This is a genomic window from Sphingomonas cavernae (genome assembly GCF_003590775.1).
Taxonomy (GTDB): domain Bacteria; phylum Pseudomonadota; class Alphaproteobacteria; order Sphingomonadales; family Sphingomonadaceae; genus Sphingobium_A; species Sphingobium_A cavernae.
Genome location: NZ_QYUM01000004.1, coordinates 564389 through 621033, shown reverse-complemented (window position 1 = coordinate 621033; position 56645 = coordinate 564389). Strand labels below are relative to the sequence as shown.

Genomic DNA, 56645 nt, shown 5'->3' with positions numbered 1-56645 from the left:
TTCGGGTTTCGCCGGCGCTGAAGCGACGACCTTCGCAGCGCGCGCGATCGGCTATGGCATCGCCGGGCTACGCGTCGACGGCAATGATCCGCTCGCGGTCTATGCCGCGACCGAATGGGCGGCCGAGCGCGCGCGGACCAATCAGGGGCCCACGCTGATCGAGCATTTCACATACCGCGCCGAAGGTCACTCCACCTCGGATGATCCCAGCCAGTATCGTTCGGCCAATGAGGGCAGCGACTGGCCGCTGGGCGATCCGATCGCGCGGCTGAAACAGCACCTGATCCTGCTCGGAGAATGGGATGAGGAGCGCCACGCGGCGATGGACCTCGAGCTCGCCGAGCGCGTGAAGGCGTCCGCCAAGGAGGCCGAGAAGAACGGCATCCTTGGCCACGGTATGCACCAGCCCTTCGAGACGATGTTCGAGGGCGTGTTCGAGGAAATGCCCTGGCACTTGAGGGAACAGCTCGAGCAGGCGGTTAACGAGAAGAAGGTGGCCGGGCTGTGAGCGAGGAAACCGTGATTGAAGCCCAGACCGTCACCGACGGCCGCGGTGACACCAAGCGCATGAACATGATCCAGGCGATCAATTCCGCCATGGACGTGATGATGGCGCGCGACACCAATGTGATCGTCATGGGCGAGGACGTCGGTTATTTCGGCGGCGTGTTTCGCGCAACCGCGGGGTTGCAGGCGAAATACGGCAAGACGCGCGTGTTCGACACGCCGATCACCGAATGCGGCATTATCGGCGTCGCGGTGGGGATGGGCGCCTATGGCCTTCGCCCCGTGCCCGAAATCCAGTTCGCCGACTATATCTACCCCGCGCTCGACCAGCTCGTCTCCGAGGCGGCGCGGCTGCGCTACCGTTCGGCAGGCGAGTTCACTGCGCCGATCACGGTGCGTTCGCCTTTCGGCGGCGGCATTTTTGGCGGGCAGACGCACAGCCAGTCGCCCGAGGGCATATTCACGCACGTATCAGGCCTCAAGACCGTCATCCCCTCGACTCCCTATGACGCCAAGGGGCTGCTGATCGCAGCGATCGAGGACAATGATCCGACGATCTTCTTCGAGCCCAAGCGCATCTACAACGGCCCGTTCGACGGGCATTATGATCGTCCGACCAGCAACTGGTCGAACCATCCCGGCGGCGAGGTTCCCGAGGGCTATTATCGGATCCCCTTAGGCAAGGCGAATGTCGTCCGCGAGGGCGAGGCGGTCACGATCCTGTGCTACGGCACCATGGTGCACGTCGTCGCCAGCATCGTCGCCGAGATGCGCGTCGATGCCGAGATCGTCGATCTTCGCACGCTCGTGCCGCTCGATATCGAGACGATCGAGGCGTCGGTGAAAAAGACTGGACGCTGTCTGATCGTGCACGAGGCGACGCGCACCTCGGGCTTCGGCGCGGAGCTTTCCGCGCTGGTCCAGGAACGCTGCTTCTACCATCTCGAAGCCCCGATCGAGCGCGTCACCGGTTTCGACACACCCTATCCGCACAGCCTCGAATGGGCCTATTTCCCTGGCCCTGTCCGCATCGGCGAGGCGCTCAAGAAGATCATGAAGGACTGACCGGCCATGGCTCTGTTCACGTTCAAGTTGCCCGATATCGGCGAAGGCATCTCGGAGGCCGAGATCGTTGCATGGCACGTCAAGGTGGGCGACACGGTCGAAGAAGACCAGCAGATCGCCGACATGATGACCGACAAGGCGACCGTCGAGATGGAATCGCCTGTGTCGGGCAAGGTCGTCGAGGTCGCGGGCGAGGTCGGCGATGTCGTCTCGATCGGCGCGATGCTCGTGGTGATCGAAACCGAGGGCGAGGTGGCAGTCGAGGTTGCGCCCAAGGCGGACGAAGTCGCTCCCGCTCCACAACCCGTTCGGGCTGAGCCTGTCGAAGCCCAACCCTTGCCTTCCAGCCCGGTGGCTGAAGAGAAAGAAGAAGGGATGGGCTTCGACAAGCTCAGCCCGAGCGGTACCGGGGCCAGCGATAAGGCTCATGGAACGTACAGCCTGGACGGCGGTGACGGGCACCTCGTTCTCGCATCCCCCGCCGTACGCGACCGCGCCAAGGCACTAGGCATCGACCTCTCGCACGTGCGCCCCGCGCAGGGCGATCGCATCCGCCATGCCGATCTCGACGCGTACCTCACCTACAACACCGGTCAGGGTTTCCGCGTGCCGGGCGTGTCGGCAAAGCGCGCCGACGAGGCGATCAAGGTTATCGGCATGCGTCGCCGCATTGCCGAGAACATGCAGGCGTCCAAGCGCCACATCCCGCACTTCACCTATGTCGAGGAAATCGACGTCACCGAACTGGAGGCGATGCGCGAGGCATTGAACGCCAATCGCGGTGACAAGCCCAAGCTCACCATGCTGCCGCTGATGATCGTCGCGATCTGCAAGGCGCTGCCGCAATTCCCGATGATCAACGCGCGCTACGACGACGAGGCGGGCGTGGTGACGCGTCACGGGTCGGTGCATCTGGGCATGGCGACGCAGACCGATGCCGGCCTGATGGTGCCCGTGATCCGCGACGCGCAGGACCGGAACGTCTGGCAGCTCGCTACCGAGATCAAACGCCTCGCCGACGCCGCGCGCAGCGGCAAGGCGAAGTCGGAGGAACTGTCCGGCTCGACACTGACGGTTACCTCGCTCGGCCCACTCGGTGGCATCGCGACGACGCCCGTCATCAACCGGCCCGAGGTCGCGATCATCGGGCCCAACCGCGTGATCGAGCGTCCGGTTATCAAGGACGGCGAGATCGCGGTCGCGAAGCTCATGAACCTCTCGATCTCATGCGACCACCGCGTCGTCGATGGCTGGGATGCGGCGAGCTATGTGCAGGCGGTCAGGAAGCTTCTGGAGACGCCGGTTCTTCTGTTCGCCGATTGACGATCACACGGGGTGCGTCGAGCGGCGCTAGTCGCTGCGCGCCCTTTGCAGAGACGCTGCGATGCGCCGTGCCAATCCGCGTGGGGTGAAGCGGATCGAGCCCGCCATCGCCGCGTTCATCACGCCTGACACCTTGACTGCGCGGTTGGCTCGAAGCGCGGTCAAGCCGTCGCGCACGACCCGGTCGGGGTCGGTGGCGAAGCGCTTGAACAGCTCGGAATCTTTCATATTCGCCACATCGGCGAATTCGGTTCGGGTGGGGCCGGGGCAGAGTGCCGACACGTGCACGCCCTTGTCCTTCATCTCCTCATGCAGCGCCTCGGAAAAGCTCAGCACGAACGCCTTGGTCGCATAATACACCGCCATCCATGGCCCGGGCTGGAAGGCCGCGGTCGAGGCGACGTTGAGGATCTCGCCTTTTCCGCGCGCGATCATGCCGGGCAGGACGAGATGGCACAGCGCCACCAGCGCGCGGCAGTTGAGATCGATCATCTCGATTTGCCTGGCGAGATCGAGGCCGTCGAACGCGCCACGTGCGCCGAAACCCGCATTGTTGACGAGCGTTACAATCGAGAGGCCGCGTGCATGCGCCTTGTCGATTAGCGTGCGCGGTGCGTCGGGGGCGGACAGGTCGATCGCGATGACGTCGACGGTGACACCATGCTCGGCGGTCAATCTGGCGGCAAGCGCCTCGAGCCGGTCGGCGCGCCGCGCGACGAGCAGCAGGTCGCGTTTTTCGGCCGCGAGCCCTTCGGCAAAGCGGACGCCGAGACCGGCAGACGCGCCTGTAATGAGTGCGACTGCCCTGGTCATGCGCCCCGTCCTTTCAGCTCAGCTCTCGCGCTTGTCCTTGTTCTTTTCCTTTGAGGATTTGACGTAGAGCAGCGCGGCCACGATCGCCGCCGATCCGATTGCGGCGCCAAGCCCGGCAGCGCCCCAGCGTCCGCGCTTGCCTGCGTCGGCGTCGCGGCGATCGGTGTTGGTGTCTTCGGCGTTGCTGCTGCCGTCAGTCAATGATCGTCTCCCAAAGTGAACCCCGGCCGTACATCAAATCGGCCGTACGAGGTATCATAGATATGTTTCCCCCCGGCGATCGCAATCCGCCAAATCGTAGCCAGGATATCCGGTCTATTCGGTGACCAGTGTCGCGTCGTCGCCGTGCAGGTTCATCAGTGAATCCATCAGGTCGTTTTCCGCGCTCGAGCATACACCGAGAACGATAGCCTCGTCGCAACCGTCGGCCGTGACATAGGCGTGGCCCATGCTCGAATCGAGATAGATCGATTCGCCCTCTTCGAGTGGCAACGGGTCGTAGAATTCGGTGTGAACCACGATCCGTCCGCGGATGACATAGACGAACTCCTCGCCGGGATGGCGAACGGGCTCACCGAATTCCTTGGCGGACTTCGCGCGGATCCGCGTGATCAGCGGAATCATGCGCTTCCGGCGCAGTTCGGTGCAGAGATAATAATAGTCGTAATTGCTCGTGTTCACGCGGATGGCGCGGTCGAGGCTGCCGATGCTGCGGCGTCCCGTGACGGGCGCTTCGGGGCCTGCGTCGCCCTCGGCGAACAGCTCGGACATGCGGATGTTCAGCCGCTGGCTCAACTGCTGGAGCTTGTCATAGGTGAGCGTCAAACGATCGTGCTCGACCTTTGACAGCGTCGACACGGGAATGCCGCATCTGTCGCTCATTTCCTTGAGCGTCCAGTCGTTGCGCGTGCGCAAGCCGCGCAGAAGCATGCCCAAAGTGGGTTGATCGGATTTCATACGGCACGCCGCTTTCCGCAGGGAAGGGTCAGGAAAAACGCATCATTTGACATTTTTCTAATTGGGCTCATTATATCTCGATTAGGACAATATCGCGTCATTTATCAATATAATATTCCGTCGCAGCGTGGCGCGCAAATGTCGAGTGTTTTGCGCGACGGGAACAGGGGAAGGGAGGGACTCGATGCGTTCGATCAAGATCGCGGTCGCAGGGCTGGCCGCGTTGGCCGGACTGGCGGCCATGCCTGCGCTTACACAACAACCCACGCCCGTTTCGCCGGCTCTCACAACAGCGCCCGCAGCGGCAGCGGCAGCACCAATTCCCGGCACGCCGCAGCTCACCCGCGCCGATGTCGATGCCTGGCTCGATGGCTATATGCCTTATGCGCTCCAGCGCGGCGACGTGGCGGGCGCGGTGGTGGTCGTGGTCAAGGATGGCCAGGTGCTGACGCAGCGCGGCTATGGGTTTGCCGATGTCGCCACGCGCAAGCCGGTCGATCCGAACGCGACATTGTTCCGTCCGGGCTCGGTCTCCAAGCTCTTTACCTGGACCGCGGTGATGCAGCTCGTCGAACAAGGCAAGCTCGACCTCGACAAGGACGTCAACGCCTATCTCGATTTCAAGATTCCCCCGCGCGACGGCAAGCCGATCACGCTCAGGAATATCATGACGCATACCGCGGGTTTCGAGGAATCGCTCCGCGGCCTGATCACATCGGACCCCAAGGCCGCAGTCCCGCTCGGCGAGCTGATGAAGCGCTGGACGCCTGAGCGCATTTTTGCGCCGGGAACGACGCCGGCCTATTCCAACTATGCCACCGCGCTCGCCGGTTATATCGTCCAGCGTGCGTCGGGGCTGCCGTTCGACGACTATGTCGAGCGCAACATCTTCCAGCGGATCGGGATGACGCGGTCGAGCTTCCGCCAGCCGCTTCCCGCCAGTCTCCAGTCCTTGATGTCGAAGGGTTATGCCCGTGGATCGGGAGATCCCAAGCCCTATGAGTTCGTCAGCCAGGCACCCGCGGGCAGCCTCGCCGCTACGGGCGCGGACATGGCCAAATTCATGATCGCGCATCTCGACAATGGCGGCGTGCTGCTCAAACCCGAAACCGCGAGGATGATGCACACCACCACGCTCGACATGGTGCCGCCGCTGAATCGCATGGCGCTGGGCTTCTACGAGCAGCAGATTAACGGCCAGACCGCGATCGGCCATGGCGGCGACACACAGTGGTTCCACAGCTATCTCTGGCTGTTCCCTGCGCACAAGACGGGCGTTTACATCTCGGTCAACAGCGCGGGCAATCAAGGTGCGTCGGGGGCGATCCGTACCGCGCTCTTCGAGCAATTTGCCGATCGCTATTTCCCTGCAACCATCGCTGAAGGGCGCGTCGACGCCAAGATCGCCGCGGAGCATGCGCGGATGCTTGTCGGCAATTATGTCAACACGCGCCGCGCGGACTCGAGCTTCTTCAGGGCGCTTGGCCTGGTGGGGCAAGTGAAGGTCGGCCTGGACGCTCAGAACGGCCCGCTTATCGGCTTCATTCCCGGACTGGGCGGCGCGCCGCGCAAATGGGTGGAGACTGAGCCCTTTGTCTGGCGCGAGGTTGGCGGGCACGAACGGATGGCTGCCAAAGTGGTCAACGGCAAGGTCGTGCGGCTGAGCTTCGACGATATCTCGCCCTTCATGATGCTTGAGCCTGCACCATGGTATCTTTCGACCGCGTGGCTGACGCCCGTGCTGCTGTTGAGCATCGGCGCGCTTGCGATCACCGCGCTGTCGTGGCCGATCGGAGCGATTGCGCGACGGCGCTACGGTGCGAAGCTCGGTTTCGCGGGCGATGACCTCAGCGCCTATCGTCTCGTACGGGGCTTTGCTGCGTTGGTCGTGGCGGTGCTGATCGGCTGGGCGGCGGCGATCGGCGCGATGATGTCCGACTATGATCTGCTGAGCGGGCGCCTCGACTGGCTGGTCTATCTGCTCCAGATCCTGAGCGTGGTCGCATTTTTCGGGATGCTGGGGATCGCGCTTTGGAACGCCTGGCGCGCGTTGAAAGGCAAGCGCGGGTGGTTCTCCAGGCTGTGGAGCGTGGTGCTCGTGCTCGCTGCCTTCTTCGCGCTCTGGGCAGCGTTGGGCTTCAAGCTCATCAGCTTTGGGGTGAGTTACTGAAGCACAGTATTTCGTTGGCCGTCGCATGCTCTCAGAGACGGCCAGCGGAATTCGGCGGGGCGTCGCGTGCTCCCTGTAAACGCGCTGCGACGTCCCGCCGAACCGCCGATCGGAAATCAAGGGGATCACCATGAAGAAGACCATATTGCTCGCGGCAGCAATGTTTGCCGCCGGCGCGCAGCCGGCATCGGCGCAGGGCAATGCCGAACCGCGCACCTTCATCCAGGCCGGCAGCTTGCTCGCCGATCCGTCAAGCGGGCGCGTCGACAAAGCCAAGACCATCGTCGTCAGTGGTGGCCGCATCGTCGAGATCCGCGATGGTTTCGTTGCCGAGGATGGAGCGAAGGTGATCGACCTGCGCGACGCGTTCGTGCTGCCCGGCTTCATAGACAGCCATGTGCACATCACCTTTGAATCCAGCCCCTCAAGCCGGCTCGACGCGGTGACCAAATCAACGACCGACCAGGCGTTCGACGGCGTTGTCTATGCGGAGCGTACACTGCGCGCCGGCTTCACGACCGTCGTCGATCTGGGGGCCGACGTAGAGGCAATCAACGCGCTGCGCGATGCGATCGCGGCGGGCAAGGTCAGCGGCCCCCGGATCATTGCGGCGGGCGGCGTCGCCGCGCATGGCGGGCACGGTGATGCGCATGGCTATCGCCACGAAATCCTCGAGCTGTTTCGGTCGCCCACGCTGTGTTCGGGCGCCGACGATTGTGCGCGCGCGGTGCGTGTAGCCATTCAGCAGGGTGCCGACATCATCAAGACTGCATCGACAGGCGGCGTGATGTCCAACACCTCGGCCGGGCTGGGTCAGCAGATGAGTGACGAGGAGCTGAGCTCGATCGTGCAGACCGCGCATCGGCTGGGCCGAAAGGTAGCAGCGCACGCGCACGGCACCGACGGCGTCAATGCCGCGCTGCGCGCGGGCGTGGATTCAGTCGAGCATGGGACCTATCTCGACGCCGAATCGATCCGGCTGTTCAAGGCCAAGGGCAGCTATCTCGTCCCAACGCTGATGGCCGGCGACACCGTCGGACGTCAGGCGGAAACCGCTGCCTGGATGCCTGAGCCGGTGCGCGCGAAGGCGCGTCAGGTGGGGCCGCTCATGGTCGACGCGCTCCGCCGCGCGCACGAAGGCGGCGTCCGGATCGCTTTCGGAACCGATTCAGCGGTATCGCCGCATGGCCAGAATGCGCGCGAGTTCACGCTGATGGTGAAGGCAGGGCTCACCCCCCTCGACGCGATACGTTCGGCGACGGTCTGGGGTGCGGCGCATACCGGTCTTGAACAGGAAGTGGGAACGCTCACCGCGGGCAAGGCGGCGGATATCATCGCGGTGAAGGGCGATCCGCTGGCCGACGTCCGCACGCTGGAATCGATGGCTTTCGTGATGAAGGGCGGCGTCATTGCTCGATCCCACGCTGAATGACCAGATCGCAATTAATCGCGTTGACAATTTTCTAATTGGGACTTTATTGTCTCAATTAGGATAATATGTACGAATGGGCGGGGATGGAAAGCTGATGAAAGACGCGTACGTCGCTCCCACCCTGCCTCAACCCTATTTGCTCTTTCTCGGCGACGTGGTTGAACCCGGCTATGCCAAGACCGCGTTCGGCTTGCGTGATTGGGCGGGGAGCAAGTGCGTAGGCGAGTTCGCCTGCGACGGCGCCGCGGTCAGCACGGGGCTTGAGCGCATGAGCCCTGCCGAAGCCAGGGCGCGTGGTGCACGTTCGCTGGTGATCGGTGTCGCCAACAGCGGTGGCGTGATCGGCGACACCTGGATCGCGCCGCTGGTCGAGGCGCTCGAAGCGGGGCTCGACATCGTGAGCGGCATGCACATGGGGCTCGCCGCGCTGCCCGCGCTGGCCGATACTGCCGCCGCGCAGGGGCGCCGCCTGATCGACGTGCGTACGCCCCCGACCGGCATTCCGGTCGGCACGGGTCGCAAGCGCGCGGGCAAGCGGCTGCTCGCGGTCGGCACCGATTGCGCTGTAGGCAAGAAATACACCGCGCTCGCGCTCGCCAACGCCTTTTTCGCGCGCGGACTCGATTGCGATTTCCGCGCCACCGGCCAGACGGGCATCATGATCGCGGGCGGCGGCATGCCGATGGACGCAGTGGTCTCGGATTTCGAGGCGGGGGCGGCCGAAATGCTGAGCCCCGATGCCGGCTCCGATCACTGGGACGTGATCGAGGGACAGGGATCGCTTTTTCACCCCGCCTATGCAGCGGTGTCGCTCGGCCTGCTCCATGGCAGCCAGCCCGACGTGGTCGTCGTCTGCCACGAACCCGGGCGCACCGCGATGCTTGGCACAGCGGGCTATGAGCTGCCGAGCGTCGACGAGACGATCGACTTGACGCTCAGGCTCGGCGCTCGCACCAATCCGGCCATCCGCTGCGGGGGTGTCTCGTTCAACACCGCGCGGCTGAACGACGCGGAAGCGGCGAAGCTGATCGCGGCGGAAAGCGAAAGGCTGGGCTTGCCCGTCGCCGATCCGATCCGTGGCGGTGCGGCGTTCGACCGGCTGGTCGAAAACTGCCTGGGCTGAACATAATGGGGAGCGCCGCACATATGCCGACATCGACCTGGTTTCAGCGTTTTCTGCTGCCCGGATTCGCATTCAAGGCCGTGGTCATCGGCGGCGGCTACGCCACCGGTCGCGAGATCGCCGAATTCTTCCTGCCAAGCGGGCCATGGGGCGGTCTTGCCGCAATGCTGCTGGCGATGGTGCTGTGGAGCGTGATCGCGGCGGTCACCTTTGCCTTCGCGCGTGCGATGCAGGCCTATGACTATCGCAGCTTTTTCGTGCGATTGCTGGGGCCAGGCTGGCTCGTCTTCGAGATATCCTATGTGCTGTTCGTGATCCTGATCCTGTCGGTGTTCGGCGCGGCGGCGGGGGCGATCGGGGCTGCGATGTTCGGTTGGCCGCCGCTTGCGGGAACGCTACTGCTGGCGGGCGCGATCGCCGCCTTCGCGGCGTTCGGCAACGCTTCGGTCGAGGCATTGTTCAAATATGTCTCCTTCCTGCTTTACGGCGTCTACGCGATCTTCATGGTGCTGGCGCTCGGCAGCTTCGGTGACCGGATCGCGGCCAATTTCGCAATTCCCGCGCCCGCTGACGGCTGGGCGCTCGGCGGCATCACCTATGCGAGCTACAACATCATCGGCGCGGTGGTGATCCTGCCGGTGATGCGCCACATGACGAGCCAGCGCGACGCGATCGTCTCGGGGCTGATAGCGGGGCCACTCGCAATGGCGCCCGCGGTGCTGTTCTTCGTATGCATGATCGCATTCTATCCGGGGATCGAAGCGGAAACGCTGCCGTCGGACTTCATGCTCCAGCAGCTTCACATGCCGCTGTTTCACCTGCTGTTCCAGTTCATGATCTTCTCGGCGCTGCTGGAGAGCGGAACGGGATCGGTTCACGCGATCAACGAGCGCATCGCCGCCGTCTGGCGTGCGCGGCGTGGCAGCGACCTTGGCGTGCGCGCACGCGGCATGATTGCCGCAACATTATTGATCGGATGCATTTTCGTCGCCGATCGCTTCGGGCTCGTCGCGCTGATCGCCAGTGGCTACCGTGCGCTCGCGGCGATCTTCCTCGTGGTGTACGTGCTGCCGTTGCTGACCATCGGCATCGTCCGGCTCGTACGGCGCACACAAGCCCAATCCGAAACGCTGCGCGAAGACGCAATATAGCAGGAACTGGCCATGACAGCGCGTAACTGGTGGTCAATGAAGCGCTCGACGATTGCAAGCAATGTTCTTTGCCGCCGCCCGGGTTAACATGACGGGCGAATGACCTTTTTTCGGAGTACCCCATGAAGCATTGCCTGACGCTTGCGCTGCTGCTCGGCCTGTCGACGCCCGCGATGGCCCAGTCGCAGGAGGCGTCGGCTGACGCAACTGCGCTCCATGCGCGGCTGCTGACGCTCGATACGCATCTCGACACCTCGATGCACTTTGCACGGCCGGGCTGGGATTTCGGCAAGAAGCATAGCCATGAAGAGGATCTGGCGCAGGTCGATCTGGGACGGATGGACGAAGGCGATCTCGATGGCGGGTTCTTCGTGATCTATACCGAGCAGGGGCCGTTGACGCCCCAGGGCTATGCGACGGCACGCAAATTCGCGCTCACGCGGTCCGACGAAATCCTGTCGACGGTCGCCAAATATCCGGGGCGGCTTACGCTCGCGACCCGTGCCGACGACGCGCAACGCATCGACGCGGCGGGACAGCGCTTTGCCTATATCAGCATCGAGAACAGCTATCCGCTGGGAGAGGATCTGTCGCTGCTCGCCGAATTTTATCGGCGCGGCGTCCGAATGGCGGGGCCCGTGCATTCCAAAAACAACCAGTTCGCGGATTCGGCGACCGACACCGCGAAATGGAACGGACTCAGCCCGCTGGGCAAGCAATGGGTGGCGGAGATGAACCGGCTTGGCATGGTCATCGACGCAAGCCATTCCTCCGATGCGGCGTTCGATCAGATGCTTGCGTTGTCAAAGACACCGCTGATCTTGTCGCACTCGGGCTCCAAAACGATGTGGAACCATCCGCGCAACCTCGACGATGTTCGCATTCGCAAGCTGGCCGCGGCCGGTGGGGTCATCTGCATCACCAGCGTGTTTCTGACGACCATGAACTTCACCCCCGAGCGTGAAGCGCTGTTCGCCAGACTGGAACATATCGGATCGCTCTCTCCCGCCGATCAGGCGGTGTTGACGAAAGAAACGCGCGCGCTCGATGCGAAACAGCCGATCCAGGACACCGATTTCGAAGCCTTCATGAAAAGCGTTCTGCACATCATCGAGGTGGCGGGAGTCGATCATGTCGGCTTCGGCGCCGATTGGGACGGTGGCGGCGGCCTGCGCGGGTTCGAGGATATCGGCGCGCTTCCCAAGGTCACCGAAAGGCTGCGCGCGGCGGGTTATTCCGAAGCCGATCTCGAAAAGATGTGGAGCGGCAACGTATTGCGATTGCTGCGTCAGGCAGAGGCTTATAGCGCCGCGCCACGGTAGCGCTCGCCGCGGCTTCCTTTCGTCCTGCAGCCGGGGGTGTTCGTCGCATCTCGCGGATTAAGGCACATATCTCATGTGCCACGATCGCCGCCGGAAACCGGGAAATGGAAGCGCCAGGCAAGGCGCGCCGCGTCACCCGGCTGGCATTGTGCGCGCGGCTTGACTTAGAGGCGGTCGTAACCCAAGCGGGTTTCGCTCGGCCACACGCCCGGATGCTTCTCCCATTGGTCTGTTGGCGCCGCAATTCCGATGCGAGGTATCCATCTTCCTGCCATGCTGTTTTCCCGCTTCTTCAGGTTCGCCTCCCATGACATGGCGATCGATCTCGGTACCGCGAACACCGTCGTATATTTGAGCGGCTCCGGGATCGTGCTCAACGAACCGTCGGTCGTTGCCATCGAAACACGTAACGGTGTGAAACGCGTCAAGGCTGTCGGCAGCGACGCCAAGCTGATGATGGGCAAGACGCCCGACAATATCCAGGCGATCCGTCCGCTGCGGGACGGGGTTATCGCGGATATCGATGTCGCCGAACAGATGATCAAACACTTCATCACCAAGGCGCATGGCGGTTCCAGTCGTATGCCGCGGCGGCCGGAGATTGTGATCTGCGTGCCGTCGGGTTCGACCAAGGTCGAGCGGCGCGCCATCCGCGATGCCGCATCGAATGCGGGGGCATCGCGCGTCTATCTGATCGAGGAGCCGATGGCGGCCGCGATTGGGGCGGGCTTGCCCGTTACCGAGCCGATCGGGGCGATGGTCGTCGACATCGGCGGGGGCACCACCGAGGTCGCAGTGCTGTCTTTGCGCGGTCTTGCCTACAGCAATTCGGTACGCGTCGGCGGTGACAAGATGGATGAAGCCATATCCTCCTATATCCGACGCAAGCATAATCTGATGATCGGAGAGGCGACGGCGGAGCGCATCAAGCACAGCATCGGAAGCGCGATCATACCAGCCAAAGATGGTCCCGTGTTACGCGTGAAGGGGCGCGATCTGGTAGCCGGTGTGCCCAAGGAGATCGCCATCACCCAGACCGAAATTGCCGAAGCGATCACGGAGCCGGTAAGCCAGATCGTTCAGGCAGTGAGGATGGCGCTGGAATATACGCCCCCCGAACTCGCGGCCGACATCGTGGATCAGGGAATCGTCATGACCGGCGGCGGCGCACTTCTCGACCGCATCGATCAGGTGCTGGGGCAGGCGACCGGTCTGCCCGTTTCCATTGCCGACAATGCCTTGATCTGCGTCGCCATGGGCGCGGGCATGGCGCTCGAAGACCCGCAGTATCGAGGCGTTCTCACCCAGGTGTGAGGCACGTTTCGGACCTGGGATCGGTGCCAGTGGTGCGCGAGGCATGGCGATCGTGGTGGAAAGGCGGTCGCATCATCACAGCCCGATACGTTGCCTGGCCAGCGCGATGCCGGCGAGATTCCGGGATCTGCCGATGTGCTTGATCCTGATGCGGGAAAAATGCGTGGCGAGAATCTCAAATTTGGTGAGATGCGTCCGCAGGTCAGCGCTTCGGCATTTCCAGACCCCGTTTGCCTGATTGACCACAAGGGCCGAGTCACCGATCAGCTCGAGTTCGGTTTCACCCAATGACAGCGCGACGTTCAGGGCATGTATGAGCGCGAGCCATTCGGCGTCGTTGTTGGTTCCGTGCCCCAGATTCGACCGATGATAGGTCACGCCCCGAGCGACCACGGCGGTTTCCATCTCTCCGGGATTCGGTCGGCAGCCGCCGTCAAAATACAGCTTCAATCCCTGCTTCCGCATTCCCTGCGCTTCCCGTGCCAGATATTCAGCGTCCGTCCTCCAGCACCATCGCCGCGCCCTTCTCGGCGATCATCAGCGTCGGTGCATTGGTGTTGCCCGACGTGATCCGGGGCATCACCGATGCGTCAATCACGCGGAGGCGATCGATACCGCGCACGCGCAGCCGTTCGTCGAGCACGGCATATGGGTCCGATGCGGGTCCCATGGCGGCGGTGCCTACGGGATGGAAGATGGTGGTGGCCAGCTCGGCGGCCGCGTGCAGCAGTTGCGCATCGGTCCGGACGTCGGATCCCGGGCGGAACTCCTGCGGTTTGAACCGGGCGAGCGGCGCCTGCGCCACTATCCTGCGAGCGAGCTTGAGCGAATCGACAGCGACCCGCCGGTCCTCGTCGGTTGAAAGATAATTGGGGGCGATCAGCGGCGGCGCGGCGGGGTCGGCGCTCGTCAGGCCCACCCGGCCGCGACTGACCGGCCGCAGATTGCAGACGCTGGCGGTGAAGGCGCCGAACGCGTGCAGGCCGTCGCCCCATTTGTCGAGCGAGAGCGGCTGGAAATGAAACTGCAGATTGGGGGTAGCATAGTCTTCGGACGATCTCGCAAACATACCGAGCTGCGAGGGCGCCATGGTCAGCGGCCCTCTGCGGAACAAGGCATATTCAAGCGCCATGCCTGCGCGCCTGAAAAGATTGGCGTACTGCGTGTTGAGCGTGGGCACCCCGGACACCTTGAACACGGGACGGATCTGCAGATGGTCTTGCAGGTTGCCACCGACGCCGCGCAGCTCATGGATGACCGGTACGTCGAAGCGGCGCAATGCTTCGGGATCGCCCACGCCCGAAAGCTGAAGGATTTTTGGCGAGCCCACCGCACCTGTCGCCAAGATGACCTCGCCCCGAACATGAGCCTCGAAGCGCTCGTTATCGCGGCGAAAGATCAGGCCGGTAGCGCGCTTGCCGTCGAAGGTGACGCGTTCGACCTCGACACCAGTTTCGAGCCTGAGGTTCGACCGCTTGAGCGCGGGCTTGAGGAAGGCACGCGCTGCGCTGACCCGACGGCCCGCCCGCTGATTGACCTGAAAGTAGGATGAGCCCGCGTTGTCGCCGCTATTGAAATCGTCGACAGGGGCTATGCCGGCCGCAGCGCCCGCGGCGCGAATGGCGTCGAGAATGTCCCAACGCACGCGCGGATGCTCGACCCGCCATTCGCCGCCCGCGCCGTGGTATTGGCTGTCGGGCGCCACGTGATCCTCATGGCGCAGAAAATAGGGCAGGACGCTCTCCCAATCCCAGCCGGTCAGGCCGAGCTGGCGCCAGCCGTCGTAATCCGCGGCCTGGCCGCGCATGTAGATCATGGCGTTGATGGCTGAACTGCCACCGATCACCTTGCCGCGTGGATAGGCGAGCTTGCGCCCGTCGAGCCCGGCCTCTTCGACGGTCTCGAACATCCAGTCCGCGCGCGGATTGCCGATCGCGAAAAGATAGCCGACCGGGATGTGAAACCAGATCCAGTCGTCCTTTCCCCCGGCCTCGAGCACGAGGACCCGATTTCCCGGATCAGCGGAGAGACGGTTGGCGAGCAGGCAGCCTGCCGAACCGGCGCCAGCGATGATATAGTCGTAAGTCCCGAAGTCCTTCGCCGGGTCGCTCATTCCATGTTGTCCTCGAACCCGGTGGGCCTCAGTGTGTCCGCAAATTAGCGAATGCCCCCGCCCCTGAACACATGTGGCGTGCAAGATCGCGTGGACGGAGAGCGACGCCCGAATTTTGCGACGGACGCATATCAGGCGAGCTATGGGATCAGTGAAAGGGTTCGCGGTTTTTTGTCGATCCCGCGGCCTCGCCGTTTCGCCGCCTCAGCTCTTGCAACCGCGACGGAGACGAGCAGCTCTGCCTCGAATGCTACGGATTCGGGCGCGCGCGCCATTCCAACCAACGGAGCGACACGCAACAAATATCCTTGCCAGTAAATTGGCCGAGATATCTCACGCACGAGCTGTCGACACGCTTGCTCAACCGTCCGCGGTCCGGACGAGACTCCCATAAGGACAGCGAATCGATAATCGTCGATCCTCGCGACGACGAGTATGTCCTCGCGATCGTGGGCAAGCCTCGACGCAATCGTGTCAAGGCAAGCGTCGCCCGCGGCATCGCCCAACTCCCGACGGATCGTGGCTATATGTTCGACATCGATCACGAGCAGAGCTCCGGGCGACTGGTGCTCGCTTGTGGCGGCTTGCGACAGCCGGGCTTCCAGCGCGGTGTGCGTGGCCAGTCCGGTGAGCTGGTCGGTTCCCGACGTGCCCTTCAATGTCTCGCGACGCGCGCGTTCGAACGTGACGTCCTGCTTCGTACCGTAAAGTCGCGACGGCCGACCGCCCTCGCAGGCGAGGCTCGTGGTCAGGCGCATCCAGCGGTGCTGGCCATCAGGCCGCACCAGACGGACATCAACCGTGAAGCCGCGGCGGTGCTTTATCGCGTATGCGCGAAGCAATTCCATCGCTTCGCGCGACTCATCGTCATAAATCGCGACGGCTTCGGCGCGGTGGACCCTGGCCTCCTTTGGCAAGCCGAACAGATCGAATACTTCGCCGGTCCATCGCAAGCCATTGTCTCTCAGGTCGCACTCCCATGCGCCGAATCCAGCAATGCTCCGCATTTGTTCGAAATCCGCAACTGGCGCGAATGGAGCCGCGTCGGGCAAGGCGTCGGCAGTTTGGATGAGGGCAGGGATCGGCCATGTGTGGGAGAGCTGCCACGAACTCGACAGCTTCGCTCCATGGCCGATCGTCGCGTGCTCCAGATGAAATGGATGCCCCATGGACGCGATATGTAGCGAAATCCGATTAAAAGCCTATTGCTGATCTTCTCATCTGGCCGGGGTGTTGCAAAGCCGGGCGTTCAAGACGACATGCTGCCGCGATATGACCGCCAGCGACCTGCAAGATCTTCTCGTCACAATCTTGACCCGCGAAGCCGGTAACCGCCGCCGCTGGCGTATCGTCGTCGGCGGCGTCAAAGCTTACAGCCTTGCGACGCATCCTCATTGCAACTGGTCGGTGACGCCTGTCGGCAGTGCCGGCGAAATTGCCCGCGTTGAGCACGTGCTGGATAGCGTGAGAGCGCGTCATCCGATCATTGCTGCTGGATAGGTCGGCCGACTGAATCGCTCCCGCCTTCATGGTCGATAGATCCGCTGATCGGGAATGATCACCCCGACATCCTTTGCATAGGCATCCCAATGCGCGATCAGTTCGGCGCGGCGCGCGGGCTGATTGACGCTCAGGTCGCGTGTCTCGCCGGGATCCTCGACGATGTTGAACAGCTTCCACTGGCCGTCACCGGTATCGGTGATCTTCCAGTCGCCCTGGCGTAGTGCGCGCGATCCGAACAATTCGGTGCCGATCGCGTCGCCCGGCGCGTAGACGCGCTCGGCCTTGCCCGCCAGCCAGGGCACCCAACTCTTGCCCCGGATCGGTTCGACCGTACGCCCCTGAAACTGCCCCTTGTGATCGGGAACGCCCGCCAGATCGAGGAAGGTGGGCACGACGTCGGCCACGGTGAGGAAGGGTGTGCCAATGCTGCCCTGGCGACTGAAATCCTTGTGGTTGATAAAGGCCACGGCACGCGTGCCACCCTCGGTGGCATAGGCCTTGTAGAGCCAGGACGGTGCGGTCGCCGCCTGCGCCCAGCCGGGGCCATAACCGATATAGGAGGTCGCGGTGCCGCGATTGGCGAAGCTGTTGTCGGCGGCCGCAGCGCGATCCTTGATGCCGACCATCTCGGTCGCGTTGATGTCGAGCGCCTCCGCCCCATTGTCGGCGAGGAAGAGGATGACGGTATTGTCATACTCTCCCGTCGCCTTCAGCGCTTCGACGACGCGGCCGACATTGCGGTCGAGCCGGTCGACCATTGCGGCATAAATCTCCATATCGCGCGCGGCGGTGCGCTTTTGCTCGGGAGAGAGCGCGTTCCAGCCGCCATTCTTGAGCACGGGTGGATGCGCCGCCCTGGAGGCGTCGATCAGGCCGAGTTCGGCCTGGCGCTTGAGCCGCTTCGCGCGGAGAACTTCAAAACCTTCGTTATAGCGGCCGCGATACTTCGCGATGTCCTCGGGATGGGCCTGAAGCGGCCAGTGCGGTGCGGTGAACGCAAGATAGGCGAAGAAGGGCTTGGCGCCCTCGGCACCGCTTTTCGTCGCACGGATCTGGTCGATCAGCTTGGTCGCGAAGGTATCGGAGGAATAGAAATTGTCGGGCAGTTTCGCGACGGCCTTGCCATTCTCGCGATACGTCGATCCCTTGATCGGATCATCCGAGACGCCCACACCGAAATGATTATGCCCGCCCTGGAGCAGCGTGAAGCTGTGTTGGAAGCCGCGCGCGCTCGGATCCTGCGCGGGGGTCAGTCCCAGATGCCATTTGCCAGAATAGAGCGTGCGATAGCCGCCGGCGACGAGGAGCTCGGCGAGCGTCGCGACCTCGGGCCGCAAATAGCCCTCGAAGCCCGGCTTTCCCTTCTGGTTGGGGGCGATCAGCTCGGCCATGGTGCCGAGGCCTGCCTTGTGATTGTCGGTGCCCGAAAGGAGCATCGAGCGTGTCGGCGAGCAGGTGGGCGCGGTGTGGAAGGCTGTCAGGCGCACGCCCTGTTTGGCGATCGCGTCGAGATTGGGCGTGTCGATCTCTCCACCAAAGGCGCCGAGGTCGGAATAGCCGAGATCGTCGGCCACGATGATCAGGAAATTGGGGCGGGCGGGCGTCTCGGCGACGGCGGGGCCAGCCCAGACCGACAACACGGCAATTGCATACTTGAGTCGACGCATCGACGAATCCTTTGAAAAAGGGGGCCGCGATCGTGGGGGATTGGATCGCGGCCCAGTGGTCTCCGGGAGGGAGGGTTTCCCGGTTACTCAGCGGCTTCGAGCGTTTGCGCGCGTTCGGGCTTGATCACGCGGCTGCGGCTGCCGTCGATCGCGATCGGTACGTCGCCCGCAATGGTGGCGCGGCGAAGGGTCCGGCGCTGAAGCCCGAAATCGGCGATCGCGCGGTGCTGGGTCGAACGATTGTCCCAGATCGCGACATCTCCTGCACGCCAGCGCCAGCGCACGGTGTTTTCGGGCCTGGTGATGTGATCCTGCAGGATCGAGAAGAGTCGCTGCGAGTCCGCGCTGTTGAACCCGACGAAATTCTTCACGAAATGACCGAGCAGCAATGCGCGCTCGCCCGATTCCGGATGTACGCGCACGACAGGATGCTCGGTCTCGTAGACGGTCGAGGCAAAGACGCTGCGGTGCTGCTCAAGCTGCTTGCGGCTCGCGCCTGAGAACGTCGCCGCATAGTCATAGGCGTTGGTGTGGAGCGCCCAGAGACCGTCGACGAGCGTTTTCAGGCTCTCGGGCAGCTCCTCATAGGCGGTGACGCCATTGGCCCAGACGGTATCGCCACCCGCTTGCGGGATGGTGATCGCGCGCAGGATCGAGGCTTCGGGATAGGCGTCGACAAAGGTGACGTCGGTATGCCAGCTCGACGCGGCGTAGCCCTCCTTTGAGTCGAGCTCGAGCAGATATTTGCTGCCCGGAACGACGGGGACGGTAGGATGCGCGACAGGCTTGCCGAAGCGTTCGGCAAAGGCTTCCTGCTGCGCGTCGTCGAGCTCGACCTGATCGCGAAAGAATATCACTTTGTGTCGCACGAGCGCCGAGCGGATCGCGGCGATCGTCGCGTCGTCGAGATCGCCCGTGAGCTCGACGCCACGGATCTCGGCGCCGATGCGCCCGGCGACGGGAACGATGTCGAGCGGGCTTTCGGCTTCGCGGGCATTGATGAAATCATGGGTGAGCACGGTCATGACTTGTCTCCTTGGGAAGTAAGTTTTCAGAGGTCGAAATCGGGCCCCAAAGGCCGGTCGCCGATGACGGTCACGCGCTCCATGTGGCGTGGCTCGTTATAGTCGGGCACGGCGTAGTGCTGGGTCGCGCGGTTGTCCCAGAAGGCGATTGAGCCGGGACGCCAGCTCCAGCGCACCTGGAACTCGGGGCGCTTCACCTGATCGAAGAGCCGGAGCAGCAACGCATTGCTCTCCTCGGCATCGAGCCCGACGATGCGGCGCGTGAACACCGAATTGACGTAGAGCACCTTCTCCCCGGTCTCGGGATGGATGCGCACGACAGGGTGCTCAACGGGCGGATACTGGCTGAGCAGTGCCTGCTTCTTTTCCTCGGTGTCGAGGAACTGGATGAAGACGCTGGGATCGTGGATCGCGGTCAGCCCGTCGATCCGTTCCTTGGTCTCGTCATCGAGCGTTTCATAGGCGGCGACCGCATTGGCGAAGACTGTGTCCCCGCCCAGCGATGGTGAGACGTGCGCGCGCAGGATCGACGCAGCGGACGGCGCTTCTCGAAAGGTCGTATCAGCGTGCCAGTTGCTGTCGGTCGTCTGACGATATTTGCCGACAAAGTCGCGCGAGACCAGCGGCAGGATCTCGGGATAATCGGGGTGCGAAAAGACGGGGTGCACCTCGAGTTCACCAAAGGCCGCGCCGAAGGCGATATGCTGTTCGCGCGTGATATGCTGATCGCGGAAGAAAAGCACTCGGTAGCGCAACAGTGCGGCTTGCAGCCCGGCGAGCCGAACGTCGTCGAGTGGTTCGGCGAGATCGATGCCCGTGATCAGCGCGCCCAGGCTCGGCTGGAGCGGCGTGACGTCGAACAGGCTGTCGTCGATCTCGAAATTGCGTTCATGGATGGTCATTGCAACTCTCCTTTCATTCGGCGGGGATGAGGCCGTGCTCGCGGGCGTCGAGCGCGCGGCGGATTTCCGCGTGGCGTTTCTGATCAAGCGGGAAGCCGTGGATGAGCCAGGCGGAGACCGCGTGCGCGATGGCGGGCCCGAGCGCGAAGACGAACAGCAGGCCGGTCAGTGCCTCGGGCGTATTGGTGCCATTGGGATCGAAGCCGAGCCAGGCGACGAGCGGGAGCGCAACGCCGACGGCCGCGGCCATGGCGGCCTTGCTTGTCAGGCTGAACACCGAGAAGAACAGCGCGGTGCGGTCCACTCCCGTGTCGAGCCGGTGTTTGTCGGCGACGTCGGCGACGATCGCGCGCAGCATCAGATTTCCCGACCCCTGCGCCAGACCCTGCGCGACGGTGAGCGCGAGCAGCAGCGCGAAATTGTGGGGAGCGACGAGCAACAGGGCGAGATTGATCGCAACCTGGACGAGCTCACCCAGCACCGCCGTGCGGTGCTTGCCGAGGCTCAGCGCGATCCGCATCCAGATCGGCCCGGCGGCGATGCCGAAGACGAACTGGAGCAGGAACAGCCCGCTCGCCCATTCGGGGCGGCCCATATAGCTCGTCACGAAGAAGACGATCAGTGTGCTGCGCACGAGCTGGCCAAAGGTCACCGCGAAGTCCGAGCCGATGACGCGCAGCAGCAGCTTCTCACGCGCAATGAGCGCGACGGCTTGTCGAAAGGGCAGCCGCGCCGCGGGGACGACAGGCGCGGGCGTCTCCGGAAAGGCGCGGAGCACGAGCGCGAGTGTGACGACAAGCGAGATCAGCACCACACCGCCCATCGCCGCGAGCTTCAAGGGTGCGTCACCGGGTCGAAGCTGGTCGATGATCGTCGGCAGTACGAGAACGATCAGCAGCGCCGATGAGCCCGCGACGGTGCCATAGGTCGCGATGCGCGTGCGCTCGTGATAGCGCCCAGAAATCTCGCCGCTCCAGGCAAGCCACGGGATCTGCATCATCGACCAGCCGAGGTAGAAGAGGAACAGCGTGATCCCGAGCGAGATCGCGTTGACGCCGCCCCATGGGAAAAAGAGCGCGGCCGCGGCAAATCCGTAGAGCGCGGCGCCCGCGACGATCCAGGGGCGCCGGCGCCCGAAGCGACTGCGCGTGCGATCGCTCAACAGGCCGATCAACGGATCCGCCGCCGCCCCCCAGAGCCGCTCGAACAGGAAGATCAATCCGAGTGTGGCAAGCGGGATCCCGTAGTGCTGTGCGTAGATAGCCGGGACGTGGACGCCCAGCGGCATCTGTGCCGCATAGATCGGAACCGCGAAGGAGGAGAAGGCGGCGAGACGCCAGCCGTTCAACCTTTCGCCGTCAGTCTCCCCGACCGCCGCCGTGGTGGAAGAGACGCGTCCAAGGGAAAGCACGGTCGCCATTGTTCACCTCACAATTTGGTCCGAAGGGTGACGCCCAGAGTGCGCGGCTCGCCGACCAGCGCGGTGACGGCGCCGGTGTTGGCGGGGCTGAGCGTCAGAAAATAATTCTCGTCGGTCAGGTTGCGCGCCCAGACCGAGAGATCCCACTGATCGTCATCGGACCGGACGCCGAAGCGGACGTTGAGCAGGCCATATCCCGCGATCTGCGCGAAGCGCGAATTGGTCGCCGAAGTGTTGAACGAGGAGCGGTGCGAGAAATCGCCATGCCCGTACACCTCGATCCCCTGACCGCCCCATTCCCCGACAGGCTGGGCGAGATCCGCGCCAAGCGTGTAGGTGAATTTGGGAACGCCCGAGAGCTGCTCGCCCGTCAGGTCCTGGATGCCGCCAAGGTTGAGGTTCTCCTGAGCCTGGGGCGCGTTGCGATAGTCGCGATATGTGGCGTCGGTATAGGCTGCAGAAGCCGTCAGGCTGACGAACTCGGTTGGCGCATAGACCAGATCGGCCTCGAAGCCGCGCGAGCGCACCTTGGGAATGTTCGCGATATATTGGCGGAAATTGACGGTGTTCTGGACCTGCTCGGTGATCGCGGTCTGATAGTCGCTGACCTCGGTCCAGAAGCCGGCGAGGTTGACGGTCAGCGCTCGATCGAGCCACTGACTCTTCAGCCCGACCTCGAAATTGTCGATCTCTTCGGGGCGGATATCGGGCTCGATGCCCGGGGGCAGCGCGGTGAGGTTGAGGCCGCCCGATTTGTTGCCGCGCGAATAGGTGCCGTAGAGCAACGCGTCCTCCGCCACCCGGTATGACAGGCTGATCAACCCGGAAAGGCTGTCGTCGCTGAAGCTGGTGGAGAAGCTCGTGACCGGGTTGAACTGGTTGCGGATTGCGAGTGCGGCAGCCGCCTGGGCGGCGGGCAGTGTCGACAGGTCGACGCCGGCGACATGGAATTGTTCAAACGCGCCCGACTTCTTCTCATGCGTGAAGCGCAGACCGACCGTCAACTTCAGCGCGTCGCTGATGTTCCAGTCAGCCTGGCCGAAGACCGCATAGCTCTTGGTCTCGGGCGTCGACGTGGAATTGGCCTCGAAGCCGTCGAGCGCTGCATTGCCGACCACGGCCGGTACCGCGGGGAGATTCCAGTTGGCCGCAGCCGATCCATAGGCGGTAGCCCCATAGCCGCGGATGATCTGCCAGAAATAATAGGCGCCGACGACATAATCGATCGTGTTGCTGCCCGTGGAAGCAAGCCGGATTTCCTGGCTGAACTGGCGTTGGCGATTGGCCTGTTGCGCCTTGGTGATGACGGGCAGCGCGGTGGAGTCCCCATCGTTGGCGGGATTCCAATCCCACCACCGATAGGCGGTGATCGAGGTGAGCGCGAGCTTGCCGAAATCCCAGTCGAGCTGGCCCGACAGGCCATAGCCCTCCATGTTGGATTGATAATGCCCGTCAGCATCACCCAATCGCTCGAAGGGGGCGACGGGCAGTGGCGTGTAGCCGGCGCGCGCGGCGCGATCGAGGAAGTTGTTGAGGATCGGCGCGCCATTGTCATAGGTGCCGAAATAGTTGGCGAAGACATTGAGAACATGGTTCTGGCGCTGCTGCGAATAATCGCCGATCAGCCGGATCGCGACATCTTCGCTCGGCTTGATGAGCAACTGGCCCCGCGCGGTGAAATTGTCATAATCCTGCGCGTGACGCTGCTTGGTCACGTTGTAGAGAAAGCCGTCGCGGTGGGTATCGGCGAGGCTCAGGCGGAAGGCGACGCTGTCACCCAGAATGGGCGCCGAAACCGAGCCGCGTACCTGATGATAGCCATAGTCGCCGATCGTTGCCTCGCCCGAAAATTCGGGAGCGAAGCTGGGCAGCCGCGAGGTGATGTTGATTGCGCCCGAGGTCGTGTTCTTGCCGAACAACGTGCCCTGCGGACCGCGCAGCACCTCGATCTGTTGAAGATCGACCAGATCGAACTGCGATTGGCCGACGCGACCGTAATAGACATTGTCGATATAGATGCCGACACCGTTCTCCAGCCCGTCATTGGTGAGCGCGACGTTGGAGCCGAGGCCGCGGATGTTGATGTTGGTGTTGCGCGGATTGAAGCTGAACACCTGAAGGCTAGGAACGAGCTGCTGGACCTGGCCCAGCGTGAAATTGCCCGTCGCCTCAAGCGTGTTCGCGTCCACGACGCTGAGCGCGATGGGCACGTCCTGCGCACTTTCCTCGCGGCGGCGCGCGGTAACCGTGATTTCAGCGATGTCGGCGGTATCGACCGCAGCGTCGGCCGCTACAGGCGCAGCCGGCGCATCGACGTCGCTGGCACGTGCCGCTGCAGGAAAGGCAAGCGCTGCGCCAAGCGCAAGAAGCGCGGAGGCGGCATTGAAGGTCGCAAGATGGCTTGTTGGTGTTTTACGCATTGTCTTTTTCACAGTCCCCCAAGACCGGAAGCGCACGCCCCCGGGCACCGCGCACCACGGCACGCAGTCAGAAAAAATAATTCAGGATTTCGGCGCGCACGGACGCACCGCCGCCGCAGAAATGCGGGCACGGCGCTGCACGTCACGCTTCAGCCGGAAAACCGATCAGCCTGTCATGAAAACGTGTCTTTGCATTCGTCACTTCCCCTAAAAATGGGGGGATCACGAAGCGGGACGTCACGCTGCCCTGCATCGCGCTTTAGCCGTTGTTGACGCGGAGCAAGCTGCATCCCTTCAAAAGCCGCGGGCCAACCGGAGGCAAATTTACGCCCAAGCGGCTGGCCAAACCGCTCGATATCCGATATGTTGACTTAAATGGTAGAGAATGAGTCGGTCAAGCGAAGATTTGCTACGGACCGGCAAAGTTCAGATAGGCGGGACAAGCAAGGAGGTGACGATGGGACGCAAGACCAGGGACTTCCTGATTGCATGCTGGAAAGCCGAGCTGCGCGCCGCTGAGCGTGCGGTCGACCGGGTCGCCGAACTGATGCATCGTGCGATGGCAGCACGCTATGCGCGCATGGCGGCCGAGGAATATGCGCACACCGATCCGCGTCTGTGTCCCCAGCGACTCGTCGCGCGATCGTCCGGGAATTGATGCTCGCAGATACGCAGTATCGCGAACGACCTGCGGTTCCTCTGCCGGCGTCGCCCAGCGCTTGCGAGACGGTTGCCATCATCGGCGGTGGTTTTTCAGGGGCGCTGCAGGCGATAAATTTGCTGCGCCATGAAGGCCCCCGCGCCATCCTGATCGAACGCAGGGGCGAGCAGCTCGCGCGCGGCGTCGCCTATAGCGCCGCGCACCCCTCGCACCTGCTCAATGTGCGTGCGGGCAGCATGAGCGCGTTTCCCGACGATCCGGACCATTTCGTTCGCTGGCTCGCGCGCGAGGGGGGCGGCACCGCAGGCAGTTTCGTGCCGCGCAATCTTTATGGCCGCTACCTCGCCGGATTGCTCGATGCAGCGCGGCGCGCGTCGGGCAACCGGCTGACGGTCGTGTCGGGCGAGGCGGTGGATGTCGTGCCCGATCAGGGCCGCGTGACCGTCACTCTCGCCGACGGGTCCTCGCTCGACGCCGACGCCGCGGTGCTTGCGCTCGGCAACCTTCCGCCGCACCCGCCTGCAAACCTCGATCCGGCGCGTCTGCCGTCGGGCTGCTACGCCGCCGATCCCTGGGCTGAGGATATCGTCGAGGGTCTCGGCGATGATGACGAGGTGCTGCTGCTCGGCAGCGGCCTGACTGCGATCGACGCAGCCCTTTTGCTCGATGCACAGGGTTTTCGCGGCCGAATCCTCGCACTGTCGCGCCGTGGATTGTGCCCCCGTTCGCATCACGACGCGCAACCCGTGATTTCTCCGCTGTCGGATCGTCCCCCCGCGGTTCTCTCCGAATTGTTGCGCTTCGTCCGGGCGGGCGCCGAAGCGCATGGTTGGCGTGACGCGATCGACGCACTGCGCCCCATGACCCAGATGATGTGGAGCGCAGCCCCCGACGAGATACGCCGCCGCTTCCTGCGTCATCTGCGTCCCTGGTGGGATGTTCATCGCCATCGCCTGGCACCAGAGGTCGCATCACGCATTGCCGCGATGCAGGCCGCGGGGCGGCTCCGCTTTGCGGCGGGAAAGATCGTCCGCGCAGATTCCGCGAAGCGCTTTGCCGAGATCGTCTGGCGGCCGCGTGGGGAAGACACGGTGGTGTCGCGCCACTTTCGACGCGTGGTGAACTGCACCGGCCCGCAAGGCGATCTGCTTCGAACCGACCAGCGCCTGCTCCGCGCGTTGCGTACGAGCGGTCATATTCGACCCGATGCCCTTCGGCTGGGGCTCGACATAGACGAACAGTCGCGCGTGATCGCAGCCAACGGCAGCGCGTGGGATACGCTTTACGCGATCGGTCCGATGACCCGCGGCGGACTTTGGGAAATCATCGCGGTGCCGGACCTCCGTCGGCAGACCTGGAGCCTGGCGCGCCGCCTCGCCAATGCGCATTGGGTTGGCGGCGAAGGGCTTTGACAAGGTCCGTGGCCTCAACCGTTGCCGGGTGAACCCGGACGGACTAGCGGTGACGAGTCCGATCCCGCAGCTTCGTGAACGATCCAGTCCCTGAAGTGAAGGAACAGCGGGTTCGCTATCCTGTCGGGCGGATAGACCAGATAATAGGCGTGCTCGCTCGAGATCGGCAGCGCAAAGGGGCAGGCAAGCGCACCCGATCGCAATTCGGGCTCGATCAGGAAGCTCGGGATCAGCGCGACGCCCGCGCCCGCAGCCGCAGCCTGTGCGAGCATCAGGAAATGCTCGAAGCTGGGGCCGACCGCAGGGACGGCTACGGGAACACCCGCGCGCTCGAACCACTGCGTCCACGCATTCCGGCGCGACGACTGGACGAGCAACGGCAGCTTCGCGAGATCGGCCGGGGTCTGGATGGCGTGCTCGGCGAGCAACGCAGGTGCCGTTACCGGGATAGCCTCTTCGCGGAACAGCAGGTCGTGCGTGACGTGCGGCCAGTCAGGCAGACCGAAATGGATCGCGGCATCGAAGTTCTCGTCCGCGAAGTCGAACTCGTCGGATCGCGCCAGGAAATTGACGATCAGATCGGGGTGGCGCTCGGTCAGGCGGGGGAGGCGCGGCGCGAGCCAGCGCATGCCGAAGCTCGGCAAGGTCGCGATCGATAGCTCGCGTTCGGGACGGCGTTCGAGCGCGCGCGCGGTCGCGCGGCGGATGCGTTCGAGCGCGGGCATGATCGCCTCGGCATAGTCGCGCCCCTCGGCACTCAGAGTCACTCGGCGTCCATGGCGCACGAACAGCAGGGTCTGGAGCCAGTCCTCGAGGTGCGCGATCTGGCGGCTGACGGCGCTCTGGGTCAGGCCCACTTCCTCGCCCGCGCGCGAAAAGCTGCCATGCCGCGCTGCCGCGGCGAAGCAATGCAGCGCCGATGTCGGTGGAAGCAGACGTCTTGGGCCATTACTCATTCCAAATGCTCATTTAGATATGCGCCTTTTGCGTTTTGCTTGCGCGCCGAGATACGCGAATGACCGTCATATCCTCTGGAGGCGTACATGACGAGTTCGAATGAAAGCGTGATCCTGAAACTGGCGGCATCGGTGCTGGGCATCGACGCGGCGAAGGCGGCGATCGACAAGCTCGATCTTGCTCCTGCGCTCGACAGCGCGGGAGCGGCAATCGTCTCGCGCGCCAGTTTCGCGATGGCGCTGAATATCGTGCTGTTCGACGATCTGCTCGCGCGCGTGCCCACGGGCGCGGCCTATGTTGCGGATGTGACCGCGGGCGGTGGCAAGGTGTTCTTCGATCATGGCGCGCTGCGCACGATCCGCTTCGCCGATGGCGCGACCGGCGCGCTGCCGGCGGGGGAGGAGGCGTTCGCGCGCATCCTGAAGCCGCTGGGCTACACCGTCGCCAATGTCTATCCGCTGCCGCGCCTGAACATGACCGGCCGCGCCTATTGCCATCAGGACGCGCCCGAGAGCATCCCGCAATTCTTCGTGAGCGAGCTGCATGTCGAGCGCTTTGGTCCCGAATTCGAGCGCGTCGCACGCCGTGTTTTCGGGAGCTCGCGCGATCCGCTGGGGGTGGCAGCACATGCAGCGCTCGCGCGCTTCGCGGAAATGGAATGCGCAGCCTTCGATCTTGCCGTCGCTGCGCTGCCCGAGATCGTCGCGGCTTTCGGGTGCCATCACGATACGCCCGCGCTCGCCGACTATGAGGCGCTGCTGGCGCGCTCAGCCGAGGCGGCGTGGATCGCGACCGAGGGCAATGCCTTCAATCACGCGACCGATCGCGTTCCCGATGTAGAGACGCTTTCGGATGCGCAGCGCGCGCTCGGAAGGCTGGTGAAGGATGCGGTCGAAGTATCTACAAACGGTCGCGTGCGCCAGACTGCGTTCCGCGCCGATCAGGTCGAGCGCTTGTTCGTCGACGGTGATGGTGCGACGGTGGCGCGCCGCGTGCCGGGCTCGTTCTACGAATTCATCACGCGCGACGTCGATCCCGCCACGGGCAAGCTCGACCTCGGCTTCGACAGCAGCAATGCGCAGGGCATCTTCGCGATGACCAAGGCCGCATGACTGACCTGCTCATGGCGCTGGGCGAGGCGATCGGCGCGACCCATGTGCTCGTCGATCGCGCCGATGTCGCGCGCTATGAGATGGACGGCCGCCAGCCCGGCGGGCGCGCTCTTGCGGTGCTGCGGCCCGCGAGCAGCGCTGAGGTGTCGGCGATCCTGCGCCTTGCCGCGCAACACGGTGTCACCGTCGTGCCGCAGGGCGCGCGCACGGGACTGGTCGGCGCGGGCGTCGCCGACGATCGTGGCGATGCGCTGATTCTGAGCCTCGAACGGCTTACGCGCGCACCCGAGGTTGATGCGGTGAACCGCACCGTCTCCGCCGATGCAGGCGTGCTGCTCTCGACGATCAATGATGCCGCGGGCGCGTATGACCTGTTCTTCCCGATCGACCTTGGCGCTGATCCTTCGGTCGGCGGGATGGTCGGCGCCAATACCGGTGGCGCGCGATTCCTGCGCTATGGCGATGTCCGCAGCAACCTGCTCGGGCTCGAGGTGGTGCTCGCAGATGGCAAGGGGACGGTGCTCGAACTCGGCGGGGCGCTCTGGAAGAACAATGTCGGGCTCGATCTCAAGCAGCTCTTCACGGGCGCTTCGGGTTCGCTGGGTGTCATCACGCGCGCGACACTCGCGCTCCAGCCCAAGCCCGCTGCACAGGTGACCGCACTGGTCGCGCTTCGCCGCCCCGATGCCGCGCTCGAACTGCTCTCGCTGCTTGAGGCGCGTTTTGGCACGCTGCTCACCGCCTTTGAGGGCATGTCGGCGCCCGCATTCGACGCCGCCCTCGCGCATGTCTTGCGGCTCCAGCACCCGTTTGCCGGTGCGACGCCTCCCTATGCCGTGCTCGTCGAGCTTTCGAGCGGACCGGTGCTGAGCGAGGACGCGCTCGAAGAGGCGCTGGGCGAGGCGCTTGCGGAGATCATGGAGCGTGCAGATTCTCCCGTGCTGGACGTGGCGGTCGACCGCCGCGACGCGCTCTGGGCGATCCGCCACGCTATCCCCGAAGGATTGCGGGCGTCGGGGCAGGTCGTCGCCTGCGACATCGCGCTACGGCGCGGGGACGTGATGCGCTTCCGCGCCGAGGCACTCGCCGAGATCGGTGCGCGCTGGCCGGGCCTTGGCGTCCATGATTTCGGGCATATCGGCGACGGCGGACTGCACTTCAACATGGTGTGGCCGCGCGCCAACGGCTCGCTCGACCCGGCGGTTGCCGACGCGGTGCGCGATCATGTCTTCGCCAAGGCGGTCGAGCAGTTCGGCGGCAGTTTCAGCGCGGAACATGGCATCGGCCCGCGCAATATCCGCCAATATGCCCGCTTCGTGCCCGAGGCGGTTCGCGATCTGTCGGGAAAAATTCAGAATCTGGTCGCCCCGCAGCGGGTGGGCCGTGTCGATTTCGGATCCATCAACACACAGGAAGGAAGCCAGAATGTCGGATAGGATCATGGCCGTTTACAACCGCGCGCCCGTCGTGTTCGAGCGCGGCGTGGGCCCCTGGCTCTATACCAAGGAAGGCGAGGCCTATCTCGATTGCGTCGCGGGCATCGCGACCAACGGGCTCGGCCATGCGCATCCCGGGCTTGTCGCCGCGCTCACCGAACAGGCCGGTAAGATCTGGCACCTCTCCAACATCTTCCGCATTCCGGGACAGGAAGAACTTGCCGAACGCCTCACTGCCAACAGCTTCGCCGACACCGTTTTCTTCGGCAATTCGGGGTCGGAGGCGATCGAGTGCGGGCTCAAGACTGCGCGCAAATATCACGCCGCCAATGGGCAGCCCGAGCGCATCGACGTGATCGGTTTTGCGGGCTCATTCCACGGCCGCACCTATGCCGCGGTCAACGCCTCGGGCAACGCGACCTATCTCGAAGGTTTCGGGCCCCGTCTGCCCGGTTTCATCCAGCTCGGCCTCGACGACATGGACGCGATTGCCGAGGCGATCGCACGCCCCACGGCTGCCGCGCTGATCGTCGAACCCGTGCAGGGCGAGGGCGGCGCACGTGCGCTCTCGGGCGAGTGGCTGCTTGAGGTGCGTCGCCGCTGTACCGAGGCTGGCGTGCTGCTCATCCATGACGAGATCCAGTCGGGCATGGGCCGCACGGGCAGGCTGTTCGCGCACCAGTGGTTCCCGGGTGCCGAGCCCGACATCATGGCGGTTGCGAAGGCGCTGGGGGGCGGCTTCCCTGTCGGCGCCTGCGTCGCCACCGCCGAGGCAGCCAAGGGCATGACATTCGGTGCGCATGGTTCGACCTTCGGCGGCAACCCACTCGCCATGGCCGTCAGCATCGCGGCGTTTGACGAGATCGCGCGTCCGGAAACGCTGGCACATGCAACCAAAGTGGCGGAAACGCTGTCGAACGGCCTGCGCGACATTGCCGCGCGCTACCCCGACATCATCGTCGACGTGCGCGGCAAGGGGCTGCTGATCGGCGTCAAGATGGTGATCAACAACCGCGAATTCATGGCCGCGGCGCGCGACCAGCATCTGCTTGTCGCTGGCGGTGGCGAGAATTGCGTGCGGCTGCTGCCCCCGCTCAACATGCCGATCGCCGATGCCGAGGAAGCGCTGAAGCGCTTCGAGGCCACCTGCGAAGCCGTCCGCGCGACGCTTGCCAAGGCGGCCTGATGCTCTTCATCAGGCCGGCGGGGCCCGCGGATATCGATGCGATGATGGAGCTCGCGGTCCTTTCGGGCCCGGGCTTCACCAGTCTTCCGGAGGATGAGGCGACGCTCGCCGAGCGGCTCGCGGTTTCGGCCGCTAGCTTTGCAGGCGAGACCGCGCCCGCCGAAGCCTGGTACACGCTGATGCTCGAGGATTCGGAGACCGGCCGGGTCGAAGGGCTCGCCGGTGTTCGCGCGGCAGTTGGGCTCAAGCGGCCGCATTTCTCGTTCCGCGTCGTGACGCTTGCGCAATATTCGTCGGCGATCGATACGCGCTTCGATCATCGCGCGCTCGTGCTCGTCAACGAATGCGGCGGCTGGACCGAGGTCGGTTCGCTCTTCCTCCGCCCCGAGGCGCGCGCGGGTGGTGCGGGCAGCCTGCTCGCGCGTTCCCGCTACATGCTGATCGGCGCCGACCCGCTGCGCTTCTCCGAAACCGTGATGGCTGAACTGCGCGGCTGGTTCGAGGAGGACCGGCACGACGAGCCCCTTCTGGGAAGGCGTCTCCAGCAAGTTTTACCGGCTGCCCTTCACCGAGGCGGATCGCATGGTGATGTCGACCGACGGCCAGTTCATCCTCGACCTCGCGCCGCGCCATCCCATCTATGTCGAACTGATCGACGAGGCCGCGTGCAACGCGATCGGCCGCTGCCACCGCGATGGCGAGGCGGCGATGGCGATGCTCAAGCGCGAAGGCTTCAGCCCATCGGGGTTGATCGACATTTTCGACGGCGGACCGACCGTCACCGCGCCGCGCGATGCGATCGCGACGATCCGGGGCGGCCGCACGCTACGCGTTGCGATTGATGACGATGCCGGCGCTGCCGAACCGGCCTTGCTTTCCACCACCGCAATCGCCAGCTTCCGGGCGATCCGCGCCGATGTCTCGGTGATCGACAATCGCGCGGTCATCGGCCGCGACGCCGCCCGGCTGCTCGGCGTGACCGCAGACGACATGATAAGGGTGAACCAATGACCGATCTCTACATCAACGGGCACTGGAATGGCGGTCGCGGCGAGCCCTTCACCTCGCTCGATCCCGCGACAGGCGATCAGGTCTGGCATGGCCGCGCTGCTACCTCCGAGGATTGCGCATCCGCCATCGCCGCTGCGCGTGCGGCCTTCCAGGGCTGGGCCGATACTCCGCTCGAAGAGCGCATCGCCGCGGTCAAGCGCTTTGCCGAGCAGCTCGAACGGCGCAAGCCCGCCTTTGCGGAAGCGATCTCACGCGAGACGGGCAAGGCGCTGTGGGAAACCACCGCCGAGATCGGCGCGATGATCGGCAAGGTCGGCATTTCGATCGCCGCCTATGCGGAGCGCACCGGCACGCGCGAGGCCGCGATGGACTTCGGCCGCGCGGTGCTGCGCCACCGCCCGCACGGCGTGATGGTCGTGCTCGGGCCCTATAATTTCCCCGGCCATCTCCCCAACGGCCATATCGTCCCCGCGCTGATCGCGGGCGACACCGTGGTCTTCAAGCCTTCCGAACTCACCCCGCACACCGGCCAGTTGATGGCCGAGGCCTGGGCTGCCGCTGGCCTGCCCGCGGGCGTCTTCAATCTCGTCCAGGGCGGACGCGACACCGGCGCGGCGCTGATCGCGGGCAATATTGACGGGCTGCTCTTCACGGGATCGGCGGCGGCGGGCGCGCATTTCCGGCGTTTTTTCGCGGACAAGCCGCATGTGATCCTCGCGCTCGAACTGGGCGGCAACAATCCGCTGATCGCATGGGACGGCGACGTCGAGGCCACCGCCTCGATCATCGTGCAATCCAGCTTCATCACCACGGGCCAGCGCTGCTCGTGCGCGCGCCGGCTGATCGTTCCCGAAGGTGCGCATGGCGATGCGGTGATCGAGGCGACCGCGGCGATGGCGCAGCGGCTGCGCATCGGCGCGTGGAACGACAACCAGGAGCCCTTCATGGGGCCGCTCATCGCCAATGCGCCCGCGGCGCACGCGCTGGAGGCGGTGAAGGCGCTCGAGACGCGCGGCGCGAAGACCGTGCTGCCTTTCAGGATCCTCGATCGGTCGCCCGCCTTCGTCACCCCCGCGATACTTGACGTCACGGGTGCGGATACGCCTGACACCGAGATATTCGCGCCGATCCTGCAAGTGGCGCGCGTCGCCGATTTCGACGCGGCGATTGCGGCGGCGAACAACACCGCTTTTGGCCTGTCGGCCGGCCTCATCACGGACGAGGATGCGCTGTGGTGCAAGTTCCTGAGCCGCGCGCGCGCCGGCGTCATCAACCGCAACCGGCCTACGACGGGGGCGGCGTCCAACATGCCCTTTGGCGGGCTTGGCGAGTCGGGCAACCACCGGCCCAGCGCCTATTACGCCGCCGATTATTGCGCCTATCCGGTCGCCAGCTTCGAGGCCGACCTTGCCATCGACCAGAGCATGACGATCAAGGGGCTGGACTGAACGATCGGCTGGCTTTGACGCGACGTGGTGCGTAAGCGTGGCGTGTGCTGACAAGCTGAGAGACCCGACTCGCATGACCATCGAACCGCCCGTCCAGCCCATGCTTCCAATCGTCGGGGGCGGCCGCTTTCCGGTGGGACGCATTTTCTGCGTCGGGCGCAACTATGCCGAGCATGCGAAGGAAATGGGCGATACGGTGCCCGAGCCGCCCTTCTTCTTCATCAAGCCCGCGAGCTGCCTGCCAACGACGCCGGGCAAGCTGCCCTATCCGCCGCGGACCGACGATCTGCACCATGAGGTGGAGCTGGTCGTCGCGCTCGAACTGGGCGGCGCCGACATCGCCGAGCAGGACGCGCTGCGCCACGTCTTCGGCTATGCCGTCGGGCTCGACATGACGCGCCGCGACCTGCAGGGCGCCGCCAAGGACAAGCGCCGGCCATGGGACATGGGCAAGAGCTTCGACGGCGCAGCCCCCGTCGGCGCGATCACGCCCGCCGCCGAGGCGGACGATGTCAGCGATGTCGCGATCACGCTCGCCGTCGATGGCGAGACGCGCCAGAACGGGCGCACGTCGGAAATGCTGTGGAACGTCCCCGCAATCATCGCCGAGCTTTCGACCTATATACGCCTGATGCCCGGTGACCTGATTTTCACCGGCACCCCCGCTGGCGTAGGCGCGGTCGCGCGCGGCAATCACCTCGAGGCCCGGATCGAGGGCCTGACGCCGCTCGAGGTGGAGATCGTGTAAGGCGCGCGCTTATGTTCGCAGTTTTCCCGTGAATCGTAAAATAAAGTTTCGTCGTCGCGTATCTTGATTGCGTGGCCCGCTTCGATGCGCTGCTGGCTTTACGGTGTGAAAGAGCGTGCGATCCATGCGCGAGCGTGGATAGCAGCCGAGCGTCGCAGATCGGGGCTGTGTAGGACAGGGAAAACCGGGTCGCGGCGCCGACCACATCTTTCCTTTTCGCAACGCCTTGGCATCTGATACCCCGACATCGTCACTGTCGCATCGAGGGTCTGATGAGCGTTGTCGCTGCCTATCTCTATCGCAACGGCCGGAAGATCGGGCCGGTTTCGCTCGATGAACCCATGCGCTGCGCCGACGACAGGAGCGAATTCGTATGGATCGGCCTGGTCGAACCCGATGAGCATGAACTGCGCGCGCTTCAGGAGAATTACGACCTACATCCGCTCGCGGTGGAGGACGCGCTCAAGGCGCACCAGCTTCCCAAGGTCGATGTCTATGGCGACCAGCTTTTTGTCGTCGCCCGCACCGCGCATCTGGAAGACGACACGATCGCCTATGGCGAGACCGCGATCTTCATCAGCGAGGACCATATCATCACGGTGCGCCACGGTTCAGCGCGCTCGCATTCCGGATTGCGCCAGCAACTCGAGGCCGCGCCCTCGCTGCTCAGCCACGGCGTCGACTATGTGCTTCACGCAATTCTCGATTTCATCGTCGACGGCTATCTGCCCGTCGTCGAGGCGATCGAGGAAGAGGTCCTGGAGATGGAGCAGCGGGCGCTCGACGCGTTTCTCGAGCGCGAAGAGGTCAGGCGAATCTTCGGATTGCGCCGCCAGCTCATTCGCTTCCAACGCGTACTCGGTCCCATGTCGGAGGTGTGCAGCAAGCTCGCCAATCTCGATCTGCCCTGCCTCGACCCCGAGGTCAGACCCTATTTCCGCGACGTGCTGGATCATGTCCGCCGCGTCGAGGCGATGGTCGGCAGCCTGCGCGAGGTGCTGACATCGGTCTTCGAGGTGAGCAACCTGCTCGAGCAGCAGCGGCAGAGCAAGAGCACGCGTCAGCTTGCCGCCTGGGCCGCGATCCTCGCGGTCCCGACCGCGCTGGCGGGAATCTATGGCATGAACTTCGACAACATGCCCGAACTCAGGACGCGATACGGCTATTTCGTCGTCGTGGGCATCATGCTGTTTCTGTGCTCGGCGCTGTATATCCGATTCAAGCGAACGCGCTGGCTGTAGGACAGCGATCTTTCCGGCTGCTTTCGCCGCAATCGCGAACATTAAGTTCACCTCGCGACGGCCCCAATAGCAGCCATTCATTCATGAACCCCCAACTAGCCGAACTGGGACGAAGCTGATGGATTGCTACTCGGCTGAACGAAAAAAATGCAGCCTTGACCGGCGCTTCAGAGACAAGCGCCGCAGTCCGACAGGATAACTGAGATGCCCCGAGCAAGCCCTTCTCCACCACTAAGCACAGAAGGGCGCACCCGGAACGGATCTTGTTAGATTAAATAAGTCATTGAGACGACAAGTTCGCCACCATTGTTACACTGATTTGCGAACAGGTCGGACCAAACATTGCTGTTATCAACCCAATGAAAGGTCATCAGCGATGTATCCGGCAAAATATTGGCTGTGACGGGTCTGATGGTGTTCAGCCCGGAATAGTCACCAATCGTGACGGCCTGTTTAAGCTCCGATGCGTTCCGGGCGGGAATCGGAAGCGTGAGGATCAAAGGGCTCGCGCCAGCTGACCCCTTACTGGACCAAGCCACCCTCGCGACCGCGGTCACCACGTTACCGTTACGACTATACTGTCCTGTCGAAACGGTTGTCGAAAAATAGTTGCCCCAAGAATCGCCGATTACCGGAGCCCAGGAGCCTTCGCTCGAAATATTGGATGTGAAGCGCGAAACGGTGAAATCGCAGTTGATGAGAGTTCCGGTCGAAACATTATCAACGCTGTTCGGGCCGCCATATGCCCGGCAACCGGTATATGTATTAACGTAGCTGGCACGAAACTGGAAAGCCTGTTTTGTATTGCCAGCGCCGCGCAGCAGCAGGATGTTTTCAAAGGTGCAATGAACCACATCGCTTGCTGCATCCGCAGTCTTGCCTACTCTGAATTGCACGGTTCCCTGACCACCGGATGTGCGGGCATCTTCCAGATAGGCTGGCCCGAAGTGCGAGCTGTCGGCAGATGGAATCCAAACCTCGTTCTCGCAATTTTCGCAGCCGAAAACGGCATATTTTGCATTTTGCCCCGTCATCACGTAGCCGACCGAGCAGTTCACCGCATTCAGCTGTTGTGCAGCCCGGCATTCATCTCTGTGAAGGTGAAGCCGCGACCGCAATTGAAGGCTTCAAGGTTCTGGTGCGTGCACCAGTAGGAGCTAAGCGAGACATGCCCATATCCGCATCCATAATAGTTGATTTTGTCGACGATTTTCGCGCCGCGTCCTGTGAACAGACCGATGAGATTGTTGCCATCATAGGCGGTTGGCGTAATCTTTCCGCTGCTGAACTGATTGGCCGTAATGACGGTCAAGTTCCGAATGGATCCGGTTTCCTCGAGCGTATCGTTATCGAGATTGTAAGCGATGATCGGTGTCGGAGCGGTCGTGGTAAAATCGCCGATGATGACTGCGCCGGCTTCGCCAACCACATCCAGGCGCTTTTTTGAGGCATTGGCCGCCTTATTTGCCGTGTTTAGCGAGCATCCTTCCCAGCCAATGCTGTCGATGGGTTGCTGGTAGTTTGTATAGACCTGCAAACCGATGTTGAGCGTGCGGACGACACGATAAAATCCCTTGGGAAAGAAGAGCGTGCCGCCGATCGTCAGAGCGCTGGCAATGGCTGCGTTAATTGCATCACTGTCATCAGTACTGCCGTCGCCAACTGCACCATAGTCCCGCACGCTGACCGCTTCTCGCAGCTTTGCTTCCACGGTACGCGTTGAGGCTACGGTCGTATTCTGTTTAAAACCCACAAGCGAGGCACCGCTGGCGGCGATGAGTTCTTCCTTGGTCACGTCAACCATTCATGTTCTCCTGTTCAATCTCGCCTTGGAACGTTTCAAGAACATTCAAAGTCCTACATTGCAAGCGGGCGATCGCGGGGGCCATTCCTAAACGCCGAAATTTTGGCTTCAAGCGGTCCCGTCAGTAGTCATAGCCGATCGGACGCTAACAGCTTCCGCTGCAATCTCGGCCGTTCAGCGGCCTGCCGACGTCCAAAAAAAACCGGTCCTTCGTCCATGTCTGGCGTTGAGGCCGGGATGGACCGTTTCCGGACCGTCCGGATCCCACGACAAAGTGGACATGGCCGCTTGTGCGTGCGCGGCTCAGAAGCGCGGTCGATGGTCGAGCGCGGCGTCTCGCCCTTATCGCGCTTGATCCTATTGCGGTGAATCCGCATGCTCCGGCGTGGTTCGGACGCATGGCCGGACGCTTCAGGAAAGGCCGTCCCGCGCATGAGCATCGACCGCAAAGGGCTGCTGGCGGCGATCGAGGCGGGGGGGACCAAGTTTCTGTGCGCGGTGGCGCGGCCCGACGGTCAGGTGCTCGACGAGGTCCGGATCGCCACGACCACGCCCGCCGAAACCCTGGGTGCGGCGACTGACTTCTTCCTGCAGACGAGCGAGGCGCATGGGCCGATCGCGGCGCTGGCGATCGGCAGCTTCGGGCCGCTCTCGCTCGATCCCGCTGCGGCTGATTTCGGCACGATCACAACGACCCCCAAGCCGGGCTGGTCGGGAACCGATCTGGTCGGCCACTTCCAGCATGCGTTGAATGTCCCGGTGACGCTCGACACCGACGTCAACGCGGCGGCGGTGGGGGAGATGCTGTTCGGCAGCGGGCAGGGGCTCGATTGCTTCTGCTATGTCACGGTGGGCACGGGGATCGGCGTCGGCGTCGTGATCGGCGGCGTGCCGCATGGCGGCGCGAGCCATCCCGAGGCCGGACATATGCGGATCCCGCGCGCGGCGGGCGATGCTGGTTTCAAGGGCATCTGCCCCTATCACGGCGACTGTCTGGAGGGGATGGCCGCCGGTCCCGCGATGCGGGCGCGCTGGGGTGTCGATGCTGCCGACCTGCCGCGCGATCATCCGGGCTGGGCGATCGAAGCCGATTATCTGGCGTCGTTATGCCTCAATCTCACCTACGCACTGCAACCCCGGCGCATAATTCTGGGTGGCGGGGTGATGCAGGCGGGGCATCTTCATGGACTGGTGCGCGACGCATTGTCCGAAAAGCTCGGCGGCTACGGGCTGAACGCCCGGACGCGCGCCATGGAAACCTACATCGTCGCTCCGGGTGCGGGGCCATCGGCGGGGCTGACCGGCGCGCTCGCGCTGGCCTATCGCGCCGTCGAGGGGCGATGGCCGGGCGAAAGCGACTGGGCCGCGCCAAGCTAGCGGGCCGATGCCCTTCTGCGCATCGTCATGGCGGACGTGCGCCGGATTTGCTATGCCGGTGACTTCTCAAAGGAGGACATCATGGCGCTGCGAATCGCGGAACGTGCTCCCGATTTCACCGCCGAGACCACGCAGGGACAAATCCGGTTCCATGATTGGCTCGGCGACTCCTGGGGCATGCTGTTTTCCCATCCCAAGGATTTTACGCCTGTCTGCACGACCGAGCTCGGCTATCTGGCCAAGTGCCAGGACCAGTTCGCCGCGCGCAACTGCAAGGTGATCGGACTCTCGGTCGATCCGCTGGGCGATCATGAGCGGTGGCTGGCCGATATCAAGGAAGTGACGGGCGGTGAGGTGACCTACCCGATCATCGCCGATCATGATCTCGCGGTCGCCAAGCTGTATGACATGCTGCCCGCCGATGCGGGCGACAGCGCCGAGGGGCGGACCCCGCTCAACAACCAGACGGTGCGGACGGTCTATCTGATCGGCCCCGACAAGCTGATCAAGGCGATGCTCGTCTATCCGATGAGCACGGGGCGCAATTTCGATGAGGTGCTGCGGCTGATCGATTCGTGCCAGCTCACCGCGCAGCACAAGGTCGCGACGCCGGTGAACTGGAAGCAGGGCGAGGACGTCATCATTGTGCCGGCGGTCTCTGACGAGGATGCGAAGGCGCTTTTCCCCGCGGGCTGGAAGACGGTGAAGCCCTATATGCGCGTGGTGCCGCAGCCCGAAGAAACATGATCGGCGGGAGGCGCAGGGACGCATGATCCTGCAGCAGATCAGCACGGGCGGTTGCCAGTCCTATCTGCTCGGCTGCGGCGAAAGCTGCTCGGCAATCCTGATCGACCCGGCGCTGCCGCAGCTCGACCGCTATCTTGGCGTGCTCGCGCGCGAGGGGCTGAGGCTGCGCTATGTCGTCGACACGCATACCCATGCCGATCATTTTTCGGCCGCGCACGAACTCAAGGACCGGCTGGGCGTGCCCGCGGTGATGCACCGCAACAGCGTCGCGCCCTATGCGGATCTGCGGCTCGATGACGGGGACATGCTGATCTTTGGCGACCTGCGGCTGCAGGCGATCCACACGCCGGGGCACACCAATGATTCGATGTGCCTGCATATCGAGGATCGGCTGTTCACCGGAGATACTCTGCTGATCGGCGGGACAGGGCGCACCGATCTGCCGACGGGCGATCCCGATGCGCTCTATGACAGCCTGTTCAATATCGTGCTGAAGCTCGATCCCGCGACCCAGGTGTTTCCGGCGCACGACTACAAGGGGCAATCGTCGAGCACCATCGGCCGCGAGATCGCGGAAAACCCGAGGCTGCAGCAGCGCGACCGCGCCGCGTTCGCCGAGATGATGCAGCATCTGAACCTGACCGCGCCCGATCACATGACCGAGGCGCTGCGCACCAATATGTGCGGCGGCAAGACGATCGAGCAGATGCTTGCCGAGGCGGCGCGCAAGGTGCCCTTCATGTCGCTTGCCGAGCTGAGGACGCGGCTGTTGGAGGGCGGAGACGACCTGATCGTGCTCGACGTACGCGAGCGGAGCGCCTTCGAGGCGGGGCATATCGAGGGCGCGCGTCATTTGCCGCGCGGGCAGCTCGAGCTGCGCGTCAACCAGGAACTGCCCGACCCGACGCTTCGTATCCTCACCGTCTGCGAATTCGGAAAGGTCTCGACGCTGGCCGCGGCGACGCTGCGCGAGCTGGGCTTCAGGCGCGCCACCGCGCTCGACGGGGGCATGAAGCTGTGGCGTGAAAAAGGCTATCCGGTGGAGGAGGGCGCGCAGTAGGGTCTGCGCGTCAGAACTCGATTATGGTCACGCCCGAGCTGCTGCGCAGGATGCGTGGAGGCGACCTGTCCGTCGCGCCGCGGCAGCGCGGTTCGGCAAGAGGTGAAAGCCAACACGTCTGGATCACCTCGGCGCGGACGGTGATCACGAGGGTCCTCAAATATCCCACCTGCTCGGGCTGTGGAGCGATCAGGAGCAGGGAGAGGAGGATCACCGGGCAGGACCTTCGGGCTAGAATTCGACATCGATCCGGATCGTATCCGTATATTCGCCCGCCGGCACAAGCTGTCGCGGGTGAATGATGCCGAAGACGCGGAACACCGACGGCCCGAACTCCCGTGTCAGTCGTGGCGGCAGCGGGATCGTGCTGCCTGTCCCGTCGCCGAGGATGCGTCTGCGCGTGGGGTCGGCATAGAGATTGTAGCGCAGCTCATGGGGGCCGTTGGTCATGACCCGATCCTGATACTGGCCCGAATTCCCGGTCGAGAGCGTGACGCGCGCGCCGGCCGACGAGCCGAGGGGCAGGCAGCGAAGCTCGATCCTGCCAAGCGACAGGTCCGGCGCAGCGGTCAGCCCGTCATAGACACCGAAGTTCAGCCCATGGACGCGCACGCTGCACGAACGATTGCCGGGCGCGGGCTGCGCGGCCGCGAGCGCGGGTGTCGCGAGCAGCGCGAAGGCGATCAGGGCACGCATATGAAGGGTCCAAGACGCGGCAGGCTGCCCGCCGCCACGTCCGCATCGAAGGTGACCGAGCAACTGCCCCCCTGCCAGGTGACGTCGAGCCGGTTCGCGCCGGGTTTGAGGCCGCGGACATAGACCTCCCCGCCAAAGCCCGTGAGCACCGGTTCCTCTATGCCCGCAACAAGCGCGCTGGCCCCCGGCGGCGGCGCCGATCCGTCGGGAAGCTGGAGTGTCACCACTGCGGATCGCGCGCGCTTGACCGAAAAACGCGTGACCACGCCCGCGCGGTCCTTTGGCGCAACCTGCGTTGCGGGATCCCCGATGCTCGCATCGACCGGCAGGTCGAGCGGCTCGATCGAGACCGCGTTGGGCACATAGGACTGCAATCCCGAGACGAAGATGCGGCCGCGCTTGTTGGTCCGTCCCACGGTGCGGTTCTCAAGCGCGACCCTGACGCCCGGCGAATCCTCGACTTCGACCACGGTGAACGCATCATCGACGCGGCCGGCAAGGAAAAGCTGGTTGTTCATGAACACCAGCGACTGCATCAGTTCGGCCTGAATGCCCGTCGACCCGTTGGAATGATCGACGCGAAAATGCAGGTCGGCGCGCTCGCCGTCCCAATCGGCCTGCGCCGAGGCGCCCTTGAAATCGCCCACGGTGCCATCAACCTCCCAGTTGAGCCGCTGGTCAAAGGCCTGGCCGCGAAGCTGGGCCAGCGTCGAGCGCTGGTCGTTGCGCCAGCTCTGCTGGAGATAGGCCTGAGTGTTTCCCCGGCCGAGTGAGACCGAGAGCGAGAGGAGCACGCCCCAGCTTTCATTGTCGGTGTCGCCATAGCCCGATGCTGAGAGGCGCACCCTGTTTCTGAGCAGGTCGAAGCCATAGGTGCCCGACACGACGCTGGTGATGCCGGGGCCGAACTCGCGCTGCCCGACATAGGCAAGGTTGATCTGGCCCGCGCGGCCGAGGTTCAGGCCGAACGACGCCACGGCCCGCTCACGGAAGCGATTATAGCCAAATAGTGCGGCCAGGTCGAAGTAGCGCTCGCTGGCGCGCGCATAATAGCCCGACAGGCTCAGCCGGCGTGAGGCGTGTTCGAAGCCAATGACCCAGGTCTGGCCCCTGCCGGCCGGGCCGTCGCTGTAGAGCAGCGCGCCGTCAAGGACGAAGAGCTTGCCCACCGACACGGTTGCCTCGCCGACCACGCTCCAATATCCGTCGGCAAGCGCAACACTGCCGGTGAGCGTCAGGCCATCGGTGACGCCATAGCTGTAGGTGCCGGCCGCGAACTTGCCTTCATAGTCGTTGCTCGCGATCGAGTAGTTCTGGCGCGCCACCCCGGCTTCCATGCTGAAGCGGCTCATGCCCCTGGCCAGGAGAGCGGTCGAGGAATAGACGGGTAGAACCACCTCAGATCGGCGGCCGGCCTGGTCGGTCACGACCATCTGGATCGTGTTGGCTCCGCCGGCAACCGGCAGATCGGTGAGCCGGACGGCGCCGGGGTCGACCGCCTGCGAATAGCGATGGATCCCGTCGACGAAGAGATCGATCGTTGAAGGGACCGAGACGTCGCGGCTCAGCGTCGGCACGGGTATGGTGACGATGTCCGGCCGGAGACCGAAGTCGCGCGTCCATTGCACGCCGCCGAAACGGAAAGGGCGAACCCATCTCGGTCCGGCGGTTATGGTGTCTCCAAAGCGCAGCCGCCATGCCTTGTCGGGATTGTCGATGTCGATATGCGTATCGAGGCGGACGAACTCGGTCTTGATCCCCTGGCCAACGTTGACGAAGCCTGTCGCCGCCGCGGTGAACAGGGGGGAAAAGAGCCGTGCCTCCAGATTGGTGGAGACGGTGCGGCCGTGGAGCTCGTCTCGGGCACGGGGCGTCCATTCGCCGAAGATGTCCCAGCCGAGCAGCATGCCCCAGTCCGCCCTGCTTTCGATCCTGACTGGGCGTGGCGAAACATGGAGCTCGTTCGTCTTCAACCGCTCGAACGGCGCGGTGATGTCGATCGCCTGCGCACGCATGTCGAGCTTCCAGCTCAGGCCCGGAATCTGGTCGAGATAGACGCGACGCTGGCCCCCGACCATCGTCACCCAGGCTTCCTCAAGCTTGAAGCCGAGGCCGTCGAATTGCTCGGCAGGGAGCGAGAGTCGGCCGTTCTCGTCGTAAAAGCGCGCGACCAGCTCAAGCGGCCAGCCGTTCACGCGCACGTCGAGAAGATAGACGATGCCCGGCGCGGCGGGGGTTTCGTCCGCGGCAGGCCGTTGCGCTGCTGCGACGCCGGCTAGCTGGCTTGCAAACGCCGCCACGGTGGCGAGGAGCAAGAAAGAAAGGCGACGATCATTGCCCGATCGGCACATCGGCCTGGACCGCGCCGTAGTCGCCTTCGGCCGCGACCCTGAGCGAGGTTGCCGCGGGAACCGCGGCGAGCGTCCAGCTTCGTCTGGCGCGGCTCAGCACATAACCTTCCAGTGGATCGCCGACGGCCTTTCCGCCCGCCGTGACATTGAGATTGACCAACCTGTCGCGCGCGTCGCCGTCATTGTGGGCGGTAAGCAGCACATTCTGCCCGGATCGCGCAGCGGTCCATCTGAGCTTGGGTCGCGACTGGGTGGAGGGCGTGACGAACACGGGCACGAGGGCGCGGAGCGCTGCCTGCACACCGGCGCCGCCTTCGGCGCGCTGGGGACGGATCTCGTCGAGGATCAGGCGAAATGCCGTTTCGCCGGGCACCTTGGGCAAATCCTCGACGACCAGCCTGATCACCTGAGACTCGCCGGGTGCGAGCGTCACCATCGGCGGGCTCGCCAGCAGTTGCTTCGATGGCGCATACAGATCGGCGCCCTCGGGCTGCGACCAGTCGACCGTGCGGACCTGAATATTGGAGGGTGCGCTATCGACGTTGCGGATCGTGAGCGTCGCCGTGCGTTCGGGACCGATCATCTGCACGCGCGTTGGGCCGATTTCGAGCGATCCGGCTGAGAGCGGCGTGGCTGTCACTAGCAATGCGGCAACCATCCCAAGCCGATGAACTCGCATTCTTGCCATCACACGCCCTCCTCAGTCCTAGAACTGCGCGGTCACAAGGATCTGGTCGACATAGTTGCCTGCAGCGACGAACTGGTTTGCAGGAACCGAGCCGTAAAGTGTCCAGGTCTTCAACTGCCCGGTGTTCTCACCACCGCTCATCTGGAATGCCATTCCGGCCGTATTGATCGGATCGGTCCGGGCACTGTCGCGATAGATCTGGTAGTTCAGGTTGTTGGACCCGTTCTGCATGTTTCGCGACTGAGGATTGCCCGAGGAGCCGGCACTGAGGCTGATCGTTACGGCCGAGCCCGGCGTGCACCGGACGCTGAGCGGCGTCTGCGCGGTAGCGGTGGACGACGAACTGTAAACGCCGAAATTGAGATCCTGGGGCGTGACCTGGCAGCTCGCATTGACCTGAGCCCTGACGGCGAACTGGCCGGTCGCGGTTTGCGCGATCGAGGCGGTTGGGATGAGAATCGCGACTGTCGCGGCTATCGATATCAGGCGCATCTTTGCACCTCCCATGGACCTGTTGGGCACGGGTGCCCGGAAGGGTCAGCATAGGCCGCACCGCATGTGGCACTATCGGGAAAAACCCTGAAAACCGACAGTCGGCGTACCGAGGAGGACGGGGGAAGAGCCAATCGGATATGGCCGCTTGCCCTGCAGATTCTGTCATATATAGTCGACTCATAAGACGAGTTGGTTGCTTCCCGCGTGTCGGGGCGAACCAGTAACGGTCCACCTCGGCATCCCGGGCGCCACGGCAACAGCGGGAGAGAGGATGGCTGTCGCAATCGTAATAGCGCTGCTCGTGCTAGGCTCGATAGCCTTTCACCTGTTCAGTCCGTGGTGGCTTACCCCGCGTGCGTCCAATTGGGGCTCTATCGACGATGCGTTGATGGTCACACTGTATATCTGCGCGGTCGCTTTCGTCGTGCTCAACCTCTTCATCGCCTGGTCGATCATGCGCTATCGCAACCGGCCGGGGCACAGCGCGCATTTCGACCCCGAGAACACCAAACTCGAAAAGCGGCTGACCTTCTGGACGGCAGTGGGGATTGCGGGGATGCTCGCGCCCGGGCTCGTCGCCTGGCATGAATATGTGACGGTGCCCAAGGACGCCGCGATCGTCGAGGCGACGGGGCAGCAGTGGCAATGGGCGTTCCGCTTCCCCGGCGCGGACGGCGTGCTCGGCAGCGCCAATATCAGCCACATCACGCCCGAGAACAGCTTCGGCATCAATCCGCGCGATCCCTATGGCCGCGACGACGTGCTGATCGAGAGTAACGAGCTGCGGCTCCCCGTCGACAAGCCCGTCAAGATGGTGCTGCGCTCCAAGGACGTGCTCCACGACTTTTACGTGCCGCAATTCCGCGCGAAGATGGATCTGGTGCCGGGCATCGTCACCTATTTCTGGATGACGCCGACAAGGACAGGGACTTACGAAATCCTCTGCGCCGAGCTGTGCGGCACGGGGCATCACATGATGCGCGGGACCGTGATCGTCGCCAATGAGCGCGATTTCGGAAGCTGGCTGAGCGAACAACCGACATTCGGCCAGCTCATGGCCGAGGCGGAAACGGGCGGGGCGCAACTGGCGCGAGCTGTGGCACCCGGTGCGAACGCAAGGGGGGCACGCTGATGGCAACGACACTCGCCGACGATCTCACGCCGCTTCATCATCCCAAGACGTGGATCGGCAAATATGTCTGGAGCCTCGATCACAAGGTCATCGCGATCCAATATTCGCTGACCGCGATCGCGATCGGGCTGGTGGCGCTGGTGCTGTCCGCGCTGATGCGCCTGCAACTGGGTTTTCCCGATACCTTCGATTTCATCCAGCCGACGCAGTATCTCCAGTATGTCACCATGCACGGGATGATCATGGTGGTCTATCTGCTGACCGCGTTGCTGCTGGGCGGGTTCGGCAATTATCTGATCCCGCTGATGGTGGGCGCGCGGGACATGGTGTTCCCCTTCGTCAACATGCTCAGCTACTGGGTCTATCTGCTCGCGGTGATCGTGCTGGTGGCGAGCTTCTTCGTGCCGGGCGGTCCCACGGGCGCCGGCTGGACGCTCTATCCGCCGCAAACGATCCTCGAGGGCACGCCCGGCCACCAGTACGGCATCATCCTGATGCTGGTGTCGCTCGCGCTCTTCATCGTCGGCTTCACCATGGGCGGGCTCAACTATGTGACGACCGTGCTCCAGGCGCGGTGCAAGGGGATGACGCTGATGCGGATGCCCTGTTCGGTCTGGGGCATCTTTGTCGCGAGCATCATGGCGCTGCTCGCCTTTCCCGCGCTGTTCGTCGCCGCGATCATGATGCTGCTCGACCGCATTGCGGGGACGAGCTTCTTCATGCCCGCGATCATCTCGATGGGGAAGGAACTCGGCTATGAAGGCGGCAGCCCGATCCTGTTCCAGCATCTGTTCTGGTTCTTCGGCCATCCCGAAGTCTACATCGTCGCGCTGCCGGCGTTCGGCATCGTGTCCGACCTCATCAGCGTCCACGCGCGCAAGAACATTTTCGGATACCGGATGATGGTCTGGGCGATCGTGATCATCGGTGCGCTCAGCTTCTTCGTCTGGGCGCATCACATGTACGTGAGCGGCATGAATCCCTATTTCGGCTATTTCTTCGCGACATCGACGCTGATCATCGCGATCCCGACCGCGATCAAGGTGTATAACTGGATGCTGACGCTCTGGCGTGGCGACATCCATCTGCGCGTGCCGATGCTGTTCGCGATCGGCTTCCTGTTCAGCTTCATCCATGGCGGGCTGACGGGGCTGTTCCTCGGCAATGTCAGCGTCGATGTGCCGCTCAGCGACACCTTCTTCGTCGTCGGCCATTTCCATATGGTGATGGGCGTTTCACCGATCCTCGTGATCTTCGGCGCAATCTATCACTGGTATCCAAAGATCACGGGCCGGATGTGGAACGAGACGCTGGGCAAGATCCATTTCTGGATCACCTTCCTCGGCGTCTATGCGGTCTATCTGCCGATGCATTATCTCGGCTTCCTTGGCGTCCCGCGGCGCTATTATGCGCTGGGTGAGACGGCGTTCATCCCCGACTCCGTGCACCTCGCCAATCAGGCGATCACCATCGCCGCGCTGATCGTGTTCGTCGCGCAGATGCTCTTCTTCTGGAACATGTTCTGGAGCCTGTTCCGCGGGCCCAAGGCCGACCCCAATCCCTGGGGCGCCACCACGCTCGAATGGCAGACGCCCGAAACACCGCCCGGCCATGGCAACTGGGGCCCGAAGCTCCCCGTCGTCTATCGCTGGGCCTACGACTATAGCGTTCCCGGTGCGCCAAGGGACTTCATCCCGCAGAACGAGCCGCCCGCAGACGAGCAGCACCGCTCATGAGCATCCTCGACGCCCTGACCGACAAGCCGTGGTTGTCGCCGGGGATCGGCGCGCGCGCGGAGGTGACGGAAGATGTCGAGCGCCGCGCGGCTGACGCGGGAGTATTTCTCGGCGTGTTCCTGGGCGTTGTCGCTGCGCTCTTCGCGCTCCTCGCATCGGCCTATCTGATGCGCATGGGGGTGCATGGCCCGATCGGGCATGGCGCAGCCGACTGGGCACGGCTCGCCGAGCCTCCGCTGCTTTGGGTGAATACCGCCGTGCTCGTGCTGAGCAGCGTCGCGCTGCACGCCGCGACCGTGGCGGCGCGCAAAGGGGATGGGCGGGCGCTCACGACATGGTTCCTTGTCGGCGGACTTCTTGCGGTCGTGTTCCTCGCGGGTCAGATCACGGTATGGCGCCAGCTCGACACCGCTGGTCATTTCCTTGCGCTGCATTCGGTGATCTGTACCGCGGTCGACAATCCCTTCGCGCCGCCGCCGGGACCGCTGATTTCAGGCAATCCTGCGGTTGCCTTTTTCTACCTCATCACCGCGCTCCACGGGCTCCACATTCTCGGCGGGCTCGTCGCCTGGGCGCGGACGAGCGTGCGCGTGCTGCGGGGCGCCAGCGCCGCCGCGATCGCGCCCTCCGTCAGGCTTTGCGCGCGTTACTGGCATTTTCTGCTGCTCGTCTGGTTCGTGATGTTCGGATTGCTGCTGATGACCTGAGTGGAGCGACGCATGGCGCAAGAGATGGTGACCAAGGCCGATCCCGCCGACCCCATGCTCGAGGGGCTGCGCGACCTCGCGTCCGACTGGTCCGCCGATCAGGAGGTGTTCAAGTCGGTCCATTGGGGGAAGGCCATGATGTGGATCTTCCTCCTCTCCGACACCTTCATCTTCTCGTGCTTCCTCACTTCGTACATGACGATGCGCGCCTCGGTGACCGAGGCCTGGCCCAATGCGAGCGAGGTTTTCGCGCTCACCATTGCGGGGAACAGCATCCCGCTGATCCTGATCGCGATCATGACCTTCGTGCTGATCTCTTCAAGCGGCACAATGGCGATGGCGGTGAACTTCGGATACCGGCGCGACCGCAGGAAGACCGCAGCGCTGATGTTCGCCACCGCGCTGCTGGGCGCGACCTTTGTCGGCATGCAGGCCTTCGAATGGACCAAGCTGATCCATGAGGGCGTCCGCCCCTGGGGCAATCCGATGGGGGCGGCGCAGTTCGGCGCGTCCTTCTTCATGATCACGGGCTTCCACGGGCTCCACGTCTCGGCGGGGGTGATCATGCTGCTGATCGTCGCGTCGAAGGTGCTGCGCGGGCATTACGACCGGAGCGGCGACTATTCGGCGGTCGAGATCGCGGGCCTCTACTGGCACTTCGTCGACCTCGTCTGGGTCTTCATCTTCGCATTCTTCTATCTGTGGTGAGGGAGAGGGCATGAACCACGCAACCACCCCCGAGATTCCCGCGGATGCCACAGTCCATGAAGCGGGCGCGCACGCGGGCGGGCAGCAGCACCCGATCGGCGTCTATCTGAAGGTCTGGGGCTATCTCTTCGTGCTCAGCGCCATGTCGTACATGGTCGATTATTTCCAGGTGCAAGGGATCATGCGCTGGGTGCTCATCATCACCTTCATGCTGCTGAAGGCGGGGCTGATCGTCGCGATTTTCATGCACATGGCGTGGGAAAGGATGGCGCTGGTCTATGCGATCCTCGTTCCGCCGCTGTGCCTGACGACGCTGGTCGCCCTGATGCTGATCGAATCCGACTACACGCTCTGGACACGTATCCTGTTTCTCGATTGGGGTGGGTAAGCCATGGACCGATGGGAATGGACCAAGGTCGGCGCCGCGGTGAGCATGGCATTGTTCGTCGCCTTCGGTGGCGGGTGGATGGCCGACCGGCTGGTGGGCGTCAGCTATCCCGACGCGCCCGCCTACAAGCCTGCGGACCTCGATCAGCCCGTCGACCTCGCCGCGCTCCAGCGGAGCTGGCCCGCGGGACTGACCGCGCCCGGCGATCACAACCGGCTTGCGGGCTATCTGCGTGCGGTCGATCGAGGGGCGATCCCGCCGCCCGCCGCGGGTGCGGCGGCAGCGGTGCCGGCGGCGCCGCCTCCCGATCTCGGTACGCTGCTCGCGAGCGCGGACCCCGCGCGGGGCAAGAGCGTCGCGGGGGTATGCGCATCGTGCCACACCTTTGATCAGGGCGGGGCCGACCGGACGGGCCCCAATCTCTGGGGCGTGGTCGGCCGCGATGTGGCATCGCACAGCGGCTTCGCCTATTCGCCCGCGATCGGCACGCATCCGGGCAACTGGACCTATGAGGAACTCGACCGCTATCTGGCGAGCCCGGCGCGCGCGATCCCGGGCAACAAGATGGCCTTTGCGGGCATCCGCCGCCCGCAGGACCGCGCCAATCTGCTTGCCTATCTGGGCAGCCTGGGTTCGGCCGGCGTGCCCAAACCTGCGCCCAAAGCTGAACCGGCCGCCGGTGCCGGGGGCGACTGAGGAAATGAAAAGCTGAGCCGGGCGCTGCGCAACCCTCTCCCTCAGCGAGAGGGCTGCTTTCCATGACATTCCAGTCATCAGCAGCGACGCTGTCAGGTAGCTTTGAACGCAAGCGGCGGGGTGCGCGTTCGGCTTTTATGAGCGATAGCGACGCGTGTATGAATTTCGAGCTGTTCGAGGATGAAGCGACTGATCTGCCGCTGGGCGAGGGAGCGGTGGTGCTGCGGGGTTTTGCGCGGCCGCTGGACGATGCATTGTTGGCGGCGCTCGGACCCGTCGTTGAGGCAGCGCCGTTTCGGCACCTCGTCACGCCGGGCGGCTGGCGGATGTCGGTGGCGATGACCAATTGCGGGCGTGTCGGCTGGGTGTCGGACCGCTCGGGCTATCGCTATGATCGCGTCGACCCCGAAAGCCGGCAGCGCTGGCCAGCCATGCCCGCGGTCTTTGGCGATCTCGCGGCGCGGGCGGCGGCCGAGGCGGGGTTTGCGGATTTTGCGCCTGAGGCATGCCTCATCAACCTTTATTCCCCGGGCGCGCGGCTTTCGCTGCATCAGGATCGCGATGAGGCCAATCTGGATGCGCCGATCGTTTCGGTGTCGCTGGGGCTGCCCGCGACCTTCCTGTTCGGCGGGGCGAAGCGTGCCGACCAGCCCCGGCGCGTGTCGCTCACGCATGGGGACGTCGTGGTCTGGGGCGGAGCTTCGCGCATGGCCTATCACGGGGTCGCACCGCTCGCCGATGGCGTGCACCCGCTGCTCGGACGGCGGCGGATCAACCTGACCTTTCGCAAGGCGCTTTAAAGAACGGAACCCCGGGAAAACACTATCCAGCGAGCGAAAGCGCGAGCCCCGCGAGCGCCGAAATCCCGAGCACACGCAACACGCCAAGCTTCTGGCGGAAAAGCAGCAGCGCGGCGAGTATCGCGAGGAGCGCAGCCTTCCAGTCGAGCGTGCTCCAATCGGGCGCATAGAGCCGCGCGGCGCCCGCACGCACCTCATCGACGCGCGCGAACAGCACATGAAGCGCGAACCAGGCGGTGAGATTGGCGATGACGCCGACGACGGCGGCGGTGAGCGCGGCCAGCCCGCCCTGCAACTTGCGCGCATGTTCGAGCCGCTCGATCCAGGGCGCGAAGGCGAAGATCCAGAGGAAGCAGGGCGCGAAGGTCACCCAGGTCGTCAGCCCCGCCCCGATCAGCCCTGCGACGAGCGGCGTGAAGGGTTCTGGCGAACGGAAGGCGCCGAGGAACCCGACGAACTGGGTGACAAGGATCAGCGGACCGGGCGTGGTCTCCGCAAGTCCAAGCCCGTCGGCCATCTCGCCCGCCGAGAGCCAGTGATAGGATTGAACCGCTTCCTGCGCCATATAGGCGAGCACCGCATAAGCGCCGCCAAAGGTGACGACGGCGAGCTGCGAGAAAAAGGCGCCGATCCTGAAAAGCGTGTGATCGGCCCCGAGGACCGCCCAGATCAGCGCCATCGGAGCAGCCCAGACGACCCCCCAGCCGAGGACGGCGCGCAGCGATGCGACGAGCATGGCCCCGCGTCGCGCAGGGGGCGGCGCGGCATTGGCTGGCTTCAGGCGAAGCCATTCGGGGCGTGTGGCCGCGGCGATCATGCCGACCGCTCCCGCGCCCAGCACCACGAGCGGGAAGGGTAGATCGAAGAAGAACAGCGCGACGAAAGACAGTGCGGCGAGCGCCACCTTGAAGCGCGCGTAGAGTGCGCGGCTTCCGATCCGGATCAACGCCTGCACCACGATCGCCAGCACCGCGGCCTTGATGCCGAGGAACAGCGCGTCAAACCAGTCCAGCCCGGCAGCATAGGCATAGAGCAGCGAGAGCCCGAGCATGACCGCTGCGCCCGGAAGCACGAACAGCAGCCCGGCGGCGAGCCCGCCCTTCAGTCCGTGCAGCCGCCAGCCGATATAGGTGGCGAGCTGCTGCGCCTCGGGACCGGGGAGCAAATGGCAGAAATTGAGCGCGCGCAGATACTGGTCTTCGCCGATCCAGTCGCGTTCCTCCACCACCTCGCGGTGCATGAGCGCGATCTGGCCCGCGGGGCCGCCAAAGCTGATCAGGCCGATGCGGCCGAAGACCCGAACAAGGTCCGAAAAATGCGGAGTTGTCACGTACGCGTTCCCCTGTCTCCGGCGAAAACCGGACAATGCCGCAACGCTTGGGCGGGGAACGCCTGACCGGGAGGTTGCCTTGCCCCGGTACCTTCAACCTATGCGCAACACCCCGGAAAGACAAGTCTTTCCTATGGTTGCAGCGGCGGCAGGACGCGATTTTCAATGGGTCTTCATCCCGCCGCATTTTCATAACAAGCGGACGCGCACCACATTGTCAATCAAAATGATTGAATATAGGTAGTGCTGAGGCGGCCGCGATAGTCACGCGTCGTGGCTGCCACCCCATCAGACGGAGGCGAACATGTCGGAGACCGATTTCGCAGGCCGGGGAACGACCCCGCTGGTGCTCACCGTTCCAGGACTGGGCGGATCTGGCGCGGCACATTGGCAAACGATCTGGGAGGAAACGCGCGGAGATTGCGAGCGCGTCGATCTGGGCATGTGGACCGCCCCGAGGCGTAATGTCTGGGTGACCAAGCTCGACCACGCGATCAAGACCGCGCCGGCGCCCGTGATATTGTGCGCGCACAGCCTGGGCTGCCTTGCCGTCGCGTGGTGGGCGGCGCTCGAGGGACAACCTTATGGCTGGCCCGTGGCGGGCGCATTGCTGGTGGCGCCGCCCGATTGCGATCGGGGCGATGTCGCGCGTCCGCTCGGCGGCTTCGGTCCGGCCCCAAAGGTCAGCCTTCCTTTTCCATCCATAGTCGTCGCGAGCCGCAACGACGACTATGCCTCGATCGATCGCGCGCACAGCATGGCGAAATTCTGGGGCAGTCACTTCGTCGATGTCGGCGAACTGGGCCATCTCAACGCCGAGTCCGGCATCGGGCACTGGCTTTTCGGGCAGCGGCTGCTCGATCGCCTTATCGCTGCCGCGAATATTCGCGCACGCCTGTTGCCCGAGGATCGGTCAGTGGCGGGACCTTGGTCGCTATACCCGCCCGCTGCCGGCCCCGGCGCCGAAATGGGCGATCCACATCACTGAAATGGGTGATCCCCACTGCTAACAAAAAATGGGCTCGGAGCCTTTCGGCACCGAGCCCAAATTCAGGCTTTGCGCCCGGCAACAGGCCGGTTGCTCCACCTTCGGGTCGCCGTGCACGGATAACTGCGTTGGTGATTCGCGTCTGTAACCCGAACGGGTTAGGATGGCATTTTCTGGTGTCTGGCCGCCAAAAAAGATGGTTAAGCGGCAATGGCTTGAAGCAGGACGCATGGGGGGACGTTCGCCGATCATGTTCGGAAACTATGACGCACCGGCGCTGCGTGCAGCCGCGCTCGAAGCCGCCGTGGATGATGCGCGCTGGACGGGGCTGGTCGAGCCACTGCTTGGCCATTTCGGCGCGGTTGGCGCAGTATTGGGCGTTGTCGATCGACGTTCGGGCGAAATGATCCATGCCGGAATGATCGGCTTCGACGCCGATATTGAAAGCGTCTGGCGCGAATATGTCGACGAAATGGGCGTCGGCGATACGCAAGTGCGCGTAGTGATGACGAGTTCGGGATCGCGCAGCTTCGCCGATGGCGATCATGTCGACATGGATAATCCGGGCGACGCCGGCTATCTCCGCTGGCAGGAGGCGCGACTGGGCAGCCGCCATCATTTGTCCTTTGCCGAGGATGTTTCCGAGCACATCACGGTCGGCTTGTCGTGGCATCGCGCTCGGTCGACGGGCCATGCAGAGGCGGCTGATCGTGCGCGGATCGCGGCGCTTCAGCAGATACTTGCGCCCGCGCTTCGACTTGGCTTCACGCATGCCGAGGCGCTGACCGATTCCTATTGGGAGGGCGCGCTGTCGCGCAGAGGCGAAAGGGCGGCGATGCTCGACGAGCGCGGTCGCGTGATCCGGCTGACCCCGTCGTTCGAGGACCAGATCCGCAAGGGCGATCCGCTGCTGGTGTCGGGCGGACGAATCCGCGCGGCGGCGCCCGACCGCGATCACATGCTCTGCCAGTTCGTCGCCGAAGCGGTGTCGCAGCGCAGCCGCCAGCCCGGCGCGGTGGCGCTGACATGCACTGACGGCCGGCGCATGGTGCTCAACATCTTTCCGCTCTCGTTCGAGCAGCGCTTCCTGGCGGGCTATCACGCCGCGGCGCTGGTGTTCCTGGTCGATGCCGATCACAAACCGGCGGATGGTGCATTGCTTCAGCGCACCTTTGGCCTCACCGGCCGCGAAGCGCTGATCTCCACGCGCCTGGCGAGCGGACACGATCTCGCCGAGATCGCGGCGGAGCTCGCGATTAGCCGCGAAACCGCGCGCGTTCACCTGCGCAACATCTTCGCCAAGACGCGCACCAACCGGCAATCGGCCCTGGTGCGGCTGATATCGCTGGTGGGGGGCTAGCCACCCGACTCCCAGCCGCCGCCCAGCGCCTTGTATAGCGCGACCAGCGCCTGCAACTCCGCGATGCGCGCGTCGATGCTCTGACGTTCGGCGGCGCTATAGGCCGATTGCGCGTCGAGCAGCACGATCAGGTCGTCCTCTCCCGCGCGGAAGCGCTGGCGGGCGAGCGCGAGCGCCTCTGCGGTTTGGGTACGGGCGGTTTCGCGATCGGCGCGCGTCACCTGCGCCGCGGCATAGCGGTTGAGCGCGGTCTCGCTGTCCGAAAGCGCGGTCAGCACCGCGCTTTCATAGCGCGCGCCCGCGGCATCGGCGCGCGCATCGGCGGCACGGATATTCGCGCGGATGGTGCCGCCCGCGAAGATCGGCCAGTGCAGGCTCGGTCCGATCGAAAAGCGGGTGCTGCCACCCGAGAAGAAATCGCCGCCGCTCTGCGCCTGCTGTCCGATCGAGCCAAGCAGCGAAAGGCGCGGGAAGAGTTCAGCGCTCGCGACGCCGATATCAGCGGTCGCGGCGGCAAGCTCGCGCTCCGCCTGGACGATGTCGGGGCGTCGGCGGAGCAGATCTGAACGCAAGCCCGCAGCCACCGTGGCCGGGCTGTGCGGCAGCGGCGCCGGGGCGAGCAGCTTTTCGGCCACCGCCTCGGGCGGCTGCCCCGTCAGCAACGCAAGGCGCCAGGCGGCCGCCTTCGCATCGGCGTCGATCCCGGCGATCGCGGCGCGCGTCGACTTGGCCTGTGCGTCGGCACGAAGCCAGTCGAAGCGCGCGGATTCCCCGGCGCGGTAGCGTTCGTTTACCAGTCGGGCGATTCCTTCCTGCGCCTCTGCGTCGCCAGCGGCGCTGGCGTACCGCGCCTGCGCGCCGCGCAGATCGGCATAGCTGCGCACGACCTCGGCAATGATGCGCATCAGCGTTTCATGGCGCGCGGCCTCGGCGGCTTCGGTGCGCGCGCCGGCGGCCTCGACCGTCCGGGCGTTTCGGCCCCAGAGGTCGATCTCCCATGCGGCGTCGAAGCCCGCATCGAAGAGCGGGAAGCTTCGGTCGAAGCCGGGGATGTTGCCGACGGGGATCTGGCCATTCTCGCTGAGCTGGTTCTGCGTCGCCGAGCCGGTGGCGTTGAGTTGGGGCAGGCGTCGACCGGCGGCGGCGTCGCGATTGGCGCGTGCCTCGCGCAGCCGCGCCTCGGCTTCCTTGAGGTCGAGATTGCGTGCGACAGCCTGATCGACGAGTTCGGTGAGCACGGGATCGTTCAGGGCGTGCCACCAGCTCGTGTCGACCGGCGTGCTTTCGGTTGGCGCGAGCCATTGGCCGGCAGTGGTGTCTGCGGGACGCGCATAGTCCGGCCCGACGGTGCAGGCTGAGAGGGCAAGGAGTACCCCGGCGAAGGCCGGGGTCCAGCCGTTGTGTGGACGACTCTGGACCCCGGCCTTCGCCGGGGTACTCGGTGCAGAGATGGCAGGGACAGGCAGCACTGGGGTCACTCCATGCGCGAACGGAAAAGGATGGATGAGGCGGTGAGCGTCACCGCGGCGATCAGCATCAGCGGCCAGATGTTGTTGAGCACATCGGCCGCGGGCATCGCCTTCAGGAACACGCCTTCGGTGACGACGAGGAAGTGGCGCGGCGGATTGGCGAGCGAGATCGTCTGGAGCCATCCGGGCATGTTGTCGACGGGGCTGGCATAACCGGAAAGCAGGATCGCGGGGACGCTCACGAGGAACATGCCGAGAAAGGCCTGTTGCTGCGTTTGAGACATTGACGAGATCAGCATGCCGAGCCCGATCAGTGCGAGCAGGTAGAAGATCAGCGCGAGGTAGAAAAGCAGGATCGATCCGGTGAGCGGCACGCCGAAGATCGTGGGAATGACCGCCATATAGACGGTGCCGTTGAACAGCCCGACGAGCAGCGGCGCGACCATCTTGCCGATCAGGATCTCGTGGACGCGCAAGGGCGAGACCATGAGCTGGTCGAACGTCCCGAGCTCGCGTTCGCGCGCGACCGACTGTGCGGTCACCGCAAGCGCCGAGACCGCGCCGATGATCACGATCAGCGCGGGCATGGTAAACCAGAGATAGTCGAGATTGGGGTTGAACCAGTGGGTGACGACCGATTGGCCCACCGTAGTGGCGGCGGGGCGGACGCTGGC

General features: G+C 64.3%; 52 protein-coding genes and 1 pseudogene (2 of these 53 running past the window's edge). 32 read left to right on the top strand and 21 right to left on the bottom strand.

From position 1 onward, the window contains the following. The 3 genes in view from D3876_RS18295 to D3876_RS18285 are tightly spaced (at most 59 nt apart) and all read left to right on the top strand, a layout consistent with a single transcriptional unit that may run on beyond the window. Positions 1-508, top strand: the 3' portion of a protein-coding gene (locus D3876_RS18295) for a 3-methyl-2-oxobutanoate dehydrogenase (2-methylpropanoyl-transferring) subunit alpha (RefSeq protein ID WP_119764951.1). It extends 764 nt beyond the left edge of the window; the window shows 508 of its 1272 coding nt (coding positions 765-1272); its start codon lies off the left edge, out of view; its stop codon occupies positions 506-508. A gap of 59 nt (positions 509-567) precedes the next feature. Further along, positions 568-1572 carry an alpha-ketoacid dehydrogenase subunit beta gene (locus D3876_RS18290; protein ID WP_119765685.1) on the top strand — a complete coding sequence of 335 codons (1005 nt, stop codon included), beginning with the start codon at positions 568-570 and terminating at the stop codon, positions 1570-1572. A gap of 6 nt (positions 1573-1578) precedes the next feature. Further along, a complete protein-coding gene (locus tag D3876_RS18285; RefSeq protein ID WP_119764949.1) occupies positions 1579-2895 on the top strand; it encodes a dihydrolipoamide acetyltransferase family protein in 1317 nt (438 codons plus the stop codon). A gap of 27 nt (positions 2896-2922) precedes the next feature. On the opposite strand, the gene D3876_RS18280 is transcribed toward D3876_RS18285, so the two are convergent. From D3876_RS18280 to D3876_RS18270, 3 genes are all read right to left on the bottom strand, one after another. Beyond that, on the bottom strand, positions 2923-3708 hold the full coding sequence (locus tag D3876_RS18280; protein WP_119764947.1) for an SDR family NAD(P)-dependent oxidoreductase: 786 nt from the start codon (positions 3706-3708) through the stop codon (positions 2923-2925). An 18-nt stretch (positions 3709-3726) separates the two neighbouring features. Continuing rightward, positions 3727-3909 (bottom strand): hypothetical protein, encoded by a 183-nt coding sequence (locus D3876_RS18275; RefSeq protein ID WP_119764945.1) that lies wholly within the window; start codon positions 3907-3909, stop codon positions 3727-3729. Positions 3910-4023: 114 nt separating this feature from the next. Further along, positions 4024-4665, bottom strand: coding sequence for a helix-turn-helix domain-containing protein (locus D3876_RS18270; RefSeq protein ID WP_119764943.1), 642 nt, complete (start codon positions 4663-4665; stop codon positions 4024-4026). A 184-nt stretch (positions 4666-4849) separates the two neighbouring features. On the opposite strand from D3876_RS18270, the gene D3876_RS18265 reads away from it, so the two are divergent. The 6 genes from D3876_RS18265 to D3876_RS18240 all read left to right on the top strand — a co-directional run bounded on the left by D3876_RS18265 (position 4850) and on the right by D3876_RS18240 (position 13177). Continuing rightward, a complete protein-coding gene (locus D3876_RS18265; protein ID WP_119764941.1) occupies positions 4850-6835 on the top strand; it encodes a serine hydrolase domain-containing protein in 1986 nt (661 codons plus the stop codon). 130 nt (positions 6836-6965) lie between these two features. Next, complete coding sequence (locus D3876_RS18260) at positions 6966-8267, top strand: metal-dependent hydrolase family protein (RefSeq protein WP_119764939.1); 1302 nt, start codon at positions 6966-6968, stop codon at positions 8265-8267. Between the two features lie 94 nt (positions 8268-8361). Beyond that, on the top strand, positions 8362-9390 hold the full coding sequence (locus tag D3876_RS18255) for an N-acetyltransferase DgcN family protein (RefSeq protein WP_119765683.1): 1029 nt from the start codon (positions 8362-8364) through the stop codon (positions 9388-9390). Positions 9391-9413: 23 nt separating this feature from the next. Continuing rightward, a complete protein-coding gene (locus D3876_RS18250) occupies positions 9414-10541 on the top strand; it encodes a YkvI family membrane protein (RefSeq protein ID WP_119764937.1) in 1128 nt (375 codons plus the stop codon). A gap of 122 nt (positions 10542-10663) precedes the next feature. Continuing rightward, the gene (locus D3876_RS18245; RefSeq protein ID WP_119764935.1) at positions 10664-11863 is read left to right on the top strand and encodes a dipeptidase; all 1200 of its coding nucleotides are present in this window, start codon (positions 10664-10666) and stop codon (positions 11861-11863) included. A gap of 273 nt (positions 11864-12136) precedes the next feature. Then, entirely contained in the window at positions 12137-13177 is a 1041-nt protein-coding gene (locus tag D3876_RS18240; protein ID WP_119764933.1) for a rod shape-determining protein, read from the top strand. Positions 13178-13252: 75 nt separating this feature from the next. On the opposite strand, the gene D3876_RS18235 is transcribed toward D3876_RS18240, so the two are convergent. The 3 genes from D3876_RS18235 to D3876_RS18225 form a co-directional block, all read right to left on the bottom strand. Beyond that, the gene (locus D3876_RS18235; RefSeq protein ID WP_119764931.1) at positions 13253-13642 is read right to left on the bottom strand and encodes a ribonuclease HI family protein; all 390 of its coding nucleotides are present in this window, start codon (positions 13640-13642) and stop codon (positions 13253-13255) included. A gap of 25 nt (positions 13643-13667) precedes the next feature. Continuing rightward, positions 13668-15290: a GMC family oxidoreductase gene (locus D3876_RS18230; RefSeq protein ID WP_119764929.1), complete on the bottom strand. Its 1623-nt coding sequence runs from the start codon at positions 15288-15290 to the stop codon at positions 13668-13670. Positions 15291-15430: 140 nt separating this feature from the next. After that, positions 15431-16459, bottom strand: coding sequence for a GGDEF domain-containing protein (locus tag D3876_RS18225; RefSeq protein WP_119764927.1), 1029 nt, complete (start codon positions 16457-16459; stop codon positions 15431-15433). A gap of 103 nt (positions 16460-16562) precedes the next feature. Between D3876_RS18225 and D3876_RS18220 the strand changes: the two genes are divergently transcribed. Continuing rightward, complete coding sequence (locus D3876_RS18220; protein ID WP_119764925.1) at positions 16563-16790, top strand: hypothetical protein; 228 nt, start codon at positions 16563-16565, stop codon at positions 16788-16790. A 26-nt stretch (positions 16791-16816) separates the two neighbouring features. Here the strand turns inward: D3876_RS18220 and D3876_RS18215 are convergent, their stop codons facing one another. From D3876_RS18215 to D3876_RS18195, 5 genes are all read right to left on the bottom strand, one after another. Continuing rightward, positions 16817-18460, bottom strand: a complete 1644-nt coding sequence (locus tag D3876_RS18215) for an arylsulfatase (RefSeq protein WP_119764923.1) — start codon at positions 18458-18460, stop codon at positions 16817-16819. Between the two features lie 83 nt (positions 18461-18543). Further along, on the bottom strand, positions 18544-19485 hold the full coding sequence (locus tag D3876_RS18210; protein ID WP_119764921.1) for a TauD/TfdA dioxygenase family protein: 942 nt from the start codon (positions 19483-19485) through the stop codon (positions 18544-18546). A 26-nt stretch (positions 19486-19511) separates the two neighbouring features. Then, the gene (locus tag D3876_RS18205; protein WP_119764919.1) at positions 19512-20387 is read right to left on the bottom strand and encodes a TauD/TfdA dioxygenase family protein; all 876 of its coding nucleotides are present in this window, start codon (positions 20385-20387) and stop codon (positions 19512-19514) included. 13 nt (positions 20388-20400) lie between these two features. Beyond that, positions 20401-21807: an MFS transporter gene (locus D3876_RS18200; RefSeq protein WP_119764917.1), complete on the bottom strand. Its 1407-nt coding sequence runs from the start codon at positions 21805-21807 to the stop codon at positions 20401-20403. A gap of 8 nt (positions 21808-21815) precedes the next feature. Then, positions 21816-24227, bottom strand: coding sequence for a TonB-dependent receptor (locus tag D3876_RS18195; RefSeq protein ID WP_119764915.1), 2412 nt, complete (start codon positions 24225-24227; stop codon positions 21816-21818). Between the two features lie 457 nt (positions 24228-24684). Here D3876_RS18195 and D3876_RS18190 point away from each other — a divergent pair, with 457 nt between their 5' ends. Both D3876_RS18190 and D3876_RS18185 read left to right on the top strand, forming a co-directional pair. Then, a complete protein-coding gene (locus tag D3876_RS18190) occupies positions 24685-24885 on the top strand; it encodes a hypothetical protein (RefSeq protein ID WP_119764913.1) in 201 nt (66 codons plus the stop codon). Next, positions 24885-26300, top strand: coding sequence for an FAD/NAD(P)-binding protein (locus D3876_RS18185; protein WP_119764911.1), 1416 nt, complete (start codon positions 24885-24887; stop codon positions 26298-26300). The genes D3876_RS18190 and D3876_RS18185 overlap by 1 nt, the downstream gene beginning before the upstream one ends. A gap of 14 nt (positions 26301-26314) precedes the next feature. Here the strand turns inward: D3876_RS18185 and gcvA are convergent, their stop codons facing one another. After that, positions 26315-27256 carry a transcriptional regulator GcvA gene (gcvA, locus tag D3876_RS18180; protein WP_119764909.1) on the bottom strand — a complete coding sequence of 314 codons (942 nt, stop codon included), beginning with the start codon at positions 27254-27256 and terminating at the stop codon, positions 26315-26317. A gap of 87 nt (positions 27257-27343) precedes the next feature. On the opposite strand from gcvA, the gene D3876_RS18175 reads away from it, so the two are divergent. From D3876_RS18175 to corA, 8 genes and pseudogenes are all read left to right on the top strand, one after another. Then, a complete protein-coding gene (locus D3876_RS18175; RefSeq protein ID WP_119764907.1) occupies positions 27344-28369 on the top strand; it encodes a 2-oxoadipate dioxygenase/decarboxylase family protein in 1026 nt (341 codons plus the stop codon). After that, positions 28366-29805, top strand: coding sequence for an FAD-binding oxidoreductase (locus tag D3876_RS18170; protein ID WP_119764905.1), 1440 nt, complete (start codon positions 28366-28368; stop codon positions 29803-29805). The genes D3876_RS18175 and D3876_RS18170 overlap by 4 nt, the downstream gene beginning before the upstream one ends. After that, the gene (locus D3876_RS18165) at positions 29795-30991 is read left to right on the top strand and encodes an aspartate aminotransferase family protein (protein WP_119764903.1); all 1197 of its coding nucleotides are present in this window, start codon (positions 29795-29797) and stop codon (positions 30989-30991) included. The genes D3876_RS18170 and D3876_RS18165 overlap by 11 nt, the downstream gene beginning before the upstream one ends. Next, a pseudogene (locus tag D3876_RS21085) lies at positions 30991-31440 on the top strand (arginine N-succinyltransferase); the annotation flags it as partial. The gene D3876_RS18165 and the pseudogene D3876_RS21085, both read left to right, overlap by 1 nt. Positions 31441-31471: 31 nt before the next feature. Beyond that, positions 31472-32002, top strand: a complete 531-nt coding sequence (locus D3876_RS21080) for an arginine N-succinyltransferase (RefSeq protein WP_338014358.1) — start codon at positions 31472-31474, stop codon at positions 32000-32002. Continuing rightward, positions 31999-33450 carry a succinylglutamate-semialdehyde dehydrogenase gene (gene astD, locus D3876_RS18155; RefSeq protein ID WP_119764902.1) on the top strand — a complete coding sequence of 484 codons (1452 nt, stop codon included), beginning with the start codon at positions 31999-32001 and terminating at the stop codon, positions 33448-33450. The genes D3876_RS21080 and astD overlap by 4 nt, the downstream gene beginning before the upstream one ends. Before the next feature lie 73 nt (positions 33451-33523). After that, a complete protein-coding gene (locus D3876_RS18150; protein WP_119764900.1) occupies positions 33524-34198 on the top strand; it encodes a fumarylacetoacetate hydrolase family protein in 675 nt (224 codons plus the stop codon). A gap of 272 nt (positions 34199-34470) precedes the next feature. Then, entirely contained in the window at positions 34471-35439 is a 969-nt protein-coding gene (gene corA / locus D3876_RS18145; RefSeq protein ID WP_119764898.1) for a magnesium/cobalt transporter CorA, read from the top strand. Positions 35440-35705: 266 nt separating this feature from the next. Here the strand turns inward: corA and D3876_RS18140 are convergent, their stop codons facing one another. Both D3876_RS18140 and D3876_RS18135 read right to left on the bottom strand, forming a co-directional pair. Beyond that, complete coding sequence (locus tag D3876_RS18140) at positions 35706-36497, bottom strand: hypothetical protein (protein WP_119764896.1); 792 nt, start codon at positions 36495-36497, stop codon at positions 35706-35708. 5 nt (positions 36498-36502) lie between these two features. Beyond that, positions 36503-37243 (bottom strand): glycosyl hydrolase family 28-related protein, encoded by a 741-nt coding sequence (locus D3876_RS18135; protein ID WP_119764894.1) that lies wholly within the window; start codon positions 37241-37243, stop codon positions 36503-36505. Positions 37244-37675: 432 nt separating this feature from the next. Here D3876_RS18135 and D3876_RS18130 point away from each other — a divergent pair, with 432 nt between their 5' ends. The 3 genes from D3876_RS18130 to D3876_RS18120 all read left to right on the top strand — a co-directional run bounded on the left by D3876_RS18130 (position 37676) and on the right by D3876_RS18120 (position 40427). Then, complete coding sequence (locus tag D3876_RS18130; protein WP_119765681.1) at positions 37676-38620, top strand: ROK family protein; 945 nt, start codon at positions 37676-37678, stop codon at positions 38618-38620. 81 nt (positions 38621-38701) lie between these two features. Then, positions 38702-39367, top strand: a complete 666-nt coding sequence (locus D3876_RS18125) for a peroxiredoxin (RefSeq protein ID WP_119765679.1) — start codon at positions 38702-38704, stop codon at positions 39365-39367. Between the two features lie 22 nt (positions 39368-39389). Further along, the gene (locus tag D3876_RS18120) at positions 39390-40427 is read left to right on the top strand and encodes an MBL fold metallo-hydrolase (protein WP_119764892.1); all 1038 of its coding nucleotides are present in this window, start codon (positions 39390-39392) and stop codon (positions 40425-40427) included. A gap of 231 nt (positions 40428-40658) precedes the next feature. Here D3876_RS18120 and D3876_RS18110 read toward each other — a convergent pair whose 3' ends face one another. From D3876_RS18110 to D3876_RS18095, 4 genes are read right to left on the bottom strand one after another with little or no spacing between them, the layout of a single operon-like run. After that, the gene (locus D3876_RS18110; protein ID WP_119764888.1) at positions 40659-41123 is read right to left on the bottom strand and encodes a Csu type fimbrial protein; all 465 of its coding nucleotides are present in this window, start codon (positions 41121-41123) and stop codon (positions 40659-40661) included. Next, entirely contained in the window at positions 41111-43438 is a 2328-nt protein-coding gene (locus tag D3876_RS18105) for a fimbria/pilus outer membrane usher protein (RefSeq protein ID WP_182912066.1), read from the bottom strand. The genes D3876_RS18110 and D3876_RS18105 overlap by 13 nt, the downstream gene beginning before the upstream one ends. 16 nt (positions 43439-43454) lie before the next feature. Beyond that, complete coding sequence (locus D3876_RS18100; protein ID WP_119764884.1) at positions 43455-44162, bottom strand: fimbrial biogenesis chaperone; 708 nt, start codon at positions 44160-44162, stop codon at positions 43455-43457. An 18-nt stretch (positions 44163-44180) separates the two neighbouring features. Further along, a complete protein-coding gene (locus D3876_RS18095) occupies positions 44181-44654 on the bottom strand; it encodes a Csu type fimbrial protein (RefSeq protein WP_182912065.1) in 474 nt (157 codons plus the stop codon). A 274-nt stretch (positions 44655-44928) separates the two neighbouring features. Between D3876_RS18095 and D3876_RS18090 the strand changes: the two genes are divergently transcribed. The 7 genes from D3876_RS18090 to alkB all read left to right on the top strand — a co-directional run bounded on the left by D3876_RS18090 (position 44929) and on the right by alkB (position 50824). Then, positions 44929-45789, top strand: a complete 861-nt coding sequence (locus D3876_RS18090) for a cytochrome c oxidase subunit II (RefSeq protein ID WP_119764880.1) — start codon at positions 44929-44931, stop codon at positions 45787-45789. Then, the gene (locus D3876_RS18085; protein ID WP_119764878.1) at positions 45789-47525 is read left to right on the top strand and encodes a cytochrome c oxidase subunit I; all 1737 of its coding nucleotides are present in this window, start codon (positions 45789-45791) and stop codon (positions 47523-47525) included. The genes D3876_RS18090 and D3876_RS18085 overlap by 1 nt, the downstream gene beginning before the upstream one ends. Next, positions 47522-48232 (top strand): cytochrome c oxidase subunit 3, encoded by a 711-nt coding sequence (locus D3876_RS18080; protein WP_119764876.1) that lies wholly within the window; start codon positions 47522-47524, stop codon positions 48230-48232. The genes D3876_RS18085 and D3876_RS18080 overlap by 4 nt, the downstream gene beginning before the upstream one ends. Before the next feature lie 12 nt (positions 48233-48244). Then, complete coding sequence (locus tag D3876_RS18075) at positions 48245-48940, top strand: heme-copper oxidase subunit III family protein (protein WP_238475439.1); 696 nt, start codon at positions 48245-48247, stop codon at positions 48938-48940. 10 nt (positions 48941-48950) lie between these two features. Next, positions 48951-49328 (top strand): cytochrome C oxidase subunit IV family protein, encoded by a 378-nt coding sequence (locus tag D3876_RS18070; RefSeq protein ID WP_119764874.1) that lies wholly within the window; start codon positions 48951-48953, stop codon positions 49326-49328. A 3-nt stretch (positions 49329-49331) separates the two neighbouring features. Continuing rightward, complete coding sequence (locus D3876_RS18065; RefSeq protein ID WP_238475438.1) at positions 49332-50024, top strand: c-type cytochrome; 693 nt, start codon at positions 49332-49334, stop codon at positions 50022-50024. Positions 50025-50182: 158 nt separating this feature from the next. Continuing rightward, positions 50183-50824 (top strand): DNA oxidative demethylase AlkB, encoded by a 642-nt coding sequence (gene alkB / locus D3876_RS18060; RefSeq protein WP_119764872.1) that lies wholly within the window; start codon positions 50183-50185, stop codon positions 50822-50824. A gap of 22 nt (positions 50825-50846) precedes the next feature. Here the strand turns inward: alkB and chrA are convergent, their stop codons facing one another. After that, the gene (chrA, locus tag D3876_RS18055; RefSeq protein ID WP_119764870.1) at positions 50847-52154 is read right to left on the bottom strand and encodes a chromate efflux transporter; all 1308 of its coding nucleotides are present in this window, start codon (positions 52152-52154) and stop codon (positions 50847-50849) included. Positions 52155-52458: 304 nt separating this feature from the next. Here chrA and D3876_RS18050 point away from each other — a divergent pair, with 304 nt between their 5' ends. Beyond that, a complete protein-coding gene (locus tag D3876_RS18050; protein WP_119764868.1) occupies positions 52459-53142 on the top strand; it encodes an RBBP9/YdeN family alpha/beta hydrolase in 684 nt (227 codons plus the stop codon). Positions 53143-53371: 229 nt separating this feature from the next. Beyond that, positions 53372-54502 carry a helix-turn-helix transcriptional regulator gene (locus tag D3876_RS18045; protein WP_182912064.1) on the top strand — a complete coding sequence of 377 codons (1131 nt, stop codon included), beginning with the start codon at positions 53372-53374 and terminating at the stop codon, positions 54500-54502. Here the strand turns inward: D3876_RS18045 and D3876_RS18040 are convergent. After that, positions 54499-55971 (bottom strand): efflux transporter outer membrane subunit, encoded by a 1473-nt coding sequence (locus D3876_RS18040; protein WP_238475437.1) that lies wholly within the window; start codon positions 55969-55971, stop codon positions 54499-54501. The genes D3876_RS18045 and D3876_RS18040 overlap by 4 nt on opposite strands. A 5-nt stretch (positions 55972-55976) precedes the next feature. After that, on the bottom strand, positions 55977-56645 hold the 3' portion of the coding sequence (locus D3876_RS18035) for an ABC transporter permease (protein ID WP_119764864.1). The gene runs 441 nt beyond the window's last position; the window shows 669 of its 1110 coding nt (coding positions 442-1110); its start codon lies beyond the right edge, outside the window; it ends in the stop codon at positions 55977-55979.

What these genes read in the sequence shown, in the direction of transcription:
- D3876_RS18235 (WP_119764931.1), bottom strand. Translation starts at nt 13,642, where the DNA reads ATGCGGAAGCAGGGATTGAAGCTGTATTTTGACGGCGGCTGCCGACCG.
- D3876_RS18065 (WP_238475438.1), top strand. Translation starts at nt 49,332, where the DNA reads ATGGACCGATGGGAATGGACCAAGGTCGGCGCCGCGGTGAGCATGGCA.
- D3876_RS18045 (WP_182912064.1), top strand. Translation starts at nt 53,372, where the DNA reads ATGGGGGGACGTTCGCCGATCATGTTCGGAAACTATGACGCACCGGCG.
- D3876_RS18225 (WP_119764927.1), bottom strand. Translation starts at nt 16,459, where the DNA reads ATGGGGCATCCATTTCATCTGGAGCACGCGACGATCGGCCATGGAGCG.
- D3876_RS18150 (WP_119764900.1), top strand. Translation starts at nt 33,524, where the DNA reads ATGACCATCGAACCGCCCGTCCAGCCCATGCTTCCAATCGTCGGGGGC.
- D3876_RS18100 (WP_119764884.1), bottom strand. Translation starts at nt 44,162, where the DNA reads ATGGCAAGAATGCGAGTTCATCGGCTTGGGATGGTTGCCGCATTGCTA.
- D3876_RS18130 (WP_119765681.1), top strand. Translation starts at nt 37,676, where the DNA reads ATGAGCATCGACCGCAAAGGGCTGCTGGCGGCGATCGAGGCGGGGGGG.
- D3876_RS18075 (WP_238475439.1), top strand. Translation starts at nt 48,245, where the DNA reads ATGGCGCAAGAGATGGTGACCAAGGCCGATCCCGCCGACCCCATGCTC.
- D3876_RS18120 (WP_119764892.1), top strand. Translation starts at nt 39,390, where the DNA reads ATGATCCTGCAGCAGATCAGCACGGGCGGTTGCCAGTCCTATCTGCTC.
- D3876_RS18200 (WP_119764917.1), bottom strand. Translation starts at nt 21,807, where the DNA reads ATGGCGACCGTGCTTTCCCTTGGACGCGTCTCTTCCACCACGGCGGCG.
- D3876_RS18080 (WP_119764876.1), top strand. Translation starts at nt 47,522, where the DNA reads ATGAGCATCCTCGACGCCCTGACCGACAAGCCGTGGTTGTCGCCGGGG.
- D3876_RS18135 (WP_119764894.1), bottom strand. Translation starts at nt 37,243, where the DNA reads ATGGTTGACGTGACCAAGGAAGAACTCATCGCCGCCAGCGGTGCCTCG.
- D3876_RS18290 (WP_119765685.1), top strand. Translation starts at nt 568, where the DNA reads ATGAACATGATCCAGGCGATCAATTCCGCCATGGACGTGATGATGGCG.
- D3876_RS18220 (WP_119764925.1), top strand. Translation starts at nt 16,563, where the DNA reads ATGACCGCCAGCGACCTGCAAGATCTTCTCGTCACAATCTTGACCCGC.
- D3876_RS18230 (WP_119764929.1), bottom strand. Translation starts at nt 15,290, where the DNA reads ATGAGCGACCCGGCGAAGGACTTCGGGACTTACGACTATATCATCGCT.
- D3876_RS18070 (WP_119764874.1), top strand. Translation starts at nt 48,951, where the DNA reads ATGAACCACGCAACCACCCCCGAGATTCCCGCGGATGCCACAGTCCAT.
- D3876_RS18270 (WP_119764943.1), bottom strand. Translation starts at nt 4,665, where the DNA reads ATGAAATCCGATCAACCCACTTTGGGCATGCTTCTGCGCGGCTTGCGC.
- D3876_RS18175 (WP_119764907.1), top strand. Translation starts at nt 27,344, where the DNA reads ATGACGAGTTCGAATGAAAGCGTGATCCTGAAACTGGCGGCATCGGTG.
- D3876_RS18165 (WP_119764903.1), top strand. Translation starts at nt 29,795, where the DNA reads ATGTCGGATAGGATCATGGCCGTTTACAACCGCGCGCCCGTCGTGTTC.
- alkB (WP_119764872.1), top strand. Translation starts at nt 50,183, where the DNA reads ATGAATTTCGAGCTGTTCGAGGATGAAGCGACTGATCTGCCGCTGGGC.
- corA (WP_119764898.1), top strand. Translation starts at nt 34,471, where the DNA reads ATGAGCGTTGTCGCTGCCTATCTCTATCGCAACGGCCGGAAGATCGGG.
- D3876_RS18090 (WP_119764880.1), top strand. Translation starts at nt 44,929, where the DNA reads ATGGCTGTCGCAATCGTAATAGCGCTGCTCGTGCTAGGCTCGATAGCC.
- D3876_RS18255 (WP_119765683.1), top strand. Translation starts at nt 8,362, where the DNA reads ATGAAAGACGCGTACGTCGCTCCCACCCTGCCTCAACCCTATTTGCTC.
- D3876_RS18110 (WP_119764888.1), bottom strand. Translation starts at nt 41,123, where the DNA reads ATGCGTGCCCTGATCGCCTTCGCGCTGCTCGCGACACCCGCGCTCGCG.
- astD (WP_119764902.1), top strand. Translation starts at nt 31,999, where the DNA reads ATGACCGATCTCTACATCAACGGGCACTGGAATGGCGGTCGCGGCGAG.
- D3876_RS18260 (WP_119764939.1), top strand. Translation starts at nt 6,966, where the DNA reads ATGAAGAAGACCATATTGCTCGCGGCAGCAATGTTTGCCGCCGGCGCG.
- D3876_RS18245 (WP_119764935.1), top strand. Translation starts at nt 10,664, where the DNA reads ATGAAGCATTGCCTGACGCTTGCGCTGCTGCTCGGCCTGTCGACGCCC.
- D3876_RS18280 (WP_119764947.1), bottom strand. Translation starts at nt 3,708, where the DNA reads ATGACCAGGGCAGTCGCACTCATTACAGGCGCGTCTGCCGGTCTCGGC.
- D3876_RS18085 (WP_119764878.1), top strand. Translation starts at nt 45,789, where the DNA reads ATGGCAACGACACTCGCCGACGATCTCACGCCGCTTCATCATCCCAAG.
- D3876_RS18240 (WP_119764933.1), top strand. Translation starts at nt 12,137, where the DNA reads ATGCTGTTTTCCCGCTTCTTCAGGTTCGCCTCCCATGACATGGCGATC.
- D3876_RS18095 (WP_182912065.1), bottom strand. Translation starts at nt 44,654, where the DNA reads ATGCGCCTGATATCGATAGCCGCGACAGTCGCGATTCTCATCCCAACC.
- D3876_RS18205 (WP_119764919.1), bottom strand. Translation starts at nt 20,387, where the DNA reads ATGACCATCCATGAACGCAATTTCGAGATCGACGACAGCCTGTTCGAC.
- D3876_RS18285 (WP_119764949.1), top strand. Translation starts at nt 1,579, where the DNA reads ATGGCTCTGTTCACGTTCAAGTTGCCCGATATCGGCGAAGGCATCTCG.
- D3876_RS18250 (WP_119764937.1), top strand. Translation starts at nt 9,414, where the DNA reads ATGCCGACATCGACCTGGTTTCAGCGTTTTCTGCTGCCCGGATTCGCA.
- D3876_RS18050 (WP_119764868.1), top strand. Translation starts at nt 52,459, where the DNA reads ATGTCGGAGACCGATTTCGCAGGCCGGGGAACGACCCCGCTGGTGCTC.
- D3876_RS18125 (WP_119765679.1), top strand. Translation starts at nt 38,702, where the DNA reads ATGGCGCTGCGAATCGCGGAACGTGCTCCCGATTTCACCGCCGAGACC.
- gcvA (WP_119764909.1), bottom strand. Translation starts at nt 27,256, where the DNA reads ATGAGTAATGGCCCAAGACGTCTGCTTCCACCGACATCGGCGCTGCAT.
- D3876_RS18195 (WP_119764915.1), bottom strand. Translation starts at nt 24,227, where the DNA reads ATGCGTAAAACACCAACAAGCCATCTTGCGACCTTCAATGCCGCCTCC.
- D3876_RS18185 (WP_119764911.1), top strand. Translation starts at nt 24,885, where the DNA reads ATGCTCGCAGATACGCAGTATCGCGAACGACCTGCGGTTCCTCTGCCG.
- D3876_RS18210 (WP_119764921.1), bottom strand. Translation starts at nt 19,485, where the DNA reads ATGACCGTGCTCACCCATGATTTCATCAATGCCCGCGAAGCCGAAAGC.
- D3876_RS18265 (WP_119764941.1), top strand. Translation starts at nt 4,850, where the DNA reads ATGCGTTCGATCAAGATCGCGGTCGCAGGGCTGGCCGCGTTGGCCGGA.
- D3876_RS18190 (WP_119764913.1), top strand. Translation starts at nt 24,685, where the DNA reads ATGGGACGCAAGACCAGGGACTTCCTGATTGCATGCTGGAAAGCCGAG.
- D3876_RS18215 (WP_119764923.1), bottom strand. Translation starts at nt 18,460, where the DNA reads ATGCGTCGACTCAAGTATGCAATTGCCGTGTTGTCGGTCTGGGCTGGC.
- D3876_RS18170 (WP_119764905.1), top strand. Translation starts at nt 28,366, where the DNA reads ATGACTGACCTGCTCATGGCGCTGGGCGAGGCGATCGGCGCGACCCAT.